The organism is Acinetobacter haemolyticus (assembly GCF_900406815.1).
GTDB lineage: Bacteria > Pseudomonadota > Gammaproteobacteria > Pseudomonadales > Moraxellaceae > Acinetobacter > Acinetobacter haemolyticus_A.
This window is the reverse complement of record NZ_OVCN01000002.1, coordinates 115,344-173,014: the sequence shown is the minus strand read 5'-3', so window position 1 is coordinate 173,014 and position 57,671 is coordinate 115,344. Positions and strand designations below refer to the sequence as shown.

Below are 57,671 nucleotides of genomic sequence, written 5' to 3'. Positions count from 1 at the left end.
CGATCTGCATTGCTGGCAAATTGGATGGTAATTGTATTATTGTTTAAAGCGAGGTTATTGAACTTAATTTTGTTGTCACGGAACTGACGGCGTAAATCAGTTGCGGATGTTTCCATGCGCTGACTAATTGCCTTATCCATATCAACTTCGAGCAAGAAGTGTACACCGCCACGTAAGTCCAAACCGAGTTTCATCGGTTTCGCCCCAATCTTTTGCAACCAAATAGGAGTGGTTGGTGCAAGGTTGAGTGCAATCACATAGTCATCGCCTAGATCACGACTGAGGATGGCTTTTGCTTTGAGCTGTTCTTCAGATGAGCTTAAACGGAGTAAAGCTGCATTATTGGAGAAACTACCATCATGACTGCTAATATTGGCCGTTTTTAAAATCTGCTCAGCTCTTTGCACTACGCTCTGATCAATTTGAGTACCTGCTTTGGCGCCCGAAATCTGGACAGCAGGTTCATCAGGATACAGGCTTGGAAGTGCATATAACGTACTGATCACAAAGACAACGAGGATCAGTAAATATTTCCATGCAGGGTAACGCATTCGCTTTCTTCTTAAATGAAAAAGTCGTGCTTAGGCACGACTATCTTAATGATTAAAGGTTATTGAGTGTGCCTTCAGGTAAGACTGAAATAACACTTGCACGTTGGATTTTTACTTCTACACCGCGGCTGAGTTCAACTGTTGCAAAGTCGCCATCTAAGCGAATAATTTTGCCCATTAAGCCACCCGCAAATACGATTTCACTACCAACACCTAAGCTTTCAACCAAGCTACGATGCTCTTTGGCACGTTTTGCTTGTGGACGCCAGATCAAGAAATAGAAGATCGCAACAAATACAGCGATCATCAATAAGTTTGCCATCAAGCTTGGGCCTTGGGCTGCTGCATCAGCAGCATGGGCAGTAGAAATGAAAAAGCTCATTTTAATTTCCTAAAGTTTAAAAGGTCAAAAATTGACATTAAGTTCCAATTCGTTTTGCAATGTACCTTGTCTTGGCGTTACGTGCAAATCTTGATAGATTAATTTGGACAAGGTGGCACATCTAAACCACGACGTGCATAAAAATCTTCAACATAGGCATCAAAAGTGCCATTATCCAAGGCATCACGCATGCCTTGGGTTAAGCGCTGGTAGTAGCGTAAGTTATGGATTGTGCCCAACATAGATGCCAGCATTTCACCGCACTTCTCTAAATGATATAAATAGGCACGAGTAAAGTTTTTACAAGTGTAACAATCACAATGTGGGTCTAAAGGGCCTTTATCATGACGATATTTACTGTTACGAATTCTTACCAGCCCATCGGTGACAAAATAATGACCATTACGGGCGTTTCGGGTTGGCATGACACAGTCAAACATATCGACACCACGACGAACAGCTTCAACGATGTCTTCTGGTTTACCTACACCCATCAAATAGCGTGGTTTGTCTTCTGGCATTTTGTTGGGAAGATAATCCAGTACCTTGATCATTTCTTCTTTAGGTTCACCTACCGATAAACCTCCAATGGCATAACCATCGAAACCAACCTCTAATAGACCCTTGAGCGATTCATCACGCAGGTCTTCGTACATTCCACCTTGAATAATGCCGAATAATGCATTTTTATTCTTGAGCTCATCGTGATGGTGCGTTTTACAACGTTTTGCCCAGCGCAATGAAAGTTGCAATGATTTTTGTGCTTCTTCATGAGTGGCTGGGTAAGGTGTGCACTCATCAAAGATCATTACGATATCTGAATTAAGCACATGTTGAATCTCCATCGAAATTTCTGGAGATAAAAATACTTTTGAACCGTCGATCGGTGAGCGGAAAGTCACACCTTCTTCTTTGATCTTACGCATTGCACCTAAGCTGAACACTTGGAAGCCACCAGAGTCAGTCAAAATCGGCTTATCCCATTGGATAAACTCATGCAGACCACCGTGCTCTTTGATGACTTCTAAGCCTGGACGTAAATATAAATGGAAGGTGTTACCTAAAATAATCTGTGCCTGAATTTCTTCAATATCACGAGGCAACATGCCTTTTACCGTACCATAAGTACCGACAGGCATAAATACAGGTGTTTCAACAACACCATGTTCTAAGGTAAGTCGACCACGACGGGCGCGTCCCGACTGACCTAATTTTTCAAATTTCATGACACTATCCATCAAGGCGAAAAAACAGTTCGCTGATCAAAAGCGGGTATTTTCCTTGATTATGGCGTGTAGTTCTACTACTAAATGTAGCTAGCGTTAAAAATTTGGTTTGTAGTCAAAATTACGGTCAATTACTTGATCTCGAAAAGGACGAATCGCTTTCTTTGCTAAGGTCATGGTATTGACTAAGTTGTTTGGAAAAATCTGAATGTGATTATTAAATAACTCGACATTACGGTTAAATATGGTGATTGCTGCACCGACATTTTCATTTTGTTCTTGAATATCATCCATCATTTTGCTGTACAGCGTGTCAGCTTTTAGTTCTGGATAGTTTTCTACAACGACATTTAGACTACGCATCAAATCGGTATTTAATTTTTCAATCTGCTGCAATTTAGCAATATCGGTGTCATTTACATTCAAATTCATGATTTGCTGACGTAAAGCCGTCACTTGCTCTAGAGTTGATTTTTCAAACACAGTGTATTTACTGAGTGTATCTTCTAAAGCCTCTAAGGTTTTGACTTTCTGGCGTTCGAAATTGGCAACTTCTGCCCACGCACGTTTGGTGGCATTGAAATATCGCACAATCGTATTGCGGATATGAATCCCCCAAACAATTAAGACAACGAAAATGCCTAAGAAAATAATTAAGCCTGTCATCGCCATACCCCTTTATCTTGTCCCTTTCGACTTATGCTATGTATGAGCCGTTGAGGGAAATTTTATCGAATTAAGTTAAGCATCAATTCTTGAAACCTTTGATATTGAGGCATGGTCATGGTGCGTAGATGTCCACGTAGTGCAGGAATATCATTGATTTGATCGCGCTTACTGGTTGTTTGTAATAGGTTTTGTTCCCCAACATAGCAAAGTATTTGCTCTTGATGATGATAAATTAAATCACCTTTAAAGTGTTGAAAAAAATCATGTAATTTTAGGGTCATACTTGGACTAATGCTTTTAGCCAATTCATGTTGACTACGGCCAAAAATTTTTAGATTGCGATTCACCGAAATGTCACTACTTTCCCAAACACTACCGTAAGGTTCAAAAAAACGAGAGCGTTGATTGCTGACAGCGATACCTAAGTTGGGCATTTGGAAAATAAAAGCCCCCCACAAATCTTTGTGAATTTCCTTGACGATTTTTTTATCACTCGTTTTATCTTGGAGGATCGGCATTTCACTGACATAGTGATATTGAAAGATGAGAACTTGATGCTCAGTTGTTCCATCATGCCACGTCGTAGATGCATATTGGGTAATTTGGTTAGATTCAGTACCACGATAAAACAATGGAAAGAGTTGTCGTAGTCGACTGATGACCAAGCTGGGTTGTGCTTGGATTGGGAGATAGGTTGGGAGTTGCTGGAAATTTAACTGATAACGTAGCGTCATCATACGTTGTTCAAGAAACTCGGTCACCTGAATTAAAGGTTGTTTTGGCTCATAGAGAAGATAGGCTAAAAACCCTGTCAAAAATGCAGCTAAAAAGCTCCAAATGAACTGAATATGCGGATGAATAAAGTAGCCAAACACTAAGCAACAGACACTAAAGATGGTGAGAAGCAAGGGGAGTACATTAAAAAAATGTAGATCATGTGCTTCACCCCACGGATGTAGCTTGTCGAGTAACTCTTGATCATTGGTTGATTTGTTCCCAATATCCCAAAGCCGAGCGATATTACGGAAAACCTGAGCATTTTTTTTACGTCTTATATGAAGCGCTTGTTGTACAGTATCGATCGGCATGGAAAGGATCAGTTCATTATAATAGGTCGATGATGAGTGGATTATGCTTTAAATTTCAGAAACTAAGAAGTACCTTGTGGGCTATTTTAATCGTTATAGATGGAATTAGAGAGTCTTGAGTAGACTGGTAAGTGCTTCTTGTAAACGTTGAAGTTTTGGCATTTGAAGTTGTTCTAGCTTTTCAGCAAGTTTATTTACCGTGATTGCCTGAAATAAATAATTACTCTCGATTAAAGGGGATTCATTGAATAACCAGTACATCACACTAGTTTGTGGAGGTACATAAAAATCCCCATGAAAAGTTTGCATCATTTTTTCCAGTGACAATAGCCTTTCTGGAGTTAAAAATTTAACAAACTCGTATTTATTTACGCCAGTTTGCTGATACTTCTTATTAAAGAGAATATCACTAGATTTCCACTCTATACCTAGATGACATTGATGTTTATAGTGAGCTGAGATGCTGATGCCTTTGAATGGGAAATTGTCCATCAGTACGCCCCATAGATCACAATGGGTCGTTTCATAGAATTCTTTGCCTTGATCATCGGTTATTCTTGTTTGATAGGTGTAGTGATAGTTAAAAACAGAATAATCATATGTTTTTTGTTTAATCACTAATTTCCCATCTAGCAATATTTTAACAGTATTGTCTTTATTACCTAGTTTAAATAAGGGATGATCTAGTAAGGCAGAATTTAAGGGTTTGCTATCAGGATGAAACTTAACCTGATAGGTCTGCTCTAGAACATAGATTCTTAATTGTTCTTTTAGGCTGTCTAATTCAGTTGTCGGAATACGATAACGCACACCAATACTAAACAGAACAACACAAACAATTAGATAGTAGGCAGAGAACAAAAGGCCTGCCAGTAAAAAAATCAGACTCAGCGTGGACATTGTCCAGTACAGGTAATTCTTGATATACAGGTTTTGCTCGCCTTGCCAGTGTTTTAAGCGATTAATAAGTGTGTCGGGTGAAGGGTGTTCCTCAAGGAGGTGGCGAATAGCCTCAATATTTTCTAAGGTCACCTGATTATGCATAAATTGATTTTGAAAGGCTTTTTGAATTTTTTTAGATATAAATGGCATAAATTTTTTAAATCATCATATTAAAAAATAGGCTAAACCATGATTTAGCCTATGGAAATATATTTAAGCAAGTTTATCAATCAACATAGCATCGCCATAGCTAAAGAAGCGATAGCGTTGCTCCACTGCATGTTTATACGCAGCCAATATGTTATCTCGATTCGACAACGCTGAAACCAGCATCAATAAGGTTGATTCAGGCAAATGGAAGTTGGTAATCAGACGATCCACGATACAGAATTGATAACCTGGATAAATGAAAATCTGAGTATCGCCTGTCCATGCTGCGATTTTGCCATCATTTGCTTGTGCTGCACTTTCTAATGCACGGGTCGCCGTAGTGCCTACTGCAATAACTTTATTACCACGTGCTTTGGTTTCCAAAATCAGGTCAATCGTCGCTTGTGGTACATCACACCATTCACTATGCATAATGTGATTGGTAATGTCCGTTGTGCGAACAGGCATAAATGTCCCTGCACCGACATGTAAAGTGACAAAAGTTTTTTGAATGCCTTTTGCTGCCAATTTTTCTAATAAATCTTGGTCAAAGTGTAGACTTGCTGTAGGGGCAGCGACGCTGGCAATTTTTTCAGGATTGTGAAAAACGGTTTGATAACGTTCCGTATCAATCTCTTCTGCTTCACGATTGAAATATGGTGGAATTGGTAACTGACCATATTGATCCAGTACAGATAAAATCGGTTGTGAAAACTCAACCACAAACAGGTTTTCATGACGACCTTGTACAGTTACTGGTACTGCATCTTCACCCACATAAAGTTCAGCACCTGCTTTCGGTGAGTTACTTGATTTGATATGGCAATGTGCTGTATGCGTGTCGAGCATTCGTTCAACCAAAATCTCGATTGCTCCACCTGTAGCACGTTTGCCTTTTAAGCGGGCTTTCATGACCTTCGTGTCATTGAGTACCAGTAAATCACCTTCTTCAAGTAGATCGAGAATATCGGTGAAAGCATGGTCGTGATAATGACCTTGAGCATCGATATGGAGTAGGCGTGACGCGCTGCGGCTTTCTAATGGGTAGCGAGCGATAAGTTCATCTGGGAGATCAAAAGAGAAGTCGGAGAGTTGCATATTTTTCTTTACCACATATGAAAAAAACCCCAAACTTTTAGTGCTAGTTTGGGGTTTCGAAATTTTGGTCCCGAGGGTCGGACTCGAACCGACACGTCATCTCTGACAGCGGATTTTGAGTCCGCCGCGTCTACCAATTTCACCACCTCGGGAAGAGTGCGATGCTTTGTGTTGCGTATAATACCTTGTTTAAATCACTTGTCAATCATGCAGATTTAACAGTTGCTGAATTTTAGAGCAATTTATCGTTTTTTTAGGTTTTTTTATAAAAATTGTTCAAAAATTACTTTTTTTATAATAATGAAATAAATTATTGTTGAAATTTCACGTTTTGTTGCGAAATTGTCGGAAGCAGCAATTGCCTTTTATGCTAAAGTTTGTTAATACTAAGTGATGGTTTTCACATTTTTTTTAATAAAACGTAAATAACCAAATAATGATAATATTCGAGAGGCGGGCATGGCTATTCAATTATTAGAATTACAGCAAGCTGATAAGCTAAGCGCTTGTAAAATTTCACTTTCTTTGGGTCTTAACTCAGAGCAAAACTTGATTGAACAATTCCTGCAATTTAATCGTAAATTGATGCAGGCAAGTACCGCATTGCTCGCATTCCACCAAGAACCCTATTTATGGCATCGTTGCCCAGAAAAACTACAAGCAATTGATTCTACAAAAATTGCAAAAAGTCTAAATACATTATTTGTCAATAATGATCTGATTGATTGTGATCATCCACGCTACCCAAGTTTGATGGCTTTTCTTAATGTTTTCAAGAAGAAAGTCCAACGTGCTGTTGCGTTGCATTTAAGACATCCAGATCAGACATCCTTGGGATATGTGATCCTATTTGATGAAGAGGCGCAGGCCTTCTCAAAACTACAAACAGAGTTATTGCAAGCACATTGTCGTAACTTTATGCAGCAGCTTGAGTTGAAATTTAATCATGATGAATTAAAGGAACTTTATGAGCAAGAAGCTGCGCTCAATGTTAGTAAAACTAAGTTTTTCTCGATTATCTCGCATGATTTAAGAGCACCATTTCATGGATTGTTGGGGTTCTCAGAGATTCTGGCGAAAGAACGTGAAACCTTAGATGAGTCGAGTATTCAAAATATTGCTGATTATCTGCATGATACCTCGCAATCAACATATAACTTATTAGAAAGTCTACTCAATTGGGCGATGGCTGAAGGAGGGCGTTTTGTTTATCACCCAATTAATTTTAAGTTGCGTCAAATAACCAATATTGTGACTGATATTTTAAAAACTTTGGCTTTGAAAAAGCATATTGAATTGGTAAATGAGGTCGATGAAAACCTCAAAGTTTATGCTGATATGAATATGATTACTTCTGTCATCCAAAATCTTGTTTCAAATGCGCTGAAGTTCACTGATGTGGATGGTTCAGGCAAAGTTTATATTAAAGCAAAGGCACGTGGTGACGTTGTTGAGATCTATATTAAAGATACGGGTTTAGGTATGACCCCTGATCAGCTCAAAGATTTGTTTCAACCACGTATAACCATCAGTTTAAAAGGCACTGCAGGTGAGAAAGGTGCAGGGCTGGGGTTGGCGTTGTGTAAGCGCTTTGTTGAAATGAATCACGGGAAGATCAGTGCCAGTTCAAAAGAAGGGGAAGGGACTTTGTTTAAGGTGGTATTGCCTGTTGCGCGTGAACATGTAGATTTGTGCGTTGAGCAAAATAAAAGTCAGGAAAAATTAGTCTAAACAGATTTTAATCCTTGGTCAGTAACTGATATAACTACAATGGTGTTATAGATCTTATTACGATGGCATCAGTTGAGCTTTTTTTATATGAATGTGGAACAGCTAGAAAAAACCTTAGTCGCAAGTCAATATGCAGAACAAGTTTTAAATTTATACACATTACAATTAGAACAAGATTATGCAGAAGATCAATTTCTTCGCTCACTTTCGACGGAAAATATTTTTGACAAGGTTCAACATGCTGTTGCAGATATAAGTGATGAACAGGCTTGGATGAAAGCCTTACGTATCTTACGTGCTAGATTGATGTTCCGCTGGATTTGGCAGGATGCCAATCAACTCACAGATGTTGTGACATTAACTCGAGAGTTATCAGACTTTGCTGATGCTAGTATTTGTGCGGCAAAGGCATTTGCATTGCCTCCTTTGATTGCCAAACATGGTGAGCCGATTGGATATTCAGGTCAGTTTCAGGATTTGATTGTGATCGGTATGGGGAAATTAGGCGCACAAGAGCTGAATTTATCCAGTGACATTGATTTGATTTTTGCTTTTGATGAACAAGGTGAAAGCAATGGCCGAAAAAGTATCGATGTGCAGCAATTCTGTATTCTGTGGGGACAGAAACTGATTTATTTGTTGGATCATATTACTGCTGATGGCTTTGTTTTTCGTGTCGATATGCGCTTGCGTCCATGGGGGGATGGCTCGGCATTAGCCATTAGTCACAGTGGTTTAGAGAAATATTTAAGCCAGCACGGACGAGAGTGGGAACGTTATGCATGGATTAAGGCACGGGTCATCACAGGGGGACAAGCTGGCGATGATCTGATGGAAATGTCACGTCCATTTGTATTTCGTCGTTATGTGGATTATTCCGCATTTGCTGCAATGCGTGAAATGAAAGCCATGATCGAACGTGAAGTCATGCGCCGTAATATTGAAGATGATATCAAGTTGGGTGCAGGTGGGATTCGCGAAATCGAGTTTATTGTTCAAGTTTTTCAGTTGATTTATGGTGGTTCGAGACGTGAACTACAAGATCGTCAATGTTTGGTGAACTTACAGCATCTTGGACAAGCTGAGTTGCTGGATACGCAAGCGGTTATTGATTTAGAAGATGCTTATTTATTTTTAAGACGGGTTGAGCATGCCATTCAGGCACTGAACGATCAACAAACACAGTCCTTACCAACAGAGCCAGATCTGAGACAGCGGATGCTGGATACGTTGGGCTTTGCTGATTGGCCTGATTTTTTAGCTGAGCTCAATCAGAAACGAGACAAAGTTAAAGTTCAGTTTAAACAGTTGATTCAGGAAAAAGAATTCTCTGCGCCGATTGATGATTTTATCCAATTGGAACAGCAATTGAATGCAGTGCTAGATCCTGATGCGCAAAATTTGATTCAGAATTTTTGGCATGGACAAGCATTACGCAAGATTCCTGCCAGCGCGCTAGAACGATTAAAGAAGTTCTGGCCACATTTGATAGAAGCCATTTTGCAGTCAGATCGGCCACAAGTGGCATTATTGCGTTTAATGCCATTGGTGGAGTCGGTGTTACGCCGCACTGTGTATTTAGTGATGTTGATGGAAAGTCGTGGAGCTTTGCAGCGACTCGTAAAAATGGCAACCGTGAGTCCGTGGATTTGCGAGGAACTGGCGCAATATCCTGTGTTATTAGATGAGTTCTTATCGATGGATTTTGGCTTGCCACAACGCCAAGATTTAGAAGATTCGTTACGCCAACAGTTATTGCGCATTGAAATTGATCAAGTTGAAGATCAGATGCGAGTGTTACGACTCTTTAAAAAGAGTAATGTCTTAACGGTTGCTGCCAGTGATGTATTGGCAGAAAGTCCGCTAATGAAAGTATCTGATGCCTTAACTGATATTGCAGAAGTTAGTGTACAGGCCACATTGAATTTAACTTATGAAGCAGTCGCACAGCGTCATGGTTATCCACTTAGCAATACAGGTGAACGTTGTAGTTTAGATGCCAAAGGCTTTGCTGTGATCGGTTATGGGAAATTGGGTGGCATTGAACTTGGTTATGGTTCTGATCTTGATTTAGTGTTTATTCATACCTTTGAAGAGCAAAGTGAAACGGATGGGCGTAAGTCAATTAGTGGCGCTGAATTTGCAATTCGTGTTGCACAAAAGTTCATGTCTTTGATGACCACACAAACTTTGGATGGTCGTGTCTATGAAATTGATACACGTTTGCGACCTTCAGGTGAAGCAGGAATGTTGGTGACAAGCCTCAAGGCTTTTGAGCAATATCAGCAGAAAAGCGCATGGTTGTGGGAGCATCAAGCATTAGTTCGTGCGCGCTCTATCGCTGGTGAGAAGGCATTATGTCAGCAGTTCGAAAAGGTGCGTTGTCAGATCCTAACCCAAGTCCGTGATGAAAATATGGTACGTGAAGAAGTGATCAAAATGCGTCAAAAAATGAAAGATCATTTGGGTTCATCTTCTGAGCAAAAAAAACATGGGATTTTTCATTTAAAACAGGACTCAGGTGGTATCGTTGACATTGAATTTATGGCACAGTATGCGGTACTTGCATGGAGTGGGACGAATCCAGATCTCGCCCATTATTCCGATAATGTAAGAATTCTAGAAGATGCTGCTAAAGCAGGCTGCTTATCCAGTGAAGATGCCACAGCATTAATCCACGCTTATCTCCGTGAACGAGCTGAGAGTCACCGTCTAGCGCTTGCAAATCAATCTATGCAAGTCAATGCTGCGGATTGGCACGATACCCGTGAGATCGTTTGCAAGTTATGGCAAAGATTAGTTGATCCAACTGCAATAGCATTGGAAAGTGAATAATTGTGTAGAAAAAAATGGAGTATGTGCGATGAGTTTGGCTGATCGTGATGGTTTTATTTGGCAAGATGGAAAATTAGTTGATTGGCGTGATGCAAAAATTCACGTCTTAACGCATACACTGCATTATAGTATGGGTGTCTTTGAGGGTGTTCGTGCTTATGAAACACCAAATGGAACAGCTATCTTCCGTTTGCAAGATCACACTAAGCGCTTATTAAATTCAGCAAAGATTTATCAAATGAATGTGCCATTTGATCAAGCGACATTAGAACAAGCACAAATTGATGTTGTTCGTGAAAATAAATTGGCTTCTTGCTATTTGCGTCCGCTTATTTGGATTGGTTCTGAAAAGTTGGGTATTGCTGCAACTGAAAACACGATTCATGCTGCGGTTGCGGCTTGGGGCTGGGGTGCATATCTCGGTGAAGAAGCAATGGCACAAGGTATTCGTGTAAAAACCTCTTCATTTACACACCATCATCCAAACGTGACCATGTGTAAAGCAAAAGCTTGTGGTAACTACACTGTTTCCATCTTGGCACATCAAGAAGTGGCACGTGCAGGTTATGATGAAGCAATGTTGCTCGATCCTCAAGGCTTTGTATGCCAAGGCGCGGGCGAGAACGTATTCTTGATCAAAGACGGTGTGTTACATACACCAGATTTGGCAGGTGGTGCATTAGAAGGGATTACTCGTCAAACAGTGATGACCATTGCTAAAGACTTGGGTTATGAAATTGTAGAACGCCGTATCACGCGTGATGAATTCTATATCGCAGATGAAGCTTTCTTTACGGGTACTGCTGCTGAAGTAACGCCTATCCGCGAATATGATGATCGTCAAATTGGTGGTGGTTCACGTGGACCGATCACCACTGAAATTCAAAAGACATTCTTTGATGCCGTACAAGGCCGCAACGACAAGTATGCGCATTGGTTAACTTATATCAAATAAGCTTAATCCATGATAAAAGCGAAGCTTAGGCTTCGCTTTTTTTATGCTAAAACTGTCAATAGATTGCAACCAAACGATCATCAATCTTTCATTTAACTCAATTAGCTTGATCTATAAGCAAAATTAAAAAATAGAGTAACAATGAAAATTACGGTGGTTGGTGCAGGGTATGTGGGCTTATCGAACGCTTTATTATTTTCCAAACAACACGATGTGATGATCTTAGACATTGATAAGGCTCGAGTGAAGCAAATCAATCAGAAAGTATCTCCGATCAGTGATAGCTGTATTCAAAATTATTTATCCGAATCTCACCTTGAGGCGACCTGTGATAAAACCTTGGCTTATCAAGATGCCAAACTGATTATTATCGCAACACCAACAAACTATAATCCTGAAACGAATTATTTTGATACCTCGAGTATTGAAACGGTGATCGCGGATGTGCAGGCCGTCAACCCTAAAGCCTTGATGCTGATCAAATCAACGGTTCCTGTGGGTTATACTCGGGAAATCTCGAAAAAACTCAAATTAAAAAACCTGATCTTCTCACCTGAGTTTTTACGGGAAGGGCAAGCTTTGCAAGATAACCTTTATCCATCTCGAATTATTGTTGGTGAGAAATCAAGACGTGCAGAGAAAATTGCCAAACTGTATCTAAAAGCAACGATTAAAAAAGATGCGGTATTGCTATGTGTGGAGTCCACTGAGGCAGAGGCGATCAAATTATTTTCTAATACCTATCTGGCGATGCGCGTTGCTTTCTTTAATGAGTTAGATACTTATTGCATAAAAAATAAATTAAGTGCATTAGATATTATTAAAGGTGTAGGGTTGGATCAAAGGATTGGTGATCACTATAACAATCCATCCTTTGGTTATGGAGGGTATTGCCTACCGAAAGATACCAAGCAATTGCTCGCCAATTATCATGAAACGCCACAAGAATTGATCTCTGCAATTATTCGATCTAACCAAACACGCAAACAAGCAATTATTGAGGATATTTTGAGCCGAAATGTTGCATGTGTTGGGATCTATCGCTTAACCATGAAAGCTGATTCAGATAATTTTAGAGAGTCGGCAGTTCATGATGTACTTCAGGGTTTAGCGGATCATGGTATTAAAATCGTGATTTACGAACCAACGTTGGATGTGAAGGAATATTTTGGCCATACGATTGAATTTAGTTTGCAAAAGTTTAAAAACCAGTCTGACCTAATCATCGTAAACAGAATGGTGCCAATGTTTAGTGATGTAATGGAAAAAATCTATACACGAGATTTGTTTGGGGTAAATTAGTTTAAAAAAATAAACCTGCGGTAATCCTTGTTGTTTGACGAATTTATAATAATCAATTTAATCATGCCTATGCTAAGATAGTTGATATTCGGTGCATATTATTTAAAGCTTGCGATTTGGATGCGCCAAGCAAAAATACGATTTCAGGCATTCAAGGTTATCAAATGGTCGATATTCAACAAAATTCAGAAACACACGAAGAAAATGTTATTTTGTGTATGAAGTGGGGAACCAAGTACGGTGCTGAATACGTCAATCGTTTGTATAACATGGTGAAACGCCATCTTACATTGCCATTTAAGATGGTGTGTTTGACCGATCGTACAGAAGGCATCGACCCAAATGTTCAATGTTTCCCGATTCCATCCCTAGATTTACCTGAGGGTTCGCCTGAGCGTGGTTGGAATAAATTATCTACCTTTGAACCTGATCTGTATAGTTTAAAAGGCAATGCGCTTTTTCTTGATTTAGACGTCGTGATTGTCGACAACATCGATGGTTTTTTTCAGGCACCAGGTGAGTTTTTAATTATCCACGATTGGAAACGTCCATGGCGTGTGACGGGAAATAGTTCCGTGTATCGCTTTAAACTCGGCGAATTTTCTGGAATTTTGCCGTATTTCCGTGAAAACTTTGATGAAATCCGTCAAAAATTCCGCAATGAGCAAGAATACCTCTCTTGGTTTGTGCACAAAGAAGGGAAGTTGAGCTATTGGGATAAAGATTGGTGTAAGAGTTATAAATATCATTGTTTAAGAAAAGTACCATTTGCGTATTTCCAGCCGCCGATTAAACCTAAAGGCGCAAAAATTATTATTTTCCATGGTGAGATTAATCCACCTGATGCAGTGTCTGGTGGTGGCGGTAAGTGGTATCGCTATGTATTGCCTTCTGATTGGATCAAAGAGTCTTGGCAGTAATCAAGGTATTACATCACTGAAAGAGTTTGATTTATGAAAGATACAATACATCCTATTGATATCGTAATTGCTTGGGTAGATGGAAATGATCCGAAGTTAAAAAGCAAGCGTCAACAATTTATAAATCAAACTGCACCTTCAAATGCTTTGGATGCTACTCGTTTTGCAAGTAATGATGAAATCTACTTTTGTATAGCTTCGATACTCAAGTTTGTGCCGTATTGTGGGAGAATTTATGTGGTCACTGATCAACAAACACCACAATGGCTGGATCAGTTTGAGCAGCAGAATCTCTGTGAGAAAGGCAAAATTAGCATAGTCGATCACACAGAGTTGTTCAGAGGGTACGAATTTGCATTGCCGACGTTTAATTCTCTAAGCATTGAAACAATGCTTTGGAATATCGAGGGTATTTCAGATTATTTTATTTATTTAAATGATGATTTTTTCTTTAACCAACCTTCTGAACCACAAGATTTTTTAGTTGATAATCACATGGTGATGTATGGGCACTGGGAAAGTAATCTGGTAAAAAAAATCAAATATATTGTCAGAAAGTTTATGCAAAATAAATTTGGAAAAGTGGCTCAGCCCTCATATACAATGGCGCAAATGTTAAGTGCGGATTGTGTGGGGTTATCTCAATTTTTCGAGATTCACCATCGTCCGCATATCTTGAGTCGGATACTTCTGTGCAATTACTTTGAAAAAAATATCCAACAATTGCAGAAGCAAATTAGCTTTAAATTTAGAAATATCGATCAAATCCTGCCTGTAGGTGTATCTAATCATCTCGCAATTAAAAATAATCAGGCAATTCTCAAAGATGATATTGAAATCGCTTATTTAAAAGATAGTCGTGATTTGGAGTCATTTACTCGGGCTCTATCAAATCCTGATATTAAATTTGGTTGTATCCAAAGTTTGGATCAATTGCAACAGAATGATGAACAGCGTATACAGCAAGCACTCATTCGTAAATTTAAAGATGTTTTGCCTAGTCAAATCCAAGCGACTATTGCAGGATAAGCAAAGGAAAATCGGATGAAAGTTGTTACTTATCTTATAAATCTAGAGGGTAGTGATCAGCGTTTAGCAAGTGCTACAGCTCAGTTGCAACAAGCAGATTGGGCATTTTCTCGTTTTCCTGCCTATGATGGGCGTGGGAAAGCATTATCCGAATTTGAAAATTATGATGATGCAGCAGCCCAGAAAATATTAGGTCGCAGTTTGATAAGTTCCGAGTTAGGCTGTTACCTTAGTCATTATGGTTGTGCTAAAAAATTTTTAGAAACCGATGCTGACTATCTTGTTGTCCTTGAAGATGATATTCAAGTATTACCAAACTTTAAACAAAATCTTAATTCATTAATCAGCTATCTTGATCAGCATAAAGAACTTGAATGGTATGTGGTGAATCTCGCTGCAAAAAAGAAAAAATTAGCAAAAGACATCGTTCAGATCCATGACTATACCATTTGGCATGCTTATTATTTTCCGATCCGCGGCGTAGGTTTAGTGTGGTCAAGAGCAGGCGCTGAGGCATTTGTAGAGCTGGGTAAAACCATGCAAGTGCCCGTCGATATTTTTTTCCAAAGCTGGCTAAGTAAAAATGGTAAAGGATTGGGGGTGTGGCAGCCTTTTGTCCAACCTGCAGGGATTGATAGTGATATTCTAGGCACTGTGGCAACACAGGGTATTCAACGTAAAGCACTGGAAAATAGAAGTGCTTCACATGGGTTTAAAAAACAGAAAAGAATGTGGCGTGATCGTTTTTATGCGATTAGGCATTTACTCTCTTAAACGCTGTAATTATGCGAGTAAAAAGTCTTTTAATGTATTCATTTTATAGCTGAGTATTTAAATGAAAATCTTTAAGAAATTGTTTTATCTAGTAAAATTTCATTTGATGTATTCGTATAAAATTAGGCATAAGAACAAAAAAATTGATAACTATGCTGGGTTACTCACATTTAATCCGACAGAGGAAACTATCGTTTTACCAAAAAAGTTATGGATGTATTGGGAAAACGATATTCCTGAGTTTGTTGAGAAATGCATTGATCGGATGCGTGAGAAGAATCCTGAATATGAGGTTTTTGTACTTAATCCAGAGAATGTTAATCAATATAGTCATATTGATTTTAGCCAACTTGAAGATGCAACGGCCCAGCAAAAAGCTGATTTACTTAGATTTGATCTAATGTACCATCATGGAGGGATTTGGCTGGATGCAAGTATCATCCTATATGACCGTCTCGACTGGATTTCGGAGCTTATGGTTGAAAAAAAGACCGCGAATTTTGCTTATTACCGTCGTAAAAATACTACTAATTTGAATTTCCCTGTGTTAGAAAATTGGTTATTAGCAAGCGTGGGTCATAATATTTTCTTTAAACAATGGTATGAAGAATTATATTTAGCAATTCAACAAACACCTAAAAAGTATATTCAGAATATTAAGGCAACTGAATCAAATACAAAGGATATTTTTCAACAGATCAGTAATTTAGAATATTTGGTGGCATATGTTGCTTGCCAAAAGATTATGAGAAAAAATTTTCCGAGTATTAGCTTGATTGATTGTGATGAAAATGCATTCTATTACCAAGTCAAAAACAGATGGGTTAAAGAAAAAATATTAATTAACATGGCGATTAATTATCCAGCCGATGAACATCCTAAATTGATAAAACTGGCAGGGAAAGAGCGTAACTATTTATGCCAGTTCTATAATAAAGGGATGTATTTTGAAGGGTCTTTAATTGATATTTAATTTGGTTTTATAAGGGCTACTCCCAAATAAATTGTTTTAAGGTCTCGTATTTTGCTTGTTGCTCGAAGTATTCGGCAGAAGCAAGTGAGCCTATGATCGAGATATGTCTACCATCCAGAGAATATGGGATTGTATCTGTAGCCATTTGATCTGATCTAAATAGTTCTTGTTGGGTGAGTAATATTGTATTTGGGTGCTTGCTTACGATCTCGTTAATGATTTTTGTTGCTCGTTTTTGTTCAGTGGCTTTCGGGTTATTCATATAACCTTGTAAGTTCAGATCTCGATGCAACCACATGGCTCTTTTAAAAAGTAGGCTGATGTTTTTATTAAAAGCATAAGGTTCAGACATTACGATGACCTTTTTATGATGTTTTTCAGCGACCTTAAGTAATTCAGAAAAACCATTTTGCTGGTTTTGCTGTACGATGTCAGACCAACGGCCTGCGAATATCAACACATCGTATTGATCTATATGTTTAGATAAATACTCACGATTTAATAAGCACTGTTGATACGCTGTAGATTGTTTGTTCCCTGTAAACTCTTTATTAAGACTTGGATAACACCAGTTTGTCGTAATGGCTTGTATATTTAAGTTCAGTTTCTTTCCAATCTGATCCCAAAACGGGCTATTGTGACCAGCAAATGAATCTCCAAATAACAGGGCCGATTTTGCATTATGCTGCTTTGAGGCAATTGAGCATTCAAAACCTTGTGAGCCTACAGTGAGACTATGGTTATCTTTAATATTATAAAAGCACCAACCATTTTCAACACTTGGCATCTGCATTTGGTTTAGATTAGAGGTGACCTTGGTGTTTCCTCGATTTGCAAGTCCATTTTCTTCTATATGTTTATAGATTGGATAAAGCAAGAGCAGGACAGATACAAATAATAAATAAGTATATTTTTTCTTGAGTCTTTGTAAGGGTCTCCGACTACCTTCGATGTACTTATAACTTAACCATCCCAAGAGAAAGGAGAGCATGAGGGCGATACTTAAGCTAATAAAATTTAATTTAATAAAAAAATAATTTAATAAAAAAAATACTGGCCAATGCCATAAATAGATGGAATATGAGGCACTACCAATATTCTGAAAGATTTTTGCTTGAGTGAAAATTGAATTTTGACGATTAGCTATTAAGATGAGCATTGTACCCATCACTGGTAATAAGGCTAAAAAGCTTGGCCAAGCTGTATTTTGATTGTATAAAACTAGACTAAGAAAAATAAAGGTAAAACCTAAACCTTCGCTGAGTTTTTGTAGTGGGAGTGTGAGTTGTTTATTATTAAAGTAGTAATATACCAAACCACCAGCAACTAGTTCCCACGTACGCGTTGTCAGCTTAAAGAACCCATACATGGTATCTTTAGCTGTCATTATTGTGGAAAATGATAGGGAAGCAATAAATATAAGACTTAAAAAAATACCAATATATTTTAATTTTTTATCAAATTTTGCATAAATAAAGAGCAAGAGTGGAAATAAAAGATAAAACTGCCATTCAACCGAAAGGGACCAAGTGTGAAGTAGGGCTTTATCATGTGTATCGGCAGCAAAATAATCACCAGCTTGACGATAATAGAGATCGTTTGATAAAAAAGTCAGACTGTACCGTGCATCTTTAGCAAAATTTTTAAAGTCTTCTGGAATAAAAATAAACCAACCCAGTATGGTAAGAAATACAATAAGGAATAAAAGTGCCGGAAATATTCGTACAATTCGAGCGAGATAAAAATCTGAAAAAGAAAGCTGCTGCTTACTTATTTTTTCAATGATAATTTTGGTCATCAGGTAACCTGAAATGACAAAAAAGATATCTACGCCAAGATAACCAGCCGAAAACCCGAATATTTGGAAATGGAAAAGTACAACTAAAATTACAGCATAAGCTCTTAATCCATTAATATCATTCCGAAAAGTATTCAAGCTCATGCATTAAGGTTTCTAAAAAAAGCCAATTGTATTGTTTATTACCAAAAAACTGAAAGATTAGATTGTATCGATTTTTTTAAAAGATTCGATCGCGCTAGTGGGTGAAAGATTATAAACTTGAATTTGATGGTCATTGAAAAATTGGGCAGCAGCATCAAAAGCTGGAAAAATTAAATGTAGGTATTGATCTAACATAGTTGGTTGTTTATTTTCTAGATTCTCATAAAAACGTGGCTGTGAAAAGTTATTCATATCTAATCCAGCTATATAAATTTCTTTAAAACCAATTGCATATGCGACCTGTAATGCAACATATGGTACAGTTAAATAATCAAATACTGCATTGAATATATTCGTTGAAAAGCCAAATTCACCATATAGATGAAAGTAGGGTTTTTCTAAATCTAGTTTATGTTTTTTACCCATGAATGGTTCAACAGTTTTATCTTGAAAAATAGTTTCAATTATCTTGATTTGACATTTAATGAGCTTTGGGTCGATTCTTTTTAAAATGATATCTAAACATCGAGGAGTTGTAAAAAAAATGCAATCACTATCTAGAACTTTTGACACTAAATCGAAACGTTTAGTCGTAAAATTAAAATCAATAATTACATAATATTTAAAATGAATGTGATGCAAAGAGATAGCACCATTTACTCCAATGTAATCATAATTAGGATTTGAAAAAAAACGCTGATCTATATCTTTGATAGAAGGTCCCGTTGCGACTAGTACGCAAGTATTTTTTTGACTTTTAAACGGTTTTGTATGGTCTGCAATTAATTGTTTATTAAAAAATAATTTCTCTAAGTCACCTTCGCTATTGCGAACAGTCTTGTAATAAGGCCAATAGCGGCGGTTATGTTTGTATGCTTTAGAATGGAAAGATTTATAAAGGAATTTAAAAATATTTTGTGTAATACGATTAAAAATCTGTTGCATTGAGATTACTCAGGAATAAGTTTGCCACCATAGCATGGGGGGATAGACCAAAATTAATCTCTTAATTATATGATATTTTTTAATTCTTAGCGCGATTGTGAAAGTATGAATCTGTATTGAATACTTTAATACTACCTCCCCGTACATTGTTTCAAGGAGGCAGTATTCATTAAAATGTAAAAACATTAATCATCTAAAGAAAACTTCTTTTTTCCTTTAAATACAGACTTAAGCGATTGAATCGAACGGTTGAACCAGTTGGCTTCTGTTTCTGGACGAGTTACTTTATTGCCGTGATAGTTGATCTGTGTTGCTTTTGAAAAATTACCGAAAGGAGTGATCGTATAATTCTCAGGGCGATACCCATTTTCAATAGCTTCTTGGTAGTATTGATCGAACAATTCGACAAGATCTTCACGTGGGTGCGGCATGATCTTCCCATCAAACCAATGCTTTTGTCCAGATGCCTCAAGGCGCCGTAAAGCATATTTATGACTAAATTGTGTACCCATATCAGAATAATGCAAAATTTTAATTTGCTCAATTGGTAGACCTTCACCATCAATATTGTTATATGAATCCTGATAAGGTTGAACGAGTTCAGGCTTTTCTTTAATGAGCTGCATCAGCTTTTTATGCCCTTCAGGATCTGCTTGTAATTCTTTCAATGCGGGTAAATGTTGTTTAGCTTTTTCACAGTCCCATACACAGGTACATAAACGAGCAGTACTCTTTCCACCCTTTGCGATCACGATAGCATCATTACTAAGAGGATGTGACCAGAGTTCAGCAATGTCACATAAAACAACGACGTCTGCATCCATATAAATGGCACGACCTTGAAAGTTGCATGACTCAGGGATTGCCCAGCGGAAACCTGAGAATGGAGTTGCCCATTTTTCAGTACGCCAACCTTCTTTAGTTTCTTGATTACTGTACCATGGACTTTTAGGGTCATGGCTCAATTGCATCCAAACAATTTCAACAGAATGTTGGGTGTGTTTTCGAATGCTGTAATCTAAAACCATCATTTGTTCTAAATCACAGTTGTTGGGATCACAACCCACAAATACTTTAATTACTTCATTGTTCATATCTGCAATCACTTCATCATATATAAATCAATGCAGTAGGTAGAGGATTAAATCTATAAAGAACTGCATGATAAATTTAAAAACTTTATTGTAAGTCTATATTCTCTACATGACTAGCATTGAAGTGTATTGAGCAATAAATTGGCAACGATTTTTGATAGAACAATCAATCGATTTTACTTTGTTGTTGTATTTGCAATATAGAATATGAATAATTCCATATTTATGCCTTACACTAGTCTGGCATGCTGTTGTATATGAAGATTAAATTATGAAAAATTATGTGATAAGCCTTTCTAATGAGTCTCAGCGTAGAAAGCATATTCATACTGAATTTGGTAAAGAGGGATTAGCTTTTGAATTTTTTGATGCTATTACCCCAGTCACTTTACTTCAAACAGCCCATGCATTGGGAATAAAGGTTGATACAACAGATTTACATCCAAATGAGGTCGCTTGTATATTAAGTCACGCTATCTTATGGAAAAAAGCTGTTGATGAAAACTTAGATTATATCGCTATATTTGAAGATGATATTTATCTAGGAAAATTTGCTCAAGTTTTTTTGAAAGACTCCCACTGGATTTCTGAACAGTGTGGAATAATTAAATTAGAAACACTATATCGTAAAGTATTTATCTCTAGAAAAGAGGAGACCGTAAGATTACATAATCAACGTGAGCTAATGGTATTAGATAGCCCACATATGGGGGCCGGTGGGTATATTTTGTCACGTAGAGCTGCTGAATCATTATTAGATTTTACAGTCAAGCTTCCCAAGCTCATACCTATAGATCATATAATTTTTAGAATTTATCCAGAAGAATCAAAGAAAAAAGTATATCAATTATCCCCTGCGTTATGTATTCAAGATGTGATTTTAACGAAAGGTGAAACCAATTTCCCAAGTTCTCTTGAGGAGGTTAGGAATATTCGTAAAGGAGAGAGTAAAGTTAAAAAGAAATTGAGTTTACAAGCCAAAGCTATACGTGAGTTTAGCCGTCCTTTTTTGCAAATATTTTCTTTTATTCAAACTGGAATATGGTTTATTCAAGGGAAAAAATTAACCAAAATTAAATTTGAATAGTTGTATTATATTTTGAATTAGTCCTTTTTATATAATTCATCTGAAGCATTTTCTCCCCTAAACCGCTTATATCCCCACATGTACTCTGCAGGGAAGCGGTTGATCATTTGTTCAACCGCTTGATTTAACGCAGTTGTTGCAACTTCAATATTTCGATCATAGAGTTGAGGGTTGTTAAGATCATCACAATACACATCAAAACCTTCACCGTCTTCGCGGCGGAAACAGCTTAGACCCACTAAACGACATTGGGTCTTTTGTGCCATTTTGCTGGCGAGAGTACTGGTTAAACATGGGATTCCAAAAAAAGGAACCACCACACCACCTGAAGGTTGAGGTACATGATCGGGCAGAATCACGCTAAATCCGCCTTGTTTAAGGTTTTTAAATAAAGCCTTTACACCATTGGCATCAGTTGGAACCAATGTTGCATTGAGTCGCTGGCGAGCATGGAGAGCAAAGCTATTAAAGCCACTATCTTTCATTGGTTTGTACATGATGGTGGGGATACCGTATTGGTGTACCCAAGCATTCATCATTTCCCAAGTTCCAAGATGAGGTGTAATAATTAAAGCGCCTTTAGGATCATTGAGTGCATCGGTTAAGACTTCTAAATTATGCACAGTATGAATTTGCTGGATACTCCACTCAGGAGGCATTGCCCAGCATTTTCCAGATTCGATATAGCTGAGACATTGCTTGGTGACGCTTTCCCGAGCCATTTTTTCTTTTTGATCGGTCGCTAACTCTGGATAGGCGAGACCTAAATTGATTCGAGTTTTCCATAACATACTTTTATTTGGATTTTGATTGATAAAGTATGCCGCCACTTTTGCAATACTACGTAAAAATGGTAAAGGTAAAACTCGAAGCAAGTTACGATAAAAGGACATACGAATTAATCTTGCTTATCCGCATTTCCTTTGAGCACCATATAAATCAATGCTGCAAAGATCAGTAAGGCACCGGCTAAGCTACTGACACAAAAATATAAGATGCGTTGATAAGTGGTCATATTGAAGAGTTCATTCGACAAGATGTAACGCATAAGGAACCATTGCGCGAGTGAAAACACAATAATAACAATGGTATGTCGACGAACATCTGGACGCATAGCCATGGGCAGATACCTTCAATAGAAAACTGGCTTATTATGCCATTAAAGAGAATCAATCTCAATTTACAAAAAAGGCGCTGTAAACAGCGCCCTTGTTTCGCTTAAATGATTAAGCTTCTTTCTTTGCTTGTTCGCGTAAACGAATACCTAAGTCACGCAATTGATTTGCTTCCACTGGTGCTGGTGCTTGCGTCAATGGACATTCTGCCGTCTTGGTTTTCGGGAATGCAATCACATCACGAATCGAAGATGCACCTGTCATCAACATGATCAAGCGATCAAGACCAAATGCCAAACCACCGTGCGGAGGTGCGCCGTAACGCAATGCATTGAGTAGGAAGCTGAATTTCTCTTCTGCTTCTTCTTCGCCAATACCTAAAGCTTCAAAAATCGCTTTTTGCATTTCTAAAGTATAGATACGAAGTGAACCACCACCGATTTCAGTACCGTTCAATACCATATCGTATGCAACAGAAAGTGCTTCACCTGGGTTGTTCTTCACTTCTTCAACACTTGATTTAGGTAGTGTGAATGGGTGGTGAACAGAAGTCCATTTGCCATCATCTGTTTCTTCGAACATTGGGAAGTCGACTACCCAAAGTGGTGCCCATTCTTTTGTTGCAAGATTGAGGTCATGACCGATTTTGACACGAAGTGCGCCCATTGCATCGTTTACAACTTTGGCTTTATCTGCACCAAAGAATACGATGTCGCCGTTCTCAGCACCAACACGTTTTAATAGATCAAGTACGATTGGCTCGATGAACTTAACGATTGGTGATTGTAGACCTTCGATGCCTTTTTCAAGCTCGTTAACTTTAATATAAGCCAAGCCTTTTGCACCGTAGATACCGACGAATTTGGTGTATTCGTCAATCGCACTACGTGGTAGCGAACCAGCACCTGGAACGCGTAACGCAACAATACGACCTTTAGGATCTTTCGCAGGGCCAGCGAATACTTTGAACTCAACGTCTTGCATTAAGTCTGCAACGTCAACCAATTTCAATGGAATACGCATATCCGGTTTGTCAGATGCATAGTCACGCATTGCGTCGGCATAGGTCATACGTTCAAATTTATCGAATTTCACATTCAATAATTCATCGAACATTTTGACCGTTAAGCCTTCCATTAAATCCATGATGTCATCGTCACTCATGAACGATGTTTCAACGTCGATTTGGGTAAATTCAGGCTGGCGATCCGCACGTAAATCTTCGTCACGGAAACATTTAGCAATTTGGTAATAACGATCAATACCACCGACCATTAACAATTGTTTGAACAACTGTGGTGATTGTGGAAGTGCGTAGAAGCTACCATTTGAAACACGGCTTGGAACCAAATAGTCACGTGCGCCTTCAGGAGTTGCACGCGTCAAAATTGGTGTTTCAACGTCTAAGAAACCATGATCTTCAAAATAGTTACGGATCAAATTGGTTACTTTAGAGCGGAAGCGTAAACGTTCTAGCATTTCTGGACGACGAATGTCCAAGAAACGATATTTCAAACGAATTTCTTCAGAAATATTGGTGTTTTCATCATTCAATGGGAATGGAGGTGTTTCAGAAGCAGCAAGTACTTCGATTTCTTTACCTAAAACCTCGATTTGACCACTGACCATGTTGGCATTTTCAGTACCAGCATAACGACGGCGAACACGACCTGTAATTTTTAAAACGAATTCAGAACGCGCTTTATCAGCAGTTTCAAATGCTTCTGGGGTATCTGGGTCGATAACCACTTGTACGAGGCCATCACGGTCACGCATATCAAGGAAAATTACACCACCATGGTCACGGCGACGGTGGACCCATCCACATAGAGTAACTGTTTGATCGATTTGGGCTTCAGTAAGAGAGCCACAGTAATGAGTGCGCATCATATTGAATTATATATCCAAACTATATTGGCTAGAAGGTGAATGCGTAAACAGCGCAGCACCAATGAAGGGGAGATTATGCCTTGTTGAGCGTCTTGTCTCAAGTCTTAAAATATGTAAACAGATGCTTTGAGAGAAAACTAAGCCTTATAAGCTTTACGATCTAAAAATAATAATAGGAGACATGCAACCGTAAACAAGATGAGACCAGTCTGTGTAAATTCATTGATCGATTTTCCAATAAAAAAATAAGGTTCACTCAACCAGATTTCTGACGCAATATGACGGCTATAATCCCAAATGGATAATAGTCCGCCAAGGACTGAAATAATTAAACTGACAACTGCGAAAGTTTTAATTTTTTGTGGAACCAAGCTGTTTTGCTTGTGACTTTGATAGTAATGCCAACACATCCAAAAAATAAAAGGGAGGGCGACAATAGATGAACCAATTTGTAAGATAAAATGCAATGGATAAGTAAAGCCGAACAACGAGATGTGCTGAGCAAGTACAGTTTTAAATGCAAAGGTGCGAAAGTCGAGATGCGTTAGTCCATCCCAAATCAAATGTGTTGCTGTTCCAATGATAATCGCAAAGCAACTCATCAAGCTAAAAGCAATAAAACTGTCAAATGAATGAATATTTAAATCATCTCGAATTGCAAATAGTCGATAGAGGACGGGACGATAAAGTAAATACCAAAGTAAACAAAAGAATAGGCCAATGGGTAGATTTGGAAATAAAACCCCTGCCCATTGATGGGTAAGAGCAATGCTTTCGGGTGTAAACAACCGATATAAATCTGGTGTCATACAGCCGATCGCCAAGGCTGCGATTGGTAAATGACCTTTGCTGAGTTTGGATAAGGGAGGTGCAAGAACAGCGTGAGACAAGGTAAAAGGCATATTGTTATAAAACAAGTTTTATAAAATCATGGAGCCACAGTGTAGCAAATGTTTTTTTCAGCTATGTTTTTTATTGCAAAATAAATGAAATGTTATAGTATAACAATCAATATTTGAGCTGATCCGAGACACGGTATGTCATTTTCAAAAAATATTTTAACCTTATCTATACTTGCTGCTGTATCTGTATCGGCACTTGCAGCAGAAAATCAAAAAGTCCAAACGTTAGAGACGATCAGAATTAAAGCACATCCACTTGAGCAAACTTCACAAGATTTTGCGGTTGCAGATACAGTGGTTGACCAAAAAACTTTGACTGAAGGTGCCGTTACGATTGGGGATGCACTTGCCAGTGAAGTTGGCATTTATTCCAATCAATTTGGTGCGGGTTCTAGCCGACCTGTAATCCGTGGGCAAGATGGTGCACGTGTTAAGGTGCTTCAAAACTCTTCAGAAAATATCGATGTTTCTACATTGTCGCCTGACCATGCTGTGACCGTTGATCCTGCGCTTGCAACACAAGTAGAAGTAATTCGTGGACCCTCTACCTTATTATTTGGTGCGGGTACTGTGGGCGGTTTGGTCAATGTAAATGACAGTAAACTCCCAACAAAAATGCCAGAAAAAGGCTATGAAGGTAATGTAGGGCTACGTTACAACACAGGCAGTGACGAAAAATTAGCAAGTGCGGGCGTAACTGTAGGATTGGGAGATCAATTTGCATTACGTGTTGAAGGTTTAAAGCGAGAAGCTAATGATTATATTGCACCGAACTATTTCCATGAGGGTGAAAAAGAGCGTCGTGTAGATAATACTTTTGCTGAAGGACAAACGGTAAATGTAGGATTATCTTGGATTTATGATCGTGGTTTTACAGGAATTTCATATAGTAACCGTCAAGATAAGTACGGTTTACCTGGACACAGTCATGAATATGAAAGTTGTGATGCACATGTAGTTGGTCGACCACATTTACATTGTGGAGACCATGGTCATGACCACGGACATGATGATCATGATGACGACCATGGACATGATGACCACGATCATGAGCATGAGCATGCACATGGTGGGCCATGGATTGATCTAAAATCTGAACGTTATGATTTCCGTACAGAATTGGATGATCCATTTGTAGGCTTTAAGAAGATGCGTGCTCAAGCGAGCTACACTGATTATCGTCATGATGAAATCGAAGAGGATACCATCACGACTCGATTCAAAAATAAGGGTTATGATGGACGTTTTGAGCTGGTTCATAATCCACTTGGGGCATGGGAAGGGGTAATTGGAACTCAGTACAGCCAACAGAAGTTGACTTTAACTGGTCAAGAAGCTTTCTTGGCACCAAATACCACGAAGAAATGGAGTGTATTTGCTTTAGAACATGCGCAATTCAATGATGTTCATGTTGAGCTGGCAGCGCGTGCAGAACAACAAAAAATTGATATTGAAGATTCAAGCAAGAAAGATTTTGATGGTTCAGCGTTTTCAGTATCAGGCGCAGCGAATTGGGAGTTTGCTCCAAACTATAAACTTTCATTTGTGACATCACATCAACAGCGTTTACCGCTTGCACAAGAGTTATATGCAAATGGTAAGCATTTTGCGACCAATACCTATGAATTGGGCAATGATCAGTTGAAGAAAGAGAAATCAAACAATGTAGAGCTTGGTTTCCATTATGACAATAACAAGTTTGATTACCATGTACATGTCTACCATAACTGGTTTGATGACTACATCTTTGCACAAACTTTAGATCGTTATGAAGACTTCCGCTTGGTTGAGTACACCCAAGATAAAGCTCGTTTCTATGGTGCTGAAGCTGAGGCTGGCTATCAGGTATCGCCAATCTATAAAGTGAGCGTATTTGGTGATTACGTTCGTGGCAAGATTGACAATGAGAACGCGCCTCGTGTACCCGCCGGTCGTTTAGGTACTAAAGTCAAGGCTAACTTTGGCGACGGATTTAGTGGCTCAGCAGAGTATTATCACGTATTCCAGCAAGATAAGATTGCTGCATATGAAACCGATACGCAAAGCTACAATATGCTTAATCTCGGTGTAGCTTACTCTGGTCAATACAGTAAAGCGGCTGACTATCGCGTATTCTTGAATGCGAACAACGTGTTAGATGAAAAGGTTTATCAACATGCGTCATTCTTATCAACGATTCCACAAGTTGGTCGTAATTTTACAGTCGGTGTAAATTTTAACTTCTAATTTTTCACTTAAATCTTATTGAAAAATCAAAGTATAAGCTCTAGCCTTAATTCATTAGGCTAGGGCTTTTTCTTTTTATATGCGTATCTTCCAACGAATCCATCAAAAATTAAACTGGTCAGGTCGGCGATACATGGCAGTCATATTGAGTATTTTGGTGATAGGGTATCTTGCTTCTGCAATTTACCACACCGTAAAACCACTTCCGAAAGGATTGGATTTTACTGGACAAATTCGCCATGCCAATGTGAAATTTTTAGCGGATCAAACCTATCTCGATACGCAGGGACAGCAACAGGTTGATCAACACATTTTTGATGAAATGTTGCAACTGATTAACGAGGCTAAAACCACCATTGTGCTGGATATGTTTCTTTTTAATCAGGAGGTGGGTAAATCAAAAGTTCAGCAGCGACCATTGATGCAGCAATTAACAGATGCATTGGTTGCCAAACGCCAAGAAAACCCACAAATGCAGATAGTATTGATCACGGATCCAATTAACTCAGTTTATGGAGGAATCGCGCCAACCCATTATGCGCAACTACGCCAAGCGGGTATTCAAGTCATTGAAACAGACTTGAAGCCCTTACGTGCTTCGAATCCATTATGGTCTGGATTTTGGTATATCTGTTGTCAGGATTTGGGCAATAACCCAAATCGCGGATGGTTAAACAATCCATTCGGTGAACAAAAAATAACTTTGCGTAGTTATTTGTCATTGTTCAATTTTAAGGCCAATCATCGTAAAACTTTGGTTGTGGATACAGCTTCAGGTTGGAAAAGTTTGGTCACTTCGGCAAATCCGCATGATGGTAGTTCTCGACATAGTAATGTTGCATTAGTCGTAGAAGGCGCAACAGCAATAGATATGCTGCAAACAGAGCAAACCGTTGCACAGATGTCACAAGGGGGAAGCCCGATTGTGATTATGGGTGGGCTCACCGAAGATAAAAGCTTACCTCAAGTTCAGGTATTGACTGAAAAAGCAATTTACACAGCTGTTTTGAAAATGATTGAAGGTACTGAGAAAGATGAATCTTTAGATATCGCAATGTTCTACCTGTCTGAAAGAAAAATTATCAATGCGTTGAAACAGGCACAACAACGGGGTGCCAAGATTAGAATTATTCTTGACCCCAATAAAGATGCTTTTGGGCGTCAGAAGAATGGTATGCCTAATCGACAAGTAGCTTCGGAACTGAATGCTGCCGGTATTCCAATACGTTGGTGTGATACTCGTGGCGAGCAGTGTCATAGTAAGATGTTATTAAAATATAATAAACAACAGGCGGAATTGATTCTAGGTTCTGCAAACTTAACCGCACGTAATCTGAAAAATTATAACCTCGAAACCAATATGCGAGTGCTAGGCTCTGTACAAGCACCAGTATTTAAAGATGCCCAGCAATATTTTGATTCTTCGTGGGAGAATCAGAATGCACGTCAAATCACGGTTGATTATGCAAAGTATGCGGATGAATCGAAAGGAAAATACTGGTTGTATCGCTTTATGGAATGGTCTGGTTTATCGACTTTTTAATACCGTTACCCCTCTTTTGATAAAGAGGGGGGAATACTTTTTAGGCATTCGGCGGGATCAACTGATCCAAATCTTTATCTGCAAGTTGATCTAATTCGCTCAGATCTGTTTGAATTTTCCACTGACTTTCATCATCCACTGGATTTGGTAAACGTGCTTCTAACCAATCACAAATCACGTCTGGATTAAATTCAGGATGATTGCATTGAATCACCCAAGCCAAGAAGTCCTTAGGCTCACCATTCATATACGGTGGGGGAGAAACTGGGAAAAACTGTGTAGGTAAACGTTCATTGGTCGATAAATAGTTCAATACATGTCCAAGTTCTTGAACTGTTTGCCATGCAAGAGGATGATCCACATCAATATTGAATTTAAACCACCATGCATGTTGACCATCTGAGCCATGCGCAACAATACGAGATTCTTGAACGCTAGGGACTTTACAAAAAAACTGATAGAGACGATCAAAGTTCATTTCCGACACAGCTATTGACTCAAAACTGAAAAAATGGATTCTATCACATTCTAAAAGTGAGCTAAAAAGTGTCTCCTTATTTCATCCGTAATCAAATTGAAATGGAAAACAATGTAACAGTTATTGCTGTTTTTTTGTTCTAAAATAGGCTCATGATACACATCATGAGGGAAGGGCAATGCTGCAATCAAAATATTATCGCTACGGATTGATGAGTTTGCTGACCTGCTTTTCAGCGGTCACCTATGCTGATAATGCATGGGGTGGTTATAGCGGTGTAGAACGTCGGTCTTATCATCAAACTACACCTTCTTATCAGCAACCTGCGCAAGATCCTTTTGCGTTTTCCAATCAGCGCTATACGCCAACAGCTCCTCCTAAAGGATACTATTATCAACCTTATCAAAATAGCCACCCATATCCGCGCTATCCACAACCTCGGGTACGAATAGAATATTATCCAGATACACAAAATGAATACCGCTATCGTCGTGAATCGTTTGTTGTTGGAAATGCATTACCAGCTGAGTTTAGAAACGAACGTTATGTGGTGAGGGATTGGGGATATTATTCATTACGGGAACCACCACGAGGACGACATTGGGTCTTGGTCGATGGTCGCTACTTTCTAGTCACCGATGATAATTACACTATTGAAATTATCCGTTGATGAACTGAGTAACTCCATATAAGGATAGATTGAGGAAATCTCCATAATTTCTCGGATATGATTACAAAGTTTTGCAATGTGCTTTGTTTTATTCATGGTTTCTCCCAGAGTTTCTTTTAATCTGAGTTCAGGTTAAAGAATAGAGGATCAAATAATGAAAAAGACATTGGTAGTGCTTGTTTCAACGATTATGCTTGGTATGTCTGCATGTGCAGTGGCTGAGCCATCAAACCGTTGGAAAAATGATCACAATGATCGTTATGATCATCGTTACGACCGCTATGACCATCGCAATGATCAACGTAAGCCACCTCATTGGTCAAATGCGGATCGTGGAAATCATTATGGTCAACGTATTACATTTAAACGTGGTGAGCGTATTCCATCGCAATTCCGTAATAGTCGCTATGTAATATCTAATTATCGTCAACATCGTTTGTATCAGCCACCACGTGGTTATCAATGGATGAAGATACAAGGCCATTATGTTTTAGTCGATTCTAAATATCGTGTGTATCGAGTTTCATAATCAGAAACTGAATTCAAGCAGGCTTAGGTCTGCTTTTTTTATATTAAATCAATCTCTTGAGATTAAGCACATTATACAAGTTCCAGAATGCTTTTATAAAAGTCGATAGATAGAACTGCCTCAATCCAATAACTTCGGCAGTTCTATAATTGGGATGAAAGACTATTTTAGACCTGGGTACTGTTGATAGATCTCTTCAAGAGATATATGACCTAAAAACTGACCAGAACTCTCTGCTTGGTGTTGTTGTTCAATCGCATGCGCAAATTGAACGGCTGCTTGATTTTGCAGTTCCTGATAAAGGCGATGGCAATTTGGAAAACGATGAATATCAATGACATTATGATATTTTAACCATCGTGCTATGCCTGCGTAGTAACCGTCGGCAAAAGATAGTTGATCTCCCATCAGCCAAGTGTGGTGTGTTAAAGCGGCTTCTAAAGCAGTAAATGCCTTTTCCACTAAGACTTTTCCATAATCTTGGAGTACCTGTTTAGAATCTTCTGGCATAGTGTGCTCAACGCAATACCACAATGGAGCAAAGGCATTGAATAAGGTGGTATTCAAAAAAGCGAGTTTTTGATTAAACAGATTAAATGCTTCAGTCCCTTGTTGATAATGAAAAGCCGGATTTGAGCTTTTTGCCGTTATATGGTTCAAGATCGCCATCGTTTCATTGACAACTATGCCATCGTCATAAATGAGTGCGGGCGTTTCACCCAGTGGATTGATTGGATAATATGCTTCGGTATGGCTTTGAGCAGGTATCTCGATTCTACACAGTTGATAGGGTACACCTGACCATTCCAATGCAACGATTGAACCAAATGAACAGCCTGAAGGGATACCATAAAATAAGGTTAAAACTGACATGATGATTACTCTTTTATGTGATGTAAAATCATCATAAAACGACAGGAAAGTTTCGAATAGTCAGGTATGCTGCAACTTATTGTCTACATATATGGACATTGACGTATGTTACTCAGACAAAATCTAAATGATGTTTTTCTATTTGTGGTGGCTGTTGAATATCAAGGTTTTTCCGCTGCAGCTAAGCAACTCAATTTGCCCAAATCAACCATAAGTAAGCGTGTCGCTGCACTAGAAAATAAGTTGGGTCTCACCTTGATTCATCGTAGTTCACGTAGCTTTGTATTAAGTGAAGCAGGTAAGCTTTTTTATCAACATGCTAAAAATGCCGTAGATGAATTTCGTTATGCTGAAGAAAGCTTATTAATGCAGCAGCAAGAGCCAAGTGGTGTGGTCAGGTTGAGTGCTTCGGTACCTGTTGCACAGTATATTTTGTCTGATTACTTACCTGAACTGGCAGAACGTTATCCAAAGTTGTTGATACAATTAGAAGTCACTGATCGTTTTGTCGATGTGATGAGCGAGAACTTTGACATTGTGATCCGAAGTCATTTCCAGCCTTTGCCAGACTCTGGGTTAATTCAACGCGTGTTGACTAGTGAAAAGATCATTGCAGTTGCGTCACCCGCTTATTTAATAAAATCGCCATCAATAAATTCGCCAAAAGATTTGGTCAATCATCAAGGTTTATGGTCTGATCTGCAAATGAATCCTTGGCATTTTCAACATGTGACGGGCGAAAAAGTCATTGTTCAACCGAATATTCGCTTTATGGCAAATGAGTCAGAAGTGTTAAAGGGCGCGGCGAAGCGGGGAATCGGCATTACATTGTTACCAGAAACCTTTTGTGCCCATGAACTCTCAAATGGATGTTTGGTCAATGTTTTACCTGACTGGTCGGCAGGCGGCGTAACGACAAGTTTGTTAATGCTCACTAGGCGTGGACTATTACCGAGCGTAAATATTACGGCAGATTTTTTAGTAGAAAAATTAAAACGCTAAAATGATTTTTTTTGTTTAAAAAAAACGCCTGAAAGATCAGGCGTTTTTTTAGTCTGTTTTAATTAAGCTTGATTCGTGAAGTAATCTTCGCTAAAGCCCATGATTAAATCAGAACCTGCTTCAACTTTCTTAATGCGTGATTCTAACTCAGGCAAAATACGTGTTACGAAGTACTGAGCTAAAGCGAGCTTGCTTTGGTAGAATTCACCAGATTTGTCTTTCGCAGCAGCAGCGATTTTCGCGAACATATATGCGAAGCTGAGTAAACCAACCGCATGTAAATAATCGACCGCAGCTGAGTTCGGGAACTCTACATTTTCAGCCGCTTGTTCAATGATAAATTGAGTAACCGCTTCAATTTCTGTTGCTGCATCTAAAGTCGCATCTTTAATGAAGTTCAAATCAGCATCTAATGTGTTTGCAAAATCACGGATTTCAGCAATATATTCAGCGATGAAAGCACCGCCATTTTTAATCACTTTACGACCAATTAAATCCTGAGACTGAACGCCGTTGGTGCCTTCGTAGATTTGAGCAATACGAAGATCACGAATACATTGTTCCATACCCCATTCACGGATATAGCCGTGACCACCAAATACCATTTGTGCATCTAAAGTAGCTTGGAATGCGGTATCAGTAAGATATGCTTTTGCAATTGGGGTTAACAATGCAACGCGATCATTGGCTTTTTTCACTGCTTCTGGATCAGTTGAGAACTTAGTGATATCAAGTTGTTGACCAACGTAAACTGCAAATGCACGAGATGCTTCATTGTTAGCACGTACATTGAGCAACATACGACGTACATCGCCGTGAACTAAGATGCTGTCAGCAGGTTTGTTTGGAGATTGAACCCCAGCTGCGCTACGGCCTTGTAGACGATCAGTCGCATACTGTGCTGCATTTTGGTAAGCAAATTCAGAAGCACCAAGACCTTGGATACCCATAGACAAACGTTCGTAGTTCATCATCACGAACATCGCTGCAAGACCTTCGTTTTCTTTACCAACGAGGTAGCCTTTTGCACCGTCAAAGTTCATGACACAAGTCGCAGATGCTTTGATCCCCATTTTGTGTTCGATTGAACCAGGACCTACTGGATTGCGTTCACCTAAAGAACCATCTTCATTTACCAGGAATTTTGGTACGATAAATAAAGAAATACCACGTGAACCAGCTGGCGCATCAGGCGTTTTTGCAAGAACCAAGTGAATGATGTTTTCAGCTAGGTCGTTATCACCGCCAGTGATGAAGATTTTAGTACCAGTAATATTATAAGTACCGTCTTCGTTGCGCTCAGCTTTAGTTTTGATAATCCCTAAATCTGTACCTGCATGTGGTTCAGTTAAGCACATGGTGCCTGACCATTCACCTGAATAGATTTTAGGTAGATAAGTTTCTTTTTGCTCTTGTGATGCATAGCTATTTAATGCCATACCTGCACCCACTGAAAGAAGCGGGTAGAGCATGAATGATGGATTGGTTGCGAACAACATCTCATCAGAAAGAACGGTGAGCATTTTTGGCATGCCTTGACCGCCCCATTCTTCATCCGCACCTAAGCCGATCCAGCCGCCTTCAGCGTATTGACGGAAAGCTTCTTTAAAACCAGCAGGTGTAAATACATCGCCATTTTCCCAACGCGCGCCTTCTTCATCACCTGTACGGTTCAATGGGTGAGTAACGTTTTGGGCAAATTTTGCCATTTCTTCTAAAATTGCTTCTGCGGTTGCAGCATCTACATGAGCAAGTTTCTCATTAGACTGCCAAAATTGTTCTGCTTTAAATACATCATTTAAGATGAATTTCATGTCTGCTAAAGGAGCATTGTAAATTGGCATAATCGTTCCCTTCTACGCACAGTTGATGTGCAAAGTGATCAAATAAAACGAACAAATAAATGAATAAGGTAAATTTAGCATTGATTAAACAAAAAAAGGACGGTCAAAACTGACCAGTCCTTTTTTTGTGATGAACGTTGCATCTCATTCTAATCTATGATTAGAACGCGAAGTGTTCCGCGTCAAGTTCAAACAATGGCTCAACACCTGTTGAAAGAACGTCTACGTGAGAGCGAATACGTGGCAAGATCTTCTTGAAGTAGAAGCGTGCAGTAGTAATTTTCGCATTGTAGAAGTCTACATCAGTTGTGCCTTCAGCCAATTTCTCTTGTGCTACAAGCGCCATACGTGCCCATAGGTAAGCAAGCGTTACATAGCCAGCGAAGTATAAGTAATCAACTGCAGCTGCACCCACTTCATCAGGATTTTGCATTGCGCGCATACCAATTTGCATGGTGATGTCGCCCCATTCTTTGTTAGCAGCAGCCAATGGCGCAACGAACTCTTGCATTGCTGCATTGTCTTTGTTCGCTTCAACAAATTTATGGATGATCTTGGTGAAATCTTTCAGCATTGCACCTTGAGTTTGCAATACTTTACGACCTAACAAGTCAAGTGCTTGGATCTCAGTTGTGCCTTCGTATAAGCAAGCAATACGTGTATCACGTACGATTTGCTCCATACCGTGTTCAGAAATGAAGCCGTGACCACCAAATACTTGTACACCGTGCTTCGCAGATTCAGAACCAGTTTCAGTTAAGAACGCTTTAGCAATTGGCGTTAACAAAGATAGGATGTTGTCAGCAAACTTACGTTCTTCTTCTGTTTCGCCTTTTTCAACGATATCAGCATATTGAGCCAATAAGTAAACCAGTGCACGACCACCTTCAGCAAATGACTTTTGAGTTAAAAGCATGTTGCGAACAGCTGGGTGAACAATGATTGGATCTGCTTCTTTTTCAGGTGCTTTAGGACCAGAAAGTGAACGCATTGCTAAGCGATCTTTCGCATAAGCCAAAGCGCCTTGGAAAGAAGATTCAGAAGCAGATAAACCTTGAACTGCAGTACCGATACGTGCAGTGTTCATAAATGTGAACATGCAGTTTAAGCCACGGTTTTCAGGTCCGATTAAGTAACCTTTTGCTTTATCAAAGTTGATTACACATGTTGCGTTACCATGGATACCCATTTTATGTTCAATCGAACCACAACGAACTGCATTACGTTCACCAATAGAACCATCTGCATTTAAGTTGAATTTAGGAACGATGAATAATGAAATACCTTTAGTGCCTTTTGGCGCACCTGGTAAACGTGCAAGAACGATATGGATGATATTGTCAGCCATGTCATGTTCACCAGCAGAGATAAAGATTTTCTCGCCAGAGATTGCGTAGCTACCATCGTCATTTGGTTCTGCTTTGGTACGGATAATACCAAGGTCTGAACCTGCATGAGATTCAGTCAAACACATCGTACCTGTCCAAACACCTGAAACAAGGTTTGGTAAGTAAGTTGCTTTTTGCTCGTCAGAACCATGGTGTTCTAAAGTACGTACAGCACCGTGAGAAAGACCTGGGTACATACCCCAAGACCAGTTTGCTGTACCTACCATTTCAGAGATGGTGATCCCTAAAGAGTTTGGTAATGCTTGTCCGCCAAATTCTTCATCTGCAGAAAGTGATGGGAAACCAAGTTCGATATATTTTTGATACGCTTCTTTAAAACCTGTAGGCGTAGTCACAACACCGTCATTCCAAGTACAACCTTCACGGTCACCCACTTGGTTTAATGGAGAAAGCTCATTCTCACAGAAATCAGCCGCTGCTTCTAAATATTGATCAACCAATTCACGGCTTACGGTGCCTTGAAATGCAGGCAGTTTTGCATAGTGTGCTTCAGCATTTAATAATTCGTGCAATACGAACTGCATATCACGTAAGGGTGCTTTGTATTGTGGCATAGCGGGTTCCTCAATACTGGTGAAACCAGAGTTATAATCTTAGTCAATGATAAATGTGCCCAATGGCACCATTTTGTACCGCTAATCGTGCAACAAGTTATAGTTCGGTACAAGCTATTACAGGTCATTTCTTAGTGACTGCTAAGTCAAAGATTGTTATGTAGCCTGTTTAAGCCTTGAGATTGTATGTGTTTTTTTAGGTTTTTACTTAATTTCGATCGCTAAAATCGTAAGCAGCTGTGTAAAGGTGCATAAATGTGATTTTTATACTAAATTATGTCAATAAAAAAGGCGCTCAAAGGCGCCTGTGCTCTAGATACTTGAGTTTAGGTTGTTGCATGGTTTTGTCTTTTAAATTGTGATTTATCAGGGGTAAAGCGTACTTCACAAGTCCCTTCGATTACTCGGTTATTTAACTGAACATTGACGCGCTCACCAATCTTTTTTCCTTGACAAGCCTGCTCTATTTTCGCTCGTTCAGCTTGATGCTTTGCTCGCATCTGTTCACGGTATTGTAGGCGTTGTTCACGTTTGGCTTGCCACTCAGCCCGTTGTTCTGGTGTAAGTTCGCGTTTAGGATGAGGGTGATGTTGATCTTGCATTGATGGTTTTTGTGCTGGTGTCGATTGGCAAGCTGCTAAGCCCACAGTAGAACCAAGGAGTGCCGTCATCAAAATAAGTTTAGTTTTGTTCATTGTTTTATCCAGTATCATCGATTGTGATTTAATGAATAAAGATTAAATAATAAAGATGAAGAAACAATGGAGAGTTTTTTTCAAGCATGTTGGGTACAATTCATAAGTAGAACAATATTGAGACTTAAATTTTGAATGTTCGTCGTGTTCCGATCGCTTTACGCTTATTTCTCACTGTGTTGCTGACGACTTTGCTGATCGCGACGATTAGCTTAGGTGTGTTGCATTGGACGATGCAAAAAAACTTTGCACGTTATGTGGCTGATGTTGAAATGCAGAAGTTGGATCGTCTGATTGCCAATCTTGGCAATGTCTACAGAATATACCATGACTGGGGCAATGCGATTCAGGCTCAAATTCTGCAAATTGAAGGAACAGCGGCGCCAGATGATTATGACCGTCTCTCACAGTGGTGGTTACGTAGACAGTATGATATTGCCTTACAACAACGTTATTTTAATGATCATACCTTATTAAATCTTTCACCAACGTTGACGCAAAATAATGCGGAGATCAGAAGTCGGCAGATTTTTAATGAAGAAGAATTACAGGTTTTAAAACAAAATTTACCCTCAGAATATCAGCCGTTTGAGGGATTACGTTTTCCATTAAGTCCAAGCCAGTTCCGTTTGAAAAAAGAAGGATCGGAGGGGAGTCAGGAAAACAAATCCAGTGCCGCCAATTTAAATACACAAGCAAAAAAACGTTTTGTATCAATACCCGATCGTTTGGGATTAAGTTCTCGTCTATCTTTATATAATGAAAATCAACAATTCATTGTCGGTGAACCATCTTCGGATCAGTTGTCCTATCGTCCTATTGTTGTAGATGAAAAAGTGGTGGGCTATCTAGGCCTCAAACCAGTTTTGGATCAGGATGATGCTTCCAGTATTAATTTCTTTAGTAATCAAAAGCGTTATTTACTTTTGGTTTATGCACTTACTTTGTTATCGAGTCTCGTTGCGGCCTTGTTAATGGCGACTTATTTTAAAAAACCGATTCAACGTTTGTTGCAAGCCACTTTAGAGTTAACCCGTGGTAATTATCAACATCAGGTGGTGATTAAGCGAAACGATGAACTTGGTGATCTGTCAAACCAATTGAATCATTTAGCAGATATATTATATCAGCATGAACAATCACGTCGTCAGTGGGTAGCAGATACATCACATGAGCTAAAAACACCATTAGCAGTATTGCAGGCACAAATTGAGGCGATGCAAGACGGGATTCGCAAAGCAACACCAGAGCATCTTGAGGCAATGATGCGTCAGGTATCAAGTTTAAAGAAATTGACTCAAGATTTGGCTGATTTAGCACAGGCGGAAGCACAGCAACTGAAATGTTACTTTGCTGAGGTCAATCCTTGGGAGGTTGTGCTACAAGAGGTCGATAATTTTAAAGCTACTTTTGAACAACACCAACTCGAGGTCAAGCTATCGGGTGAGGGAGCATTGTTATCTTTAGATCGTGATCGCTTTAAACAGATTATTGTGAATTTGCTTGGAAACTGTGTGCGCTATACTGAACAAGGCGGAAAAATACAGATTCACACTCAACAAGATCAACAACAGTGGATATTGTATGTGGATGATAGTCCATTGGGAGTGAGTGATGAGCAATTGGCGCGCCTAGGTGAGCGATTCTATCGTGTTGATGATTCACGAACACGTAGCACAGGCGGCACAGGCTTAGGTTTGGCGCTCTCTAGTAAACTTGCACAAGCATTAGGCGGTGCACTGACGTTTGAGCATTCCCCATTAGGTGGATTACGTTGTGTACTGACTTTCCCAAAACAAATTAAATAACGTCGTTGTCCTCAGTTTGAGGATCGTAAAATAGGATGAAAATCATGAAACATATTATGTTGGTGGAAGATGAGGTTGAACTGGCTCAGCTGGTTCGAGACTATTTAGAAGCTGCTGGTTTTGAAGTGAGCATGTTTCATGATGGTCAAGATGCTTATGCTCAATTTCAGCAACGCAAACCAAATTTGATGATTTTGGATTTGATGGTACCTCGTATGGATGGCTTGACCATTTGCCGTAAAGTGCGAGAGCAGTCAGATTTACCGATTATTATGGTAACCGCACGAACTGAAGAAATTGATCGTGTATTGGGTTTGAATATGGGTGCTGATGACTATATCTGTAAGCCTTTTAGTCCAAAAGAATTAGTTGCTCGTGTACAGGCGGTGTTACGTCGTTTAGAGCGTAAGGCTGAACCAGAACAAAATGATTTATTCCGCATCGATAAAGCACAGCAACGCATTTGGTATCAACAAAAAGCATTAACTTTGACACCAACTGAGTTTCGTTTACTTGAGTTGTTCTTGGAGCACTTAGGGCAAGTGTATTCACGTGCACAACTCTTAGATCACATTAATCCTGACAGTTTTGATGTGGCAGATCGTGTGATTGATAGCCATATTAAAAACCTGCGCCGTAAGATTTCAGAGGCTGCAGACACAGGCAATCGCCATGAATGGATTCAAGCGGTGTATGGTGTAGGTTATCGTTTTGAATATCCTGAATAATCTAAAAGCTTGCCTTAGAGTCGTAATAAGGCAAGCTTAATCAACATATAAACTTAGAAACAAACCAAGAAACACATGATTTGGGATTTGTCTAAAATTATATTTACACTATCACCATCTTTTGGAATGGATACGGGTTTTTCAAAGGAAGTACCTTCTTTAATCACATAGCTCCAGTGTGCAATCTGATCATTTGAACCAATATGTTGATTGCCTACATAGACATCGGTTCTTCCTACAACTTCAGTACGGCTAACACTTTTTTCATAAGAAAAATTTGCAACGAGGATGTATTCACCTGCGGGTAGATTAGTGAATTTAAAATGTCCTTGATCATCTAAAATACGTGTAGACATAAAATGTTTAAGAATGTTCTCAGGAATTTGCTCAGGGATCTTTTGGTTGCGCTTAACTTGTTCGTACCATGCTTTAAACTCATCTGTCATCCAGATTAATCCAACTGCTTGACTTCCTTTTGGCGGGTATTGCTTTTTCGCAAGAATTGCACCTTTGTAAAAAGCTTGTCCAGTAATAGTTGAGTTACCCAATGGTCGAATTTCAGCTGTAGCCTGTTTCAATGTTTTGGTTTTGACTGTTTTACCTGCAATACAATCCAGCATGGCATTACGCGCTAGAGCAAGACCGTCATAATCTAAGCTGAAAATGGTTGCATAATTGAGGCGCAATTGTAGATCGTGTTCAGCATCACGCATGGATTTTAGGGTTTGATGAATGTCTCCGGTACTGACTGCAAGTATTCCTGTATTTTGACTCGGTAAAATTTGAGCTTTAAGTGGCGTTGAGGCTAATTTTTTTTGTACCAGTTCAACACGTGCATCTTGAGGGGAGCGGGCTGTTGGGATATTTTTTCCTTGAAACAAAATGGTCGCACTCGACGATTGTTTGGTTGGCCCGAAAATGGAAAAACTAGTCTCTGAATCCTGTAAGGGTATAAATCGAATCGCACAGTTCATGCGAGGTTGTTTTAAGTCTTGTTTTAGTACCCAAGCGCCTAGAGCGGATCTAGAAATTACTTGGGTATCTTCATTTGAGATTGACAATGGGGCGGCGAATGAAGAACAACTAAAACTTAAAAAGACACACGCAAAAATTGTTTTTATTAATGTTGTCCGATACATTTTTAAGATCTCATTTATATTTTGCTTATTTTGTCATAGCTACTCATTTCCTAAAAGAGAGGATGGATAACTATCTTAATTTGTTTTGAGTATCTAAATAGTGCTCATTTATTCTAATGGTCTTATCCTGTGGATAACCACAAGTTTATCCACAGAAAATGTGGATATTTTTCTGAGCTTTGTGCTGCTTATATCTACAATTATTTGGGGGCATTTAGAGCATTATGGGTGGATTACGATTTGAGTATTGTTATCCACCAATTGCCAGATTTCATCCATATCAATATTTCTAATCGCAATACAACCAAGTGTCCAATCTCCCTGAGGAAAATAAGTCATACTGGTTGGTAAATTAAGATATTCCTTTGGCACACTACCATGAATCATAATATCTCCACCTGCTGATCGTCCTTGTTGTTTTGCATAAGCGGCATCTTGTTCATTTGGATAGGAAATATGCAACGATTTATAATAGGCGCTATTGGGATTGCGCCAGTCGATGCTATATGTCCCTTCAGGTGTTTTTCCATCCCCCTCGAATTGTTTATGACCTAAAGGGTTAAACCCTAAGCGCATTGGATACTCACGAATAATCTCGTTGTGATGCTTGAGTTGTAAGATCCATTGATGCTTAAACACTTCAATCTTGGTAATCGGGGTGTTGTCTCTAATGTATATGATTTCCTCGTCGGATAATGATTGTGGCATGACTGAGCCTGTCGGCATCATTGTGCTTGGAATATAGGCTCTGTAAACATATAGCCCTATCCCAATCAGCAAAATAATGATACTGGCACATATCGCTATCCAAGGTTTCATTGTTTTTATTCCTTTTGTATATTGATCCTTTAGGACGAACAACTGACAGAAATCTCAGGGACGTCACTCGGCAAAGGAGCAATATCTTCAGCCGTTTCTAGATCAGGTTGTTTGCTATAAGGTAGATTCAGTAACTTAAACAAACGATCAACTTCGCTAAAATCTCCACGCTCTGCAAGCTCGATGGCTTTTTGCGCCATATGATTGCGTAATACATAGTGTGGATTTGCTTGTTGCATAGCGTGATCTAATGCGTCGATATCCTGATGTTTACGTATTTCTTGATATTGTTGGAGGAAAGCATCAAATTGACGTAAATCCAAACAATCATCGCGTAGTATTTTATATTCCTGATTTTGTAAGCGAATAAAACTTTGAGTGTAGTCGAGTTGTTCTGTTTGAAGAATTCTCAAGAATGCAAAACTACAATCCAGACTATCTTTGTGGAAATGAGGCAATCCCATCTTTTGACATAAGCCTTGTCCATAATGTTCTAAGAAAGTTGGTTCAAATTGTTCCAGACATTTTGCTAAATCCAGTTTGAACTGTTCTTTATTTTCAGGTGTTGCGAGAGGAATCAGATTATTTAACCAAGTCCAAAGATTCCAATGGCCAATGCTTGGCTGATTTTGGTAGGTGTATCGACCTTGATAGTCTGAATGGTTATTGATCCAGTTTGGACGGAAGCGTTCCATAAATCCATAAGGACCAAAATCTAAAGTTGAACCTGTAATATTTAAATTATCGGTATTCATCACCCCATGCGCAAAACCAACCAGTTGCCATTTTGCGATCATGATAGCGGTACGCTCAATCACTTTCTGGGCAAAAGCAAGAATTGGATTATCTGCATCTAAGCATTCTGGATAGTGCCATTCGATACACTTCTGCGTGAAATCAGTTAAAAGTGCTGGTGCATATTGGTTAATCCATTCGAAATGACCGAAACGAATATGGCAGTCAGATGTACGTAAAAGCATTGCACCGAGTTCTAATGTTTCACGTTGTACACCTTGGGATGAGGTGGTGAATCCCACAGCATGGCTCGATGCGACACCAAGTGCATTTAACGCATGTCCTGCAAGATATTCACGAATCACGGAACGTAATACAGCTCTTCCATCACCCATACGAGAGTAGGGCGTAGAGCCTGCTCCTTTTAGATGAAGGTCTATGGTTTGTCCATGCTGATCTAGGATTTGTCCGATCAGCAATCCTCGTCCATCACCCAGTTGACCTGCCCACTGTCCGAATTGATGCCCTGCATAAACCATAGCTAAAGGAGGAAACTCAGCAAAGGTTTTTTGTCCACTACAAATCTCAACCCAGTTGGCTTTATCCTCTGCACTCCATTGTAATTCATCGGCTAAGGCTTCATTGAAATGACCTGCTTTAGCACCGCGTAATGGGCTTGGTTGCTGTTGATGAAAAAGCTTTGTATCGAGAGAAGAGTAGCGTGGATTAAACTGCATAAGAGAAGCATCAAAAGTATGAGCGAATGATGACTATAGCAAATTTTCAGCTCAGCAGCGATGAGAAGCAGGGGCGGATTTGCACCTGATAGATATAAAAAATGGCCTCTTTAAAGAGACCATTTTTTATCATTTATGTTTACTCAGAAACAGGTGCTTTTTTGATATTACGCATCAAAGTTTCTAAGCACTCACGATGATGAGCAAGACGATGCTCAAGTAATTGGAAATCAACTTTTAATTTATGGTCGATTTGATGAATTTTTTCTGCCATCGCTGCTTTTTTGGCGTGTAGCTCTTGCTCTTTAAGCTTCGCCCAATCATTTAATGTATGGGTAAATGCTTCGTATTCTTGAGCAATACGTTGCTTCATTTGCACGATATCTGTGTTTACATCATGTCCATAAATGGCTAAGTCTTGTTCAGCATATTTAAATTTCATCGCCAACTCAGCTTTTTGAATATTAAAGCTCGGAATACGACGTAAATTTTTAGCTAGACCTAATTTAGAGCTGGTCCAAATTAACCATTTTGTTGGGTCATATTGCCACCATTTCACACCATTACGATAGTCGTATTGGAAGATATGATGGTAGTTGTGATAACCCTCACCCCAAGTGAAAATCGCTAAGACGAAGTTGTCTCGTGCCGTATTTTCATCAGTATAAGGACGTTTGCCCCACATATGACAGAGTGAGTTAATAAAGAAGGTAACATGATGACTGATAATCAAGCGCAGCAGACCACCTAGTAGAACTACGCCCCAAATATCACCAACAGCCCAGCCAATACCACCTAATAAACCAACATGAACCGCAATGACCATCGGGACATAGTACTTGTGTTGGAACATCACGAGTTTGTCATTGAGCAAATCTGGTGAGTTTTTGAAATCAGGTTGAGACGGTGAATGATCGCGGATCATCCAACCTAAATGTGCATACCAAAAACCACGTTTGATCGAGTATGGGTCTTGATCTACATCATCGACATGACGGTGATGGGTACGGTGTCCAGAAGCCCAGAACAGAATACTGTTTTGAACGGCAAAAGTTCCACCAATCATCAATAGAATTTTTAAGGGTAAAGATGCTTCATAAGCACGATGTGCCCATAAGCGATGGTAACCCGCTGTGATGCCTAAACTACTCAATGCTAAGAGGAAGAATAAACTTACCCATGCGCTTACACTAAAATCATAATAATAAGCGTATAAAGGAATTAAAATAGCAGCAAGAATTGGGGTTCCAATTAAGGTAATGCTAGCAGTCCAGTTAATGGGTGCTTTTTTGAGTGGGGCGGAATTCATATCCGGCAGCGCTCCTAACAACCTTGTTTGCACAAGATAATAAAACTAAACGAGATAGCAAGACCAATCTTTACGATATATTGCTATTTTAGTCCTGATATTAGCATGCTCAAATCAATAAGCACTAGTATTATTCTACAGTTGTATCGAAAGAACAGTAACAGAATTCGTTTGCCGAACAGGCTAATTTATTAAAAGGTGAAATAAATCAATGTCTGAGCAAATTATCGTGAAAAATCCTATTTTCTCTATAAAGGCATTTGTTCACAAAACTTTAATATTTTCTAGTGTTTTGATGGTGGCTGCTTGCCAGAGCCAACCTTCAAAAGTGCAAAAAAATACTTTACAACCTAAACCGTCACATACACTTCCACCAATGCAGGTTCGTAAGAGTAGTGATGGAATTCAAGATGTTGATTGGCAAATTACAATGATTCACAACAAACGTGCATTGTTCTTTAATCAATTTCCAAGTTTTACATTGAACTCTGTAAGTAAAAGTGTTGCAGGGCATACTGGATGTAATAATATTTATGGGCGTTATCGCTATGATTTTGCTCAACGTAAACTTGATTTCGATGTGAGAGCAGGGCATTACAGTTGTAATAAGTCTTTGGCACAAGAAGCAGAGTTGATGGATGCGATTCAGCGAGTCGAGCGTTTTCAATATGATGGAACCAATCTCTATCTATTGGATGCTAGAGGGCAACGTTTGATACAAGCACAACGTAAGAAATAATGTCAGAAGGTGGAGTGGTCTCCACCTTTTTTATTATGATAAATGCTGCAACATTGTTTGAGGAATATCAGTAATCAAACCTTGAATACCAAGCTGTTGTAAATGCATAGCACGTTCAACATCATTTACTGTCCAAACACTAATATCTAATTGCGCTTGCTGGGTCAGTTGAATGATTTCATCTGAAGCGAGTTGATCTTTCCAACCGATTTGACGACATTGATACTGATGTGCAAGTTCGATTGCATATTCACCGATTGGAACTTCGACCAAGAGTCCTCGTTTAAAAGTGCTCTGATGTTGCTGTAATGCATCTAAAATTTTTGTATCAAAGCTGGTAATAGTTGCTGTTTTTTCAAAACCTTGTAGTTCTTGCTGTAGTTTTATAATCAGCCGTTCAGCCGCAACCTCATCAACGACTGATTTTACTTCAACTTCGATATGCTCAAAGTCGATTAAACAATCCATAACCTGCTTTAAACTCGGCGTAAATTCTTCAGTTTTCCAGTCTTGCCACTGATGGCGATGATCAAATTGTTCGGCTTCTAGCAGATTACAACTTTCTACATGTTGTAAGCGACCGGCAGTACGAACAAAATCATCATCATGAATTACGATGAGTTGGTCATCTTTAAGCTGACGAACGTCAAACTCGACTGCACGAATGCCAAGCCCATGCAGATAGTGGAATCCACCTAAGGTATTTTCAGGCGCTTCACCACGCGCACCACGATGACCAATAATTCGCATCTTTTATTCACCTTGGAAATGGTTATGCTGGATCGATACTGTCATTAATATTTTTTTGCCACAGCACTTCGCTACCACCTTCAGCACGTTGCAAGGCACGTGAGGCAACAAACAACCAGTCGGATAAACGATTCAGTAATTGTAAGGCTGTGGCTTGGATATTTTGGTCACGATTGTGTACCGACAATAAAGCACGTTCAGCACGACGACATACTGCACGGGCTTGATGTGCATAGCTACATGCCAAACTTCCTGATGGCAAAATGAAGTCTTTTAACATTGGTAAAGACTCATTCATGTGATCAATTTCTTGTTCCAGAAAGTCGATGCATACGGGTTGAAGTAAATGATAGTTTGGAATGCAGACCTCACCGCCCAAATCAAACAACCAGTGTTGAATGAGGCTTAAGCTTTTATCCCAATGGGCTTTATTTTCAACTTGGCTTGCACTGATTTGTGCGCGAAGTACACCAATGGTTGCATTGAGTTCATCGACATCACCGAGCGCAGCAATGCGTAAATCATCTTTTGCAACGCGGGAACCATCTCCCAGACCTGTGGTACCTGAGTCACCTGTACGTGTATAGATTTTACTTAAACGATGTCCCATAGTTTTGTTTCTCTGATCCTGAAAATAAAAAGGGGATAATGTCGGTCAGAACATTACCCCGAAACTGGAGTGAAGAAAATGTTTTTATTATTTTAGCGCACGATTAATAACGGAATGTGACACCGGCAGAAGCTAAACGACCACCGTTGATGTAGTAAACATCACTACCGTTATAAGCAGTTTTGTAGTTTACATCACCGATATTTTCGATATTAGTAAAGATTTTTATCATTGGTGTCGGCTGCCAATATGCATTTACGTTAGTCGTAACATAACCTGGTGTTGTGGTTGGTGTTGTGGAAGGCCAGTCTGCAAAATCTTTAGATTTAGATTTAGCAACGATAGATGTCGAAATACCGTAGATTCCATCATCCCAACCAGTGGTTAAAGTCAAACTTTGTTTCGGGCGACGATTTAACTCTTTATTTGTTTCGTCATCTTTGGCTTGAACGTAGGCATATGTTGTATTTAAAAACAATTCATCCTGTTGCCATTTAAATGACGCTTCGCCACCTGTGAACGTTGCCTTGTTAACATTGATTAGCTTACCTGCTTGGAGGCTAATTAAATTATCAACTTTATTACGGTAAACAGATAAACCTAAATCAATACCGTAGTTTAGTTTTTGATCCACACCAATTTCATAAGAAAAACTTTCTTCTGGTTTTAGGTCAGGATTAGCACCCCAAGACATTGCATATAAATCATTTGTGGTTGGAGCACGGAATGCAGAACCAATATTCGCATAAACACTTGTAAGTGGTAATATTTGGTATCTGATCGCACCTTGACCTACGGTATGTGAGCCAAACTTTTCGTTATCTTCAACACGAACACCAACTTGAGTTTCTATACCATTTTGTTGATATTGATGCTGGAGAAAATAACCGACGGTATCTACAGATTCTTTGTATTTAACGTCTTCTCCACCCCAAAGATTTTTTGAGTACACATCACCTTTAATATCTTTGTATGTTGAACCCACTAAAATATTTTGAGTAGGGGTCATTTGCCATTTCGTATAAAGTTCAGCTTCTTGTGTAGTGCTGTAAACGTAGTCTGGTGAGTTATTTTGGTTCAAATCATCTTTGAACTGAGATAAGCGAGCGTGAATAGCTACATTATCAAGAATATTTACACGACCTTTTATGTTAATCACTTCATTTTTGAAGTCTTGAGAAACTAAGTTGCCATAGTTGTCATAGTCACTATAGCCTTCGTTTTCACTATAGTCGACAGACGCTGCAAATTGCTCTTTTTCAACACCAAATTTTGCACTATAGCCTTTTTGATCAAAGCTCGCTTTTTTATTGTCTTTTGCATCAGTCACTGGAGTGCCATCAGTTTCTAAGCGTTGCCCACGAATTTGAGCATAAAAACCATTTTCAGCAAGATCTGCACCAATGACTGATTTATACGTTTTGTTCTCGCCAATTTCACCAGTAACAAATGCTGAGTTTTTCTCTGGAGTTTTTGAGATCAACTGAATTACACCACCTATCGCATCTGCACCATATAGAACTGATGCAGGACCTTTTAATACTTCAATTTGTTTAATATCAGTCGTATCGATAAATGGTAATGATGCTGCGCCAGATGTATTTGAGTTAAGACGGACCCCATCTCTTAATAATAGGGTTTGATTTGTTTTAGTGCCGCGTAAGAAAATTTCCGTATATTGCCCATAGCCACCGCTTTGTACCATATTGATCGAAGCATCTGTTTGTAATAATTGCGGTAAAGAAGCAATAGGAGATTGCTCAAGAATCTTCGGTTCAATAATATTGATGCGCGCTGGAACTTCGCTAATTTTTTGTTCACTACGAGAAGCAGTTACAACAATTGTATCTAACGTTGCAGTTTTATTGGTTGATTGCTCTTGAGCAAAAGCAGGTGAAGAAAACCCCATCGTAATAGCGATAGCACCAACGAGGCGAGTTGGTTGAAAGACAGTAGACATGCATGCTCCAGACATTCACCCGTCGTGAATGATAATGTGGAAATAAACAACAAGCAGGTCTCCGGACTTCACTATATCATCACAAGAATGATGCTATTAATCATCTTCCCACATCATTCTGATGCAGTGATTTGGCGTAGAGCTAAGATTAATAATACGGTGTTACCGTTGCGAGGGCAGTGTTGGAATTCCACCAACTTCCCTATAAGCAAAAGAATTTGCTTTAGACTTGTTGCAAGATTACGCAAAGTATAAAGTGTTAACGTTTTTTAAACAATTGCATTTCGAAATCAACTTTCCCCCAACTGGGTCAAATTGCTTTACAATGAGAAAGTTTTAAAATATTCAAATTAAAATTGGACAGAGCATGCGCCAACATCAACTGCGAACTCGCGCCAAAATTTGTGGTATTACTCGACTACAAGATGTTCAAGCTGTAGTACAAGCAGGGGCGGATGCAATCGGTTTTGTATTTTTCCCGCCAAGCCCGCGTCATGTCAGTATTGAACAAGCAAAAGTATTGGCAAATGCAGTACCCGCTTATGTTCAGTTGGTAGGTTTATTTGTAAATGCAAGCGTAGAAGAAATACAAACAGTGCTTGATTCAGTTCCTTTAGATGTATTACAACTGCATGGAGATGAAACTCCAGAACAGTGCCAGCAGATTGCTCAGCAATGTAAACGTCGTTGGTACAAAGCGATTCAGGTTAAACCTGATTTAGATATTTTGACCGAAATTCAACGTTATCAAGCTGTCGGAGCTAGTGCTGTTCTACTGGATGCATGGCATCCTGAATTAAAAGGTGGCACTGGTCATTGCTTTGATTGGAATAAATTCCCTCAAATTGAAATTCCACTAATCTTGGCAGGGGGCTTAACCCCTGAAAATGTGAGTGAAGCTATTGATACTACAGCGGCTTTTGCTGTAGATGTCAGCGGAGGCGTCGAGTCCGCAAAAGGTATAAAAGACCAACAACTCATTGAAAAATTTATGCAAGGAGTCCAACGTGGATCAGCAAAACCTTAGTCAACAAAATCAGGCGATTGACTACACCCAGTTTCCAGATGCCCAAGGGCATTTTGGTATTCATGGTGGGCGTTTTGTGTCAGAAACGCTTATGGCTGCACTTGAAGACTTAGAAAGTCTTTATGGTCGTATGAAAAATGATGCTCAGTTTCTAGCAGAGTTTGATCGTGATCTTGCGTTTTATGTTGGTCGTCCTAGTCCTCTTTATTATGCTGAGCGATGGTCTCAGCACCTCGGCGGTGCGCAAATTTACCTGAAACGTGAAGACCTGAATCATACAGGTTCGCACAAAGTGAACAACACCATTGGTCAAGCGTTATTGGCAAAGTTATCAGGCAAGAAGCGGATTATCGCGGAAACAGGTGCAGGTCAACACGGTGTAGCGACAGCTACAATCGCCGCACGGTTGGGCATGGAATGTGTGGTATATATGGGCGCTGAAGACGTAAAACGTCAAGCCATGAATGTATACCGTATGCGTTTGTTGGGTGCGACCGTAGTTCCAGTGCAAAGTGGTTCAAAAACATTGAAAGATGCCATGAATGAAGCGATGCGTGACTGGGTAACCAATGTTGATAGCACCTATTATGTGATTGGTACGGTTGCAGGGCCACATCCATATCCGCAACTTGTACGTGATTTCCAGTCGATTATTGGTCGTGAAGCACGCCGTCAAATCCAAGAGCAAGCAGGGCGTTTACCTGATGCTTTGGTCGCTTGTGTGGGTGGTGGTTCAAATGCGATGGGCTTGTTCTATCCATTCTTGAATGATCAAGATGTGAAAATGTACGGTGTTGAAGCGGCTGGTTATGGTATTGAAACAGGAAAACACTCTGCACCATTGAATGCAGGTCATGTGGGTGTTTTACATGGTAACCGTACTTATTTGATGTCAGATGCGCAAGGTCAAATCATTGAAACTCACAGTATTTCAGCGGGTCTGGATTATCCAGGCGTTGGTCCGGAGCATAGTTTCCTCAAAGATATGAATCGCGTGGAATATGTGCCGATCAATGATGATGAAGCCTTACAAGGTTTCCGCGATCTGACTAAGATCGAAGGGATTATTCCTGCGCTTGAAAGTTCACATGCCATGGCGTATGTCACTAAACTTGCGCCAACTATGTCTAAAGATCAAATTATCATTGCAACGGTTTCAGGTCGTGGTGATAAAGACTTAATGACGGTTGCACGTATTGACGGTGTCGAAATGGTTGAGATGTAAATCTCTTCCTAATAAAAACAGGGAGGCAAATGCCTCCCTGTTTTTATTTATAGAATTATGGGATCAGTTTGATTCGATCGGTTTTAGGTGCGGTCAGTGGAGAGTTTTGGCTGATATAACGCTCTAACACATCAATATCTTGACCGCCCCCAATAGGATTTTTACCTTCTTTTAAAACCGTGAAGTTATCACCACCATCGGCAATAAAGCTGTTCACAGTAACACGGTAAGTCTGAGTGTCGACCAATGCTTGTCCAGCAATCATAATGTTGCTGGCACGCGGTGACACTGACGCATCTTGTTTATAGGAATAGCTCAATTCTTTGGATGGTTGTAGGATTCGAGGGGTACCCGCATTTGCCCCAGACCATTGTTGTTCTAACAGTTCACGGATTTGCTTGCCTGTTAAGCTGAGTGTGACCAACGAATTTCCAAAGGGTTGGACACTGAACACATCCCCAAATGTGATTTGATTATTGCCATTTATCAATAGATCTGCGCGGACGCCGCCTGGATTCATCAAAGTAAAATCTGATCCTTGGTTGCTGGCTGCAAGCGCTGCTGCTTGTTGCGCATCTGCAATTAAATTGCCTAGTGCAGTTTCACCGCTTTCAGTACGATTGCGATCAATTACACTGGTTGCTGAGCCGACCACACGTGCAGAAATTGTTGCTACCGCAGGACGATATTTATCTAAAATTGCCTCAATACTCGGTGTTTTGCTAAATTTTTGATAAAGATCTGTGAGGTTGACTGTGGTTGTGCCAGAGGTATAGCTTTCACTCTGTACAGGAACTTGAGATGCATCCTTTTTGATGACATTCCCTGTTTTGCCATCGAGCTCAAGCTGGATATTGGTGATGATGGTGCCGTACTGACCTGCTGATGTGAGTAGAAATGGTTTGGCAGGATTTTTGGTTGTATAATCACAAATATAAGATTGATGGGTGTGACCAGAAACGACCACATCTACGGCTGGGTCGAGACGTTCAAGTACGTCAACAAGCGGTCCACTCAAACCTTCGCATGATTTTTGATTAAACTTGGTACTTGGAGCTACCCCTTCATGGACCACCATCACAATCGCTTCGATGCCTTGTTTTTTTAATTCTGGAATCAGCGCATTGACTGTATCTGCTTCATCATGGAAATTTACATCAGTAATACCTGCCGCAGAAACAATACTTGGCGTCGCTTCGAGTGTTAGACCAATGAAAGCGACAGGAATACCGCCATATGTTTTGACTTTATAGGCAGGGAACAACGTCTTTTTTGGATCAGCTTTCATAGAAACATTGGCTGCCAAAAATTCAAACTTTGCTCCTGTGAAGTTTGGATTAATTTGACAAGGTTTCGTGGCAGTGTACTGCTGGCAGCCACCATTTTGTAAGCGACGAAGTTCATCTGTCCCACGATCAAATTCATGATTTCCAACGGCATTGAAATCAATTTGAATATCATTCATTGCTTCAATGGTAGGCTCATCTAAAAATAGTGATGAAATTAATGGTGAGGCACTAATCAAATCGCCAGCAGAAACGACCGCATTATTTGGATATTGGGCACGAAGTTTCTTAATTGCATCGGCAAAATAACTGACACCACCAACGGGAATGCGTACTGTTTGACTATGATCATGTGGATCTTCAGCTTCAATAAACCGCTTCGGTGGCTCTAAATTTCCATGGAAGTCGTTGAAAGCAAGCACGTTAATCGTTTGATTTTTACGTTCAGCTTTCGGTAACTGGTTATTATCATTGTCATTACAAGCGGTAAGTGCGAATAGCATTACGCATAATGCATTTACTTTAAAAATAGTACGCGTTTTCATGATTTTTTGATCAAGTGGTATAAGATTGTTTTTAAAGATAAAAGACCAGTGTGAACTTTTGATGAAATAGTGAGCGATGTTTGGCTAGGGATTGTTGGTACGTTGATTCAATCATCACCTCCCAAGTGCACACTTTGCTGCAAAAATGATAGTCAATTGTACGATTTACCGTCTATTATTGGCGTGGATGTGATTAAGCAACACGAAGCTGCAAAATCAGGGAACGAAAAATGGATTTGATACAAGCCAATGGTCAGCCGCGTTATGGACGTTTTGAGCAAGTACCATCACGAATTAATATAGATGACTATATTTATAAAACGCCTTATGGTCAGATGTTAAAAGGGTGGCGTAAGCAACTTAAGTATAAAAAATTCAAATTCTGTGGTTTGCAACATGCGCATTTTAGTATTGGGATTGCGATTGTTGATTTGTCATGGGCTGGACATGGCTTTTTCTATGTTTACGATCATCTATCGGGCAAAGTCATTGAGTGGAATGCAATTCAACCTTTGGCAATCAATACTCAACTCGATGAACAGCCTTTATTTAGTCAAAGTCATTTTAAAAAATCGTCTTATCAGTTTGACATGCAACATGCCAATGGCGTGCGCTATATTCAGGTTACGAAATATGGCGAGATACAACTGAAAGCGCGTATTTTTTGTGCTGGAACAGATGCACTGAGTTTGTGTAGCCCGACAGGAATAAATGGTTGGACTTATACCCAAAAGCAAACAACGCTGGCGGTCGAGGGATTTTTTATCAGTCCTGATCAGCAACGGATAGAGTTTGATGCTCAAAGTCTGGCTGCTTTAGATGATACTTGTGGTTTTTTACGACCAGAAACGGCTTGGTTTTGGTTGTCCTGTCAATTTCGTGATGCGCAGGGACGCCGGATTGGGCTTAATCTTGCATCAGGCGTCAATGAAAGTTTTGGCAATGAAAATGCGTTATGGGTGGATGGGCGTTTATATCCACTCACAGATGTATTATTTGAACAGCAGAATGAAAAAATGTGGTCGATTCGTTCTTTGGGGGGCTGTTTAAACTTAGTCATCGAAACAGGTTGGTGTCGTTTTGAAAATATTAATCTGCGTTTGATCGGCAGTCAGTTTAATCAATGGCAAGCCAAAGTCAGTGGTACGATAAAGCATGAACAGGTTGAATTGGTGCAGTTGGATCAGCAATATGGTTTGTTAGAACAGCATTATGCGAAGTGGTAAAAATGAAGTAAAAAATCCCCTAAATTAAAAGGGGATTTTTTTATGAGGGATGGACTAAAGACCCGCTTTCCAAAAAGCTTCACCCGCAGCTATAGGATCATTAGTTTTAGCCAAAGTATCAATCCAGACATCGTATTGACGGATAACAGGGTGTTGATTTGGGTGGAAATCTTTTTTAAACCAGTCGCTATATTGCGCTGCTTTTGCCGTTAAAATACCGTTACGACCAAAGAACCAAGGTAAGCCTTTACGCGCCATATCGAAACGTTGTCTTAAGTTAAAACCATCTTTTTTCAGCATCACATCGGTACGGTATAAGGTAAAACCAAACATCAGTACAGTCGTAAATACTAAAGCAAAACGACGAGTTGTTTCAGGCACTTCACCGACTTCTCGCATGACATCAAACGCAACGTCCCGATGTTCCATTTCTTCAATCGCATGCCACGCAAACAGCGCACGGACGAAAGGATCAGCTTCTGCCAAAGTTTCTTTTTTACTATAGAAGGTTTCTGCCATCAGTGCAGTTAAATGCTCGGCAGCTGCGGTCATGGCAATATTGTATTGAGGTGAGCGATTCTTTAACTCAAATCTAAATATTTTCTTTAGGCGATTGGTAAATTGGTCAACGGGCATGCCTTGATCTTTCATGATCTGGTTCATTTTGTCATGGGCAATACCGTGTTGTGCCTCTTGACGAATAAAATCAGCAACACGTTCCTGTAAATCTGGATCATCAATTTTGTCACGGAATAGACGAACACATTCAATAAAATAGCGCTCACCATCAGGAAAAGTAAGGCTCAACGCATCAAACATACGGGTACGAAACGGGTCTCCACCAAACCAGAAACGGGGAGCTTGATCTAAATGGAAGTCTAGTTTTGTTCTAACGACTGGTTCGACTTGATAGGAAACATGTGCATTCATTTATACGATTCCTTGCTTTTTTCATAGATTCAGTATGGAAAAAGTCCGACGAAAAGTTTTGACAGTTTCAGCCAAGTTTTATACAAATAACGACAGATCAGGATGAGACCGACATATGTCAGTTAAAATTATCATTGGATATTTACGATTGTTGAATCGTGTTTTACAACAGGAACATATTGATTTGTCCAAAGTGGCTGCTCCTGAACTTTGGCAAGACTTCTATGCTTGTTTAGAAAATCCAGACCAACAAGACTTTGATGTGGAACGTTATGCTCAATTATTACAGGGGGTTCAGCCCTATTTCTCTCGTCCAATTACCTTAGTTCTTGCAGAACGTGCCAACTTGCAAGATTTGGGCTTAATGGGATATTTGGCGTCAACCAGCTTAGACCTGCAACAAGCATTGCAACTTCTACAGCGGTATTACTCTCTGATTTTTAAGCAGACCAATTTAGAGGAACTCAACGTTCAACAGTTTTCGGACTTCATTCAAATTGTTTGGAGTGCTTCTTATCCAGATTATCGTGAAATGTATGAGCTGAATTTGGCGTTGATTTTTAAAATTGCTCAATCCATCGTTCAAGATACTCTACATCCACCACAAATGATTCAATTTGGCTATGCGCCACATACCGCTTTGTTTCATTTCGAGAAATTTTACGGCTGTCCGATACAAGTTCAAACAGGACAATATGCAATACGTTTTTCAAATCAAATCTTGAAAGCGAAAAGTATTGCTGCCGATCAGCAATTGAATCAGGTGTTATCAACTCAGGCACAGCAATCGTTAAATAACGTCACTTCTTTTGAGGTTCAACAACAACAGTTCAGACAAAAAATACAAAGCTTTATTGAGCAGGGACTATTGCAACAAGAAGAAGTTTTATTGAGTTATGTAGCCCAACATTTGCATTGTTCTGAACGGACTTTACAGCGTCAACTCAAATCTTATCAATTGAATTTTCAAGATATTTTGGATCAATACCGTTTAGAGCAAAGTAAATTGTATTTACAGCAAGGCAAAACATTTTCTGAGATTGCAGAGCGTTTAAATTACGCAGACCAAAGTGCATTTGGACGGGCGTTTAAGCGTTGGACAGGTGTTACTCCGAAACAGTTTTTAAAGACTCTTTAGTCTTAAGCCCTAAAGAGTCTCATATGAATTTTACGATGTTTTTAAGCGTGGGTAATGAAAGACAATTGCGAGAATTGCAAAAATCGCTAATACCCAACAGTAGTAAATATGCCCAATCAGTTCAATTGGCGAGATCTTGGCAATTGAACAAGCCAATAATAATTGTGCGCCATAAGGAATGATCCCTTGAGTTACACAGGAAAAAATATCGAGCAGGGCAGCACTACGTTTAGGATCAATCCCATATTCTTTGGCAACTTCACGCGCCATATCACCTGATAAAATAATCGCCACGGTATTATTGGCAACAAATAAATTTGAAAATACCACCAAAAAGCTGATTCCAAATTCGCCTGCACGTTGGGTTCCAAATTTAAATAAACGTGTAATGGCATAAATGCGCTGGATCAACCATTGTAATCCGCCAGCTTTTTGCATTAATGCCGATAAGCCTCCCAATAGCATGGACAACAATGCAACTTCAAACATTCCGACTAAGCCGTTGTAGATCGAGTCATTGAGTTGCAGTAAATGGAAATCAGGTTTATTGAGTAAGCCCATTATGCCTGACAACACCACGCCAATCATCAGCACAGCCAGTACATGTAATCGCGTAAAGGCAAGAAAGAAAACTGTCAAATAAGGTAATATTAACCAAATATCATAAGGTTTGGTCTGTATCGCCTCAGACTGGTGACTCAGAGAAAAATAAACAATTAACGTTATAATTGCGGCAGGTAATGCAATCCAAACATTCACCTTAAACTTATCTCGTAATTCAACGTTTTGACTGCGTGTGGCGGCAATGGTCGTGTCGGAGATCATCGATAAGTTGTCTCCAAACATGGCACCACCAACCACTGCACCAATTGCATAAAGGGGCGTAATGTCCGTTGCTTGGGAAAAGCCAAAGGCAATAGGTGCACATGCAGCAATGGTCCCCATTGAGGTTCCCATGGCGGTTGCGATAAAGGCAGCGATGATGAACAGCATAGGCAACACAAATTGTGCTGAAATCAATGAAAGTCCAAGTTGAACCGTTGCATCGACACTCCCGATAGCCCCTGAGACACTGGCAAATGCGCCTGCCAACATAAATACCATGAACATCAGAATCAGATTGGGATGACTTGCGCCTTGGAGAAACTCCTCAATAGCTGTATTAAGTTTCTGCTTGTAGAGTAGTAAGGCTAAGATGATTGCGGGTATGGCTGCAATCGGTGCTTTAATTTGATAAAAGGCAAATTCAGTCCCGATGATTGAATGATAGATACCACTCCCGAGAAAGATGATCAAAAATACCAATAACGGTAGCAAAGCAAGTGCATTGCTTTGTACTTTTTCCTGAGTGTGGGCAGACATAAAATCAAAAGAAAATTTAAAAAGTGGGCATAGTATAAAGGAGCTTGGCTCATTTCTAAAATGGAGAAAGATTGGTTCGAAATTAGGAAGCTTTGATCATTGAGAAAAAAACGAAAATATAGATAAATGTGTAGGGGCTGTTGTTGGTAAGGACAATCAGCACTGCAATCACGTC

The 57,671-nt window shown here is 39.4% G+C and carries 50 protein-coding genes, 1 tRNA gene and 1 riboswitch (1 of these 52 only partly in view); of the genes, 21 read left to right on the top strand and 30 right to left on the bottom strand.

What is annotated here, in order from left to right; genetic code table 11:
* The 8 genes from secD to DK207_RS02180 form a co-directional block, all read right to left on the bottom strand.
* Positions 1 to 551, bottom strand: partial view of a protein translocase subunit SecD gene (gene secD, locus DK207_RS02215; protein ID WP_004640806.1) — the start only. The gene continues 1,351 nt to the left of window position 1, outside the view; 551 of the gene's 1,902 nt are visible here — the first part of the coding sequence; the start codon lies at positions 549 to 551; the stop codon falls past the left edge of the window.
* Between the two features lie 52 nt (positions 552 to 603).
* Positions 604 to 933, bottom strand: coding sequence for a preprotein translocase subunit YajC (yajC, locus tag DK207_RS02210; protein ID WP_004640804.1), 330 nt, complete (start codon positions 931 to 933; stop codon positions 604 to 606).
* A 98-nt stretch (positions 934 to 1,031) separates the two neighbouring features.
* On the bottom strand, positions 1,032 to 2,159 hold the full coding sequence (gene tgt, locus DK207_RS02205; protein WP_005083369.1) for a tRNA guanosine(34) transglycosylase Tgt: 1,128 nt from the start codon (positions 2,157 to 2,159) through the stop codon (positions 1,032 to 1,034).
* Between the two features lie 96 nt (positions 2,160 to 2,255).
* Positions 2,256 to 2,825: a LemA family protein gene (locus tag DK207_RS02200; RefSeq protein WP_005083367.1), complete on the bottom strand. Its 570-nt coding sequence runs from the start codon at positions 2,823 to 2,825 to the stop codon at positions 2,256 to 2,258.
* A 62-nt stretch (positions 2,826 to 2,887) separates the two neighbouring features.
* Positions 2,888 to 3,916: a hypothetical protein gene (locus DK207_RS02195; RefSeq protein ID WP_075314795.1), complete on the bottom strand. Its 1,029-nt coding sequence runs from the start codon at positions 3,914 to 3,916 to the stop codon at positions 2,888 to 2,890.
* Positions 3,917 to 4,021: 105 nt separating this feature from the next.
* Positions 4,022 to 5,008: a hypothetical protein gene (locus DK207_RS02190; protein ID WP_109439782.1), complete on the bottom strand. Its 987-nt coding sequence runs from the start codon at positions 5,006 to 5,008 to the stop codon at positions 4,022 to 4,024.
* A gap of 63 nt (positions 5,009 to 5,071) precedes the next feature.
* Positions 5,072 to 6,106 carry a tRNA preQ1(34) S-adenosylmethionine ribosyltransferase-isomerase QueA gene (gene queA / locus DK207_RS02185; protein ID WP_109439781.1) on the bottom strand — a complete coding sequence of 345 codons (1,035 nt, stop codon included), beginning with the start codon at positions 6,104 to 6,106 and terminating at the stop codon, positions 5,072 to 5,074.
* A 65-nt stretch (positions 6,107 to 6,171) separates the two neighbouring features.
* Positions 6,172 to 6,258: transfer RNA gene (locus DK207_RS02180), tRNA-Leu, on the bottom strand.
* A 307-nt stretch (positions 6,259 to 6,565) separates the two neighbouring features.
* On the opposite strand from DK207_RS02180, the gene DK207_RS02175 reads away from it, so the two are divergent.
* The 8 genes from DK207_RS02175 to DK207_RS02140 all read left to right on the top strand — a co-directional run bounded on the left by DK207_RS02175 (position 6,566) and on the right by DK207_RS02140 (position 16,625).
* Complete coding sequence (locus DK207_RS02175) at positions 6,566 to 7,837, top strand: sensor histidine kinase (protein WP_004640791.1); 1,272 nt, start codon at positions 6,566 to 6,568, stop codon at positions 7,835 to 7,837.
* Between the two features lie 87 nt (positions 7,838 to 7,924).
* Positions 7,925 to 10,672, top strand: coding sequence for a bifunctional [glutamate--ammonia ligase]-adenylyl-L-tyrosine phosphorylase/[glutamate--ammonia-ligase] adenylyltransferase (gene glnE, locus DK207_RS02170; RefSeq protein WP_109439780.1), 2,748 nt, complete (start codon positions 7,925 to 7,927; stop codon positions 10,670 to 10,672).
* Between the two features lie 28 nt (positions 10,673 to 10,700).
* Positions 10,701 to 11,627, top strand: coding sequence for a branched-chain amino acid transaminase (locus DK207_RS02165; RefSeq protein WP_109439779.1), 927 nt, complete (start codon positions 10,701 to 10,703; stop codon positions 11,625 to 11,627).
* 141 nt (positions 11,628 to 11,768) lie between these two features.
* On the top strand, positions 11,769 to 12,929 hold the full coding sequence (locus tag DK207_RS02160; RefSeq protein WP_109439778.1) for a nucleotide sugar dehydrogenase: 1,161 nt from the start codon (positions 11,769 to 11,771) through the stop codon (positions 12,927 to 12,929).
* A gap of 164 nt (positions 12,930 to 13,093) precedes the next feature.
* A complete protein-coding gene (locus tag DK207_RS02155) occupies positions 13,094 to 13,849 on the top strand; it encodes a glycosyltransferase (RefSeq protein WP_109439822.1) in 756 nt (251 codons plus the stop codon).
* Between the two features lie 33 nt (positions 13,850 to 13,882).
* Positions 13,883 to 14,878, top strand: a complete 996-nt coding sequence (locus tag DK207_RS02150; protein ID WP_109439777.1) for a Stealth CR1 domain-containing protein — start codon at positions 13,883 to 13,885, stop codon at positions 14,876 to 14,878.
* 15 nt (positions 14,879 to 14,893) lie between these two features.
* Positions 14,894 to 15,652 carry a glycosyltransferase family 25 protein gene (locus DK207_RS02145; RefSeq protein ID WP_109439776.1) on the top strand — a complete coding sequence of 253 codons (759 nt, stop codon included), beginning with the start codon at positions 14,894 to 14,896 and terminating at the stop codon, positions 15,650 to 15,652.
* Between the two features lie 61 nt (positions 15,653 to 15,713).
* Positions 15,714 to 16,625, top strand: a complete 912-nt coding sequence (locus tag DK207_RS02140) for a capsular polysaccharide synthesis protein (protein ID WP_109439775.1) — start codon at positions 15,714 to 15,716, stop codon at positions 16,623 to 16,625.
* 16 nt (positions 16,626 to 16,641) lie between these two features.
* Here the strand turns inward: DK207_RS02140 and DK207_RS02135 are convergent, their stop codons facing one another.
* The 3 genes from DK207_RS02135 to DK207_RS02125 form a co-directional block, all read right to left on the bottom strand.
* Complete coding sequence (locus DK207_RS02135; RefSeq protein ID WP_109439774.1) at positions 16,642 to 18,567, bottom strand: acyltransferase family protein; 1,926 nt, start codon at positions 18,565 to 18,567, stop codon at positions 16,642 to 16,644.
* A 57-nt stretch (positions 18,568 to 18,624) separates the two neighbouring features.
* Positions 18,625 to 19,512 carry a lipopolysaccharide biosynthesis protein gene (locus tag DK207_RS02130; protein WP_109439773.1) on the bottom strand — a complete coding sequence of 296 codons (888 nt, stop codon included), beginning with the start codon at positions 19,510 to 19,512 and terminating at the stop codon, positions 18,625 to 18,627.
* Positions 19,513 to 19,697: 185 nt separating this feature from the next.
* Entirely contained in the window at positions 19,698 to 20,606 is a 909-nt protein-coding gene (locus DK207_RS02125) for a glycosyltransferase (protein ID WP_109439772.1), read from the bottom strand.
* Between the two features lie 271 nt (positions 20,607 to 20,877).
* Here DK207_RS02125 and DK207_RS02120 point away from each other — a divergent pair, with 271 nt between their 5' ends.
* Entirely contained in the window at positions 20,878 to 21,693 is an 816-nt protein-coding gene (locus DK207_RS02120) for a glycosyltransferase family 25 protein (protein WP_109439771.1), read from the top strand.
* A 17-nt stretch (positions 21,694 to 21,710) separates the two neighbouring features.
* Here DK207_RS02120 and DK207_RS02115 read toward each other — a convergent pair whose 3' ends face one another.
* From DK207_RS02115 to DK207_RS02100, 4 genes are all read right to left on the bottom strand, one after another.
* Positions 21,711 to 22,586, bottom strand: a complete 876-nt coding sequence (locus DK207_RS02115; RefSeq protein ID WP_109439770.1) for a lysophospholipid acyltransferase family protein — start codon at positions 22,584 to 22,586, stop codon at positions 21,711 to 21,713.
* Between the two features lie 5 nt (positions 22,587 to 22,591).
* On the bottom strand, positions 22,592 to 22,813 hold the full coding sequence (locus DK207_RS02110) for a hypothetical protein (protein ID WP_004640773.1): 222 nt from the start codon (positions 22,811 to 22,813) through the stop codon (positions 22,592 to 22,594).
* Positions 22,814 to 22,919: 106 nt separating this feature from the next.
* Positions 22,920 to 24,698: an aspartate--tRNA ligase gene (gene aspS / locus DK207_RS02105; protein WP_004640772.1), complete on the bottom strand. Its 1,779-nt coding sequence runs from the start codon at positions 24,696 to 24,698 to the stop codon at positions 22,920 to 22,922.
* A 137-nt stretch (positions 24,699 to 24,835) separates the two neighbouring features.
* Positions 24,836 to 25,600, bottom strand: coding sequence for a DUF4184 family protein (locus tag DK207_RS02100; RefSeq protein WP_075314823.1), 765 nt, complete (start codon positions 25,598 to 25,600; stop codon positions 24,836 to 24,838).
* Between the two features lie 135 nt (positions 25,601 to 25,735).
* Between DK207_RS02100 and znuD the strand changes: the two genes are divergently transcribed.
* Entirely contained in the window at positions 25,736 to 27,826 is a 2,091-nt protein-coding gene (gene znuD / locus DK207_RS02095; protein ID WP_075314825.1) for a zinc piracy TonB-dependent receptor ZnuD, read from the top strand.
* 79 nt (positions 27,827 to 27,905) lie between these two features.
* Positions 27,906 to 29,369, top strand: a complete 1,464-nt coding sequence (locus DK207_RS02090; protein WP_109439769.1) for a phospholipase D family protein — start codon at positions 27,906 to 27,908, stop codon at positions 29,367 to 29,369.
* A 40-nt stretch (positions 29,370 to 29,409) separates the two neighbouring features.
* On the opposite strand, the gene DK207_RS02085 is transcribed toward DK207_RS02090, so the two are convergent.
* Complete coding sequence (locus DK207_RS02085) at positions 29,410 to 29,856, bottom strand: hypothetical protein (protein ID WP_162540195.1); 447 nt, start codon at positions 29,854 to 29,856, stop codon at positions 29,410 to 29,412.
* 169 nt (positions 29,857 to 30,025) lie between these two features.
* Here DK207_RS02085 and DK207_RS02080 point away from each other — a divergent pair, with 169 nt between their 5' ends.
* Together DK207_RS02080 and DK207_RS02075 are read left to right on the top strand one after the other, a co-directional pair.
* Positions 30,026 to 30,517, top strand: coding sequence for an RcnB family protein (locus tag DK207_RS02080; protein WP_109439767.1), 492 nt, complete (start codon positions 30,026 to 30,028; stop codon positions 30,515 to 30,517).
* Between the two features lie 154 nt (positions 30,518 to 30,671).
* Complete coding sequence (locus tag DK207_RS02075) at positions 30,672 to 31,046, top strand: RcnB family protein (protein ID WP_109439766.1); 375 nt, start codon at positions 30,672 to 30,674, stop codon at positions 31,044 to 31,046.
* 162 nt (positions 31,047 to 31,208) lie between these two features.
* Here the strand turns inward: DK207_RS02075 and DK207_RS02070 are convergent, their stop codons facing one another.
* Complete coding sequence (locus DK207_RS02070; protein ID WP_109439765.1) at positions 31,209 to 31,919, bottom strand: glutathione S-transferase family protein; 711 nt, start codon at positions 31,917 to 31,919, stop codon at positions 31,209 to 31,211.
* 105 nt (positions 31,920 to 32,024) lie between these two features.
* On the opposite strand from DK207_RS02070, the gene DK207_RS02065 reads away from it, so the two are divergent.
* Positions 32,025 to 32,921, top strand: a complete 897-nt coding sequence (locus tag DK207_RS02065; RefSeq protein WP_109439764.1) for a LysR substrate-binding domain-containing protein — start codon at positions 32,025 to 32,027, stop codon at positions 32,919 to 32,921.
* A 62-nt stretch (positions 32,922 to 32,983) separates the two neighbouring features.
* Here DK207_RS02065 and DK207_RS02060 read toward each other — a convergent pair whose 3' ends face one another.
* The 3 genes from DK207_RS02060 to DK207_RS02050 all read right to left on the bottom strand — a co-directional run bounded on the left by DK207_RS02060 (position 32,984) and on the right by DK207_RS02050 (position 37,423).
* Positions 32,984 to 34,765 (bottom strand): acyl-CoA dehydrogenase C-terminal domain-containing protein, encoded by a 1,782-nt coding sequence (locus DK207_RS02060; RefSeq protein WP_109439763.1) that lies wholly within the window; start codon positions 34,763 to 34,765, stop codon positions 32,984 to 32,986.
* 160 nt (positions 34,766 to 34,925) lie between these two features.
* Positions 34,926 to 36,728, bottom strand: coding sequence for an acyl-CoA dehydrogenase C-terminal domain-containing protein (locus DK207_RS02055; RefSeq protein ID WP_005089176.1), 1,803 nt, complete (start codon positions 36,726 to 36,728; stop codon positions 34,926 to 34,928).
* A gap of 326 nt (positions 36,729 to 37,054) precedes the next feature.
* Positions 37,055 to 37,423 carry a heavy-metal resistance gene (locus DK207_RS02050; protein ID WP_109439762.1) on the bottom strand — a complete coding sequence of 123 codons (369 nt, stop codon included), beginning with the start codon at positions 37,421 to 37,423 and terminating at the stop codon, positions 37,055 to 37,057.
* 131 nt (positions 37,424 to 37,554) lie between these two features.
* Between DK207_RS02050 and baeS the strand changes: the two genes are divergently transcribed.
* Positions 37,555 to 39,231, top strand: a complete 1,677-nt coding sequence (gene baeS / locus DK207_RS02045) for a sensor histidine kinase efflux regulator BaeS (protein WP_109439761.1) — start codon at positions 37,555 to 37,557, stop codon at positions 39,229 to 39,231.
* Between the two features lie 44 nt (positions 39,232 to 39,275).
* Complete coding sequence (locus DK207_RS02040; RefSeq protein WP_109439760.1) at positions 39,276 to 39,959, top strand: response regulator; 684 nt, start codon at positions 39,276 to 39,278, stop codon at positions 39,957 to 39,959.
* 53 nt (positions 39,960 to 40,012) lie between these two features.
* Here DK207_RS02040 and DK207_RS02035 read toward each other — a convergent pair whose 3' ends face one another.
* The 4 genes from DK207_RS02035 to DK207_RS02020 form a co-directional block, all read right to left on the bottom strand.
* Entirely contained in the window at positions 40,013 to 41,098 is a 1,086-nt protein-coding gene (locus DK207_RS02035; RefSeq protein ID WP_109439759.1) for a hypothetical protein, read from the bottom strand.
* Positions 41,099 to 41,320: 222 nt separating this feature from the next.
* Entirely contained in the window at positions 41,321 to 41,917 is a 597-nt protein-coding gene (locus tag DK207_RS02030; protein WP_109439758.1) for a L,D-transpeptidase family protein, read from the bottom strand.
* 29 nt (positions 41,918 to 41,946) lie between these two features.
* Positions 41,947 to 43,389 carry a protein adenylyltransferase SelO gene (locus DK207_RS02025; protein WP_109439757.1) on the bottom strand — a complete coding sequence of 481 codons (1,443 nt, stop codon included), beginning with the start codon at positions 43,387 to 43,389 and terminating at the stop codon, positions 41,947 to 41,949.
* A gap of 139 nt (positions 43,390 to 43,528) precedes the next feature.
* Positions 43,529 to 44,698 carry an acyl-CoA desaturase gene (locus DK207_RS02020; RefSeq protein ID WP_109439756.1) on the bottom strand — a complete coding sequence of 390 codons (1,170 nt, stop codon included), beginning with the start codon at positions 44,696 to 44,698 and terminating at the stop codon, positions 43,529 to 43,531.
* A gap of 211 nt (positions 44,699 to 44,909) precedes the next feature.
* On the opposite strand from DK207_RS02020, the gene DK207_RS02015 reads away from it, so the two are divergent.
* Positions 44,910 to 45,437 (top strand): META domain-containing protein, encoded by a 528-nt coding sequence (locus DK207_RS02015; protein ID WP_100834004.1) that lies wholly within the window; start codon positions 44,910 to 44,912, stop codon positions 45,435 to 45,437.
* Positions 45,438 to 45,470: 33 nt separating this feature from the next.
* Here the strand turns inward: DK207_RS02015 and DK207_RS02010 are convergent, their stop codons facing one another.
* From DK207_RS02010 to DK207_RS02000, 3 genes are all read right to left on the bottom strand, one after another.
* The gene (locus tag DK207_RS02010; protein WP_100834003.1) at positions 45,471 to 46,187 is read right to left on the bottom strand and encodes a glycerophosphodiester phosphodiesterase; all 717 of its coding nucleotides are present in this window, start codon (positions 46,185 to 46,187) and stop codon (positions 45,471 to 45,473) included.
* Between the two features lie 22 nt (positions 46,188 to 46,209).
* The gene (locus tag DK207_RS02005; protein WP_100834002.1) at positions 46,210 to 46,797 is read right to left on the bottom strand and encodes a cob(I)yrinic acid a,c-diamide adenosyltransferase; all 588 of its coding nucleotides are present in this window, start codon (positions 46,795 to 46,797) and stop codon (positions 46,210 to 46,212) included.
* Positions 46,798 to 46,900: 103 nt separating this feature from the next.
* The gene (locus DK207_RS02000; RefSeq protein ID WP_008942351.1) at positions 46,901 to 48,757 is read right to left on the bottom strand and encodes a TonB-dependent receptor plug domain-containing protein; all 1,857 of its coding nucleotides are present in this window, start codon (positions 48,755 to 48,757) and stop codon (positions 46,901 to 46,903) included.
* 34 nt (positions 48,758 to 48,791) lie between these two features.
* Positions 48,792 to 49,005, bottom strand: a riboswitch (cobalamin riboswitch).
* A gap of 119 nt (positions 49,006 to 49,124) precedes the next feature.
* Here DK207_RS02000 and DK207_RS01995 point away from each other — a divergent pair.
* Together DK207_RS01995 and trpB are read left to right on the top strand one after the other, a co-directional pair.
* A complete protein-coding gene (locus DK207_RS01995) occupies positions 49,125 to 49,784 on the top strand; it encodes a phosphoribosylanthranilate isomerase (RefSeq protein ID WP_005083299.1) in 660 nt (219 codons plus the stop codon).
* Entirely contained in the window at positions 49,765 to 51,009 is a 1,245-nt protein-coding gene (trpB, locus tag DK207_RS01990) for a tryptophan synthase subunit beta (RefSeq protein ID WP_004640735.1), read from the top strand. The genes DK207_RS01995 and trpB overlap by 20 nt, the downstream gene beginning before the upstream one ends.
* Before the next feature lie 55 nt (positions 51,010 to 51,064).
* Here the strand turns inward: trpB and DK207_RS01985 are convergent, their stop codons facing one another.
* Complete coding sequence (locus tag DK207_RS01985; protein WP_109439755.1) at positions 51,065 to 52,840, bottom strand: bifunctional metallophosphatase/5'-nucleotidase; 1,776 nt, start codon at positions 52,838 to 52,840, stop codon at positions 51,065 to 51,067.
* A gap of 230 nt (positions 52,841 to 53,070) precedes the next feature.
* Here DK207_RS01985 and DK207_RS01980 point away from each other — a divergent pair, with 230 nt between their 5' ends.
* On the top strand, positions 53,071 to 54,066 hold the full coding sequence (locus DK207_RS01980) for a DUF2804 domain-containing protein (protein ID WP_109439754.1): 996 nt from the start codon (positions 53,071 to 53,073) through the stop codon (positions 54,064 to 54,066).
* Between the two features lie 54 nt (positions 54,067 to 54,120).
* Here DK207_RS01980 and DK207_RS01975 read toward each other — a convergent pair whose 3' ends face one another.
* Positions 54,121 to 54,996 carry a metal-dependent hydrolase gene (locus DK207_RS01975; RefSeq protein ID WP_109439753.1) on the bottom strand — a complete coding sequence of 292 codons (876 nt, stop codon included), beginning with the start codon at positions 54,994 to 54,996 and terminating at the stop codon, positions 54,121 to 54,123.
* A gap of 115 nt (positions 54,997 to 55,111) precedes the next feature.
* On the opposite strand from DK207_RS01975, the gene DK207_RS01970 reads away from it, so the two are divergent.
* Positions 55,112 to 56,134, top strand: a complete 1,023-nt coding sequence (locus tag DK207_RS01970; protein ID WP_109439752.1) for an AraC family transcriptional regulator — start codon at positions 55,112 to 55,114, stop codon at positions 56,132 to 56,134.
* Between the two features lie 30 nt (positions 56,135 to 56,164).
* Here the strand turns inward: DK207_RS01970 and DK207_RS01965 are convergent, their stop codons facing one another.
* Complete coding sequence (locus DK207_RS01965; RefSeq protein WP_109439751.1) at positions 56,165 to 57,496, bottom strand: Na+/H+ antiporter NhaC family protein; 1,332 nt, start codon at positions 57,494 to 57,496, stop codon at positions 56,165 to 56,167.
* Positions 57,497 to 57,671 lie beyond the last annotated feature (175 nt).

Coding starts and splice junctions, on each gene's coding strand:
- yajC (WP_004640804.1), bottom strand. CDS start 933: ATGAGCTTTTTCATTTCTACTGCCCATGCTGCTGATGCAGCAGCCCAA.
- tgt (WP_005083369.1), bottom strand. CDS start 2,159: ATGAAATTTGAAAAATTAGGTCAGTCGGGACGCGCCCGTCGTGGTCGA.
- DK207_RS02200 (WP_005083367.1), bottom strand. CDS start 2,825: ATGACAGGCTTAATTATTTTCTTAGGCATTTTCGTTGTCTTAATTGTT.
- DK207_RS02195 (WP_075314795.1), bottom strand. CDS start 3,916: ATGCCGATCGATACTGTACAACAAGCGCTTCATATAAGACGTAAAAAA.
- DK207_RS02190 (WP_109439782.1), bottom strand. CDS start 5,008: ATGCCATTTATATCTAAAAAAATTCAAAAAGCCTTTCAAAATCAATTT.
- queA (WP_109439781.1), bottom strand. CDS start 6,106: ATGCAACTCTCCGACTTCTCTTTTGATCTCCCAGATGAACTTATCGCT.
- DK207_RS02175 (WP_004640791.1), top strand. CDS start 6,566: ATGGCTATTCAATTATTAGAATTACAGCAAGCTGATAAGCTAAGCGCT.
- glnE (WP_109439780.1), top strand. CDS start 7,925: ATGAATGTGGAACAGCTAGAAAAAACCTTAGTCGCAAGTCAATATGCA.
- DK207_RS02165 (WP_109439779.1), top strand. CDS start 10,701: ATGAGTTTGGCTGATCGTGATGGTTTTATTTGGCAAGATGGAAAATTA.
- DK207_RS02160 (WP_109439778.1), top strand. CDS start 11,769: ATGAAAATTACGGTGGTTGGTGCAGGGTATGTGGGCTTATCGAACGCT.
- DK207_RS02155 (WP_109439822.1), top strand. CDS start 13,094: ATGGTCGATATTCAACAAAATTCAGAAACACACGAAGAAAATGTTATT.
- DK207_RS02150 (WP_109439777.1), top strand. CDS start 13,883: ATGAAAGATACAATACATCCTATTGATATCGTAATTGCTTGGGTAGAT.
- DK207_RS02145 (WP_109439776.1), top strand. CDS start 14,894: ATGAAAGTTGTTACTTATCTTATAAATCTAGAGGGTAGTGATCAGCGT.
- DK207_RS02140 (WP_109439775.1), top strand. CDS start 15,714: ATGAAAATCTTTAAGAAATTGTTTTATCTAGTAAAATTTCATTTGATG.
- DK207_RS02135 (WP_109439774.1), bottom strand. CDS start 18,567: ATGAGCTTGAATACTTTTCGGAATGATATTAATGGATTAAGAGCTTAT.
- DK207_RS02130 (WP_109439773.1), bottom strand. CDS start 19,512: ATGCAACAGATTTTTAATCGTATTACACAAAATATTTTTAAATTCCTT.
- DK207_RS02125 (WP_109439772.1), bottom strand. CDS start 20,606: ATGAACAATGAAGTAATTAAAGTATTTGTGGGTTGTGATCCCAACAAC.
- DK207_RS02120 (WP_109439771.1), top strand. CDS start 20,878: ATGAAAAATTATGTGATAAGCCTTTCTAATGAGTCTCAGCGTAGAAAG.
- DK207_RS02115 (WP_109439770.1), bottom strand. CDS start 22,586: ATGTCCTTTTATCGTAACTTGCTTCGAGTTTTACCTTTACCATTTTTA.
- DK207_RS02110 (WP_004640773.1), bottom strand. CDS start 22,813: ATGGCTATGCGTCCAGATGTTCGTCGACATACCATTGTTATTATTGTG.
- aspS (WP_004640772.1), bottom strand. CDS start 24,698: ATGATGCGCACTCATTACTGTGGCTCTCTTACTGAAGCCCAAATCGAT.
- DK207_RS02100 (WP_075314823.1), bottom strand. CDS start 25,600: ATGCCTTTTACCTTGTCTCACGCTGTTCTTGCACCTCCCTTATCCAAA.
- znuD (WP_075314825.1), top strand. CDS start 25,736: ATGTCATTTTCAAAAAATATTTTAACCTTATCTATACTTGCTGCTGTA.
- DK207_RS02090 (WP_109439769.1), top strand. CDS start 27,906: ATGCGTATCTTCCAACGAATCCATCAAAAATTAAACTGGTCAGGTCGG.
- DK207_RS02080 (WP_109439767.1), top strand. CDS start 30,026: ATGCTGCAATCAAAATATTATCGCTACGGATTGATGAGTTTGCTGACC.
- DK207_RS02075 (WP_109439766.1), top strand. CDS start 30,672: ATGAAAAAGACATTGGTAGTGCTTGTTTCAACGATTATGCTTGGTATG.
- DK207_RS02070 (WP_109439765.1), bottom strand. CDS start 31,919: ATGTCAGTTTTAACCTTATTTTATGGTATCCCTTCAGGCTGTTCATTT.
- DK207_RS02065 (WP_109439764.1), top strand. CDS start 32,025: ATGTTACTCAGACAAAATCTAAATGATGTTTTTCTATTTGTGGTGGCT.
- DK207_RS02060 (WP_109439763.1), bottom strand. CDS start 34,765: ATGCCAATTTACAATGCTCCTTTAGCAGACATGAAATTCATCTTAAAT.
- DK207_RS02055 (WP_005089176.1), bottom strand. CDS start 36,728: ATGCCACAATACAAAGCACCCTTACGTGATATGCAGTTCGTATTGCAC.
- DK207_RS02050 (WP_109439762.1), bottom strand. CDS start 37,423: ATGAACAAAACTAAACTTATTTTGATGACGGCACTCCTTGGTTCTACT.
- DK207_RS02040 (WP_109439760.1), top strand. CDS start 39,276: ATGAAACATATTATGTTGGTGGAAGATGAGGTTGAACTGGCTCAGCTG.
- DK207_RS02035 (WP_109439759.1), bottom strand. CDS start 41,098: ATGTATCGGACAACATTAATAAAAACAATTTTTGCGTGTGTCTTTTTA.
- DK207_RS02030 (WP_109439758.1), bottom strand. CDS start 41,917: ATGAAACCTTGGATAGCGATATGTGCCAGTATCATTATTTTGCTGATT.
- DK207_RS02025 (WP_109439757.1), bottom strand. CDS start 43,389: ATGCAGTTTAATCCACGCTACTCTTCTCTCGATACAAAGCTTTTTCAT.
- DK207_RS02020 (WP_109439756.1), bottom strand. CDS start 44,698: ATGAATTCCGCCCCACTCAAAAAAGCACCCATTAACTGGACTGCTAGC.
- DK207_RS02015 (WP_100834004.1), top strand. CDS start 44,910: ATGTCTGAGCAAATTATCGTGAAAAATCCTATTTTCTCTATAAAGGCA.
- DK207_RS02010 (WP_100834003.1), bottom strand. CDS start 46,187: ATGCGAATTATTGGTCATCGTGGTGCGCGTGGTGAAGCGCCTGAAAAT.
- DK207_RS02005 (WP_100834002.1), bottom strand. CDS start 46,797: ATGGGACATCGTTTAAGTAAAATCTATACACGTACAGGTGACTCAGGT.
- DK207_RS02000 (WP_008942351.1), bottom strand. CDS start 48,757: ATGTCTACTGTCTTTCAACCAACTCGCCTCGTTGGTGCTATCGCTATT.
- DK207_RS01995 (WP_005083299.1), top strand. CDS start 49,125: ATGCGCCAACATCAACTGCGAACTCGCGCCAAAATTTGTGGTATTACT.
- DK207_RS01985 (WP_109439755.1), bottom strand. CDS start 52,840: ATGAAAACGCGTACTATTTTTAAAGTAAATGCATTATGCGTAATGCTA.
- DK207_RS01980 (WP_109439754.1), top strand. CDS start 53,071: ATGGATTTGATACAAGCCAATGGTCAGCCGCGTTATGGACGTTTTGAG.
- DK207_RS01975 (WP_109439753.1), bottom strand. CDS start 54,996: ATGAATGCACATGTTTCCTATCAAGTCGAACCAGTCGTTAGAACAAAA.
- DK207_RS01970 (WP_109439752.1), top strand. CDS start 55,112: ATGTCAGTTAAAATTATCATTGGATATTTACGATTGTTGAATCGTGTT.
- DK207_RS01965 (WP_109439751.1), bottom strand. CDS start 57,496: ATGTCTGCCCACACTCAGGAAAAAGTACAAAGCAATGCACTTGCTTTG.